Source organism: Bacillus piscicola (assembly GCF_022458745.1).
Lineage (GTDB): Bacteria > Bacillota > Bacilli > Bacillales > Marinococcaceae > Alteribacillus_A > Alteribacillus_A piscicola.
Genome location: NZ_JAJJJF010000008.1, coordinates 57,672 through 115,342 on the forward strand (window position 1 = coordinate 57,672; position 57,671 = coordinate 115,342).

The 57,671-nt window shown below is 43.1% G+C and carries 55 protein-coding genes and 1 pseudogene (1 of these 56 only partly in view); 44 read left to right on the forward strand and 12 right to left on the reverse strand.

The features are described 5' to 3' along the window. Positions 1-44 precede the first annotated feature (44 nt). The 13 genes from LOR49_RS12590 (at position 45) to LOR49_RS12650 (ending at position 12,142) form a co-directional block, all read left to right on the forward strand. Positions 45-725 (forward strand): flagellar brake protein, encoded by a 681-nt coding sequence (locus tag LOR49_RS12590; protein WP_240377090.1) that lies wholly within the window; start codon positions 45-47, stop codon positions 723-725. A 92-nt stretch (positions 726-817) separates the two neighbouring features. Continuing rightward, positions 818-1,495 carry a (d)CMP kinase gene (cmk, locus tag LOR49_RS12595; RefSeq protein WP_240377091.1) on the forward strand — a complete coding sequence of 226 codons (678 nt, stop codon included), beginning with the start codon at positions 818-820 and terminating at the stop codon, positions 1,493-1,495. After that, the gene (locus tag LOR49_RS12600; protein ID WP_240377092.1) at positions 1,492-2,088 is read left to right on the forward strand and encodes a lysophospholipid acyltransferase family protein; all 597 of its coding nucleotides are present in this window, start codon (positions 1,492-1,494) and stop codon (positions 2,086-2,088) included. The genes cmk and LOR49_RS12600 overlap by 4 nt, the downstream gene beginning before the upstream one ends. A 488-nt stretch (positions 2,089-2,576) precedes the next feature. Next, positions 2,577-3,731: a 30S ribosomal protein S1 gene (gene rpsA / locus LOR49_RS12605; RefSeq protein WP_240377093.1), complete on the forward strand. Its 1,155-nt coding sequence runs from the start codon at positions 2,577-2,579 to the stop codon at positions 3,729-3,731. Between the two features lie 367 nt (positions 3,732-4,098). After that, positions 4,099-4,683, forward strand: coding sequence for a YphA family membrane protein (locus tag LOR49_RS12610; RefSeq protein ID WP_420830462.1), 585 nt, complete (start codon positions 4,099-4,101; stop codon positions 4,681-4,683). Positions 4,684-4,769: 86 nt separating this feature from the next. Beyond that, positions 4,770-6,083 carry a ribosome biogenesis GTPase Der gene (gene der, locus LOR49_RS12615; RefSeq protein ID WP_240377095.1) on the forward strand — a complete coding sequence of 438 codons (1,314 nt, stop codon included), beginning with the start codon at positions 4,770-4,772 and terminating at the stop codon, positions 6,081-6,083. A 27-nt stretch (positions 6,084-6,110) separates the two neighbouring features. Further along, on the forward strand, positions 6,111-6,764 hold the full coding sequence (plsY, locus tag LOR49_RS12620) for a glycerol-3-phosphate 1-O-acyltransferase PlsY (RefSeq protein ID WP_240377096.1): 654 nt from the start codon (positions 6,111-6,113) through the stop codon (positions 6,762-6,764). A gap of 7 nt (positions 6,765-6,771) precedes the next feature. Then, positions 6,772-7,812, forward strand: coding sequence for an NAD(P)H-dependent glycerol-3-phosphate dehydrogenase (locus LOR49_RS12625; RefSeq protein WP_240377097.1), 1,041 nt, complete (start codon positions 6,772-6,774; stop codon positions 7,810-7,812). Positions 7,813-7,889: 77 nt separating this feature from the next. Next, positions 7,890-8,147, forward strand: coding sequence for a stage VI sporulation protein F (locus LOR49_RS12630; RefSeq protein ID WP_240377098.1), 258 nt, complete (start codon positions 7,890-7,892; stop codon positions 8,145-8,147). Between the two features lie 254 nt (positions 8,148-8,401). Beyond that, entirely contained in the window at positions 8,402-8,596 is a 195-nt protein-coding gene (locus LOR49_RS12635; protein WP_240377099.1) for a DUF2768 domain-containing protein, read from the forward strand. A gap of 33 nt (positions 8,597-8,629) precedes the next feature. Beyond that, positions 8,630-9,352 carry a hypothetical protein gene (locus LOR49_RS12640; RefSeq protein WP_240377100.1) on the forward strand — a complete coding sequence of 241 codons (723 nt, stop codon included), beginning with the start codon at positions 8,630-8,632 and terminating at the stop codon, positions 9,350-9,352. A gap of 473 nt (positions 9,353-9,825) precedes the next feature. After that, positions 9,826-11,307 (forward strand): stage IV sporulation protein A, encoded by a 1,482-nt coding sequence (spoIVA, locus tag LOR49_RS12645; RefSeq protein WP_240377101.1) that lies wholly within the window; start codon positions 9,826-9,828, stop codon positions 11,305-11,307. A gap of 289 nt (positions 11,308-11,596) precedes the next feature. Continuing rightward, positions 11,597-12,142: a GNAT family N-acetyltransferase gene (locus LOR49_RS12650; protein ID WP_240377102.1), complete on the forward strand. Its 546-nt coding sequence runs from the start codon at positions 11,597-11,599 to the stop codon at positions 12,140-12,142. 334 nt (positions 12,143-12,476) lie between these two features. Here LOR49_RS12650 and cydC read toward each other — a convergent pair whose 3' ends face one another. From cydC to LOR49_RS12675, 5 genes are all read right to left on the reverse strand, one after another. Next, positions 12,477-14,189, reverse strand: a complete 1,713-nt coding sequence (gene cydC, locus LOR49_RS12655) for a thiol reductant ABC exporter subunit CydC (protein ID WP_240377103.1) — start codon at positions 14,187-14,189, stop codon at positions 12,477-12,479. Then, positions 14,186-15,913 (reverse strand): thiol reductant ABC exporter subunit CydD, encoded by a 1,728-nt coding sequence (gene cydD, locus LOR49_RS12660; protein WP_240377104.1) that lies wholly within the window; start codon positions 15,911-15,913, stop codon positions 14,186-14,188. Before cydD ends, cydC begins: the two co-directional genes overlap by 4 nt. Beyond that, positions 15,913-16,926: a cytochrome d ubiquinol oxidase subunit II gene (gene cydB, locus LOR49_RS12665; RefSeq protein WP_240377105.1), complete on the reverse strand. Its 1,014-nt coding sequence runs from the start codon at positions 16,924-16,926 to the stop codon at positions 15,913-15,915. Before cydB ends, cydD begins: the two co-directional genes overlap by 1 nt. Further along, positions 16,916-18,316: a cytochrome ubiquinol oxidase subunit I gene (locus LOR49_RS12670; protein ID WP_240377106.1), complete on the reverse strand. Its 1,401-nt coding sequence runs from the start codon at positions 18,314-18,316 to the stop codon at positions 16,916-16,918. Before LOR49_RS12670 ends, cydB begins: the two co-directional genes overlap by 11 nt. A gap of 567 nt (positions 18,317-18,883) precedes the next feature. Beyond that, positions 18,884-19,999 (reverse strand): cysteine desulfurase family protein, encoded by a 1,116-nt coding sequence (locus LOR49_RS12675; RefSeq protein WP_240377107.1) that lies wholly within the window; start codon positions 19,997-19,999, stop codon positions 18,884-18,886. A gap of 678 nt (positions 20,000-20,677) precedes the next feature. Between LOR49_RS12675 and LOR49_RS12680 the strand changes: the two genes are divergently transcribed. The 6 genes from LOR49_RS12680 to LOR49_RS17525 all read left to right on the forward strand — a co-directional run bounded on the left by LOR49_RS12680 (position 20,678) and on the right by LOR49_RS17525 (position 24,795). Continuing rightward, complete coding sequence (locus LOR49_RS12680; RefSeq protein WP_240377108.1) at positions 20,678-20,878, forward strand: hypothetical protein; 201 nt, start codon at positions 20,678-20,680, stop codon at positions 20,876-20,878. Positions 20,879-20,887: 9 nt separating this feature from the next. Then, positions 20,888-21,076, forward strand: coding sequence for a hypothetical protein (locus LOR49_RS12685; protein ID WP_240377109.1), 189 nt, complete (start codon positions 20,888-20,890; stop codon positions 21,074-21,076). Positions 21,077-21,329: 253 nt separating this feature from the next. Continuing rightward, complete coding sequence (locus LOR49_RS12690; protein WP_240377110.1) at positions 21,330-22,259, forward strand: cation diffusion facilitator family transporter; 930 nt, start codon at positions 21,330-21,332, stop codon at positions 22,257-22,259. 422 nt (positions 22,260-22,681) lie between these two features. After that, on the forward strand, positions 22,682-23,062 hold the full coding sequence (locus LOR49_RS12695; protein WP_240377111.1) for a nuclear transport factor 2 family protein: 381 nt from the start codon (positions 22,682-22,684) through the stop codon (positions 23,060-23,062). A gap of 92 nt (positions 23,063-23,154) precedes the next feature. Beyond that, positions 23,155-24,192, forward strand: coding sequence for a hypothetical protein (locus LOR49_RS12700; protein ID WP_240377112.1), 1,038 nt, complete (start codon positions 23,155-23,157; stop codon positions 24,190-24,192). Positions 24,193-24,267: 75 nt separating this feature from the next. After that, complete coding sequence (locus LOR49_RS17525) at positions 24,268-24,795, forward strand: UGSC family (seleno)protein (RefSeq protein WP_273701401.1); 528 nt, start codon at positions 24,268-24,270, stop codon at positions 24,793-24,795. A 105-nt stretch (positions 24,796-24,900) separates the two neighbouring features. On the opposite strand, the gene LOR49_RS12715 is transcribed toward LOR49_RS17525, so the two are convergent. After that, on the reverse strand, positions 24,901-25,905 hold the full coding sequence (locus LOR49_RS12715; RefSeq protein WP_240377115.1) for a DUF3231 family protein: 1,005 nt from the start codon (positions 25,903-25,905) through the stop codon (positions 24,901-24,903). Between the two features lie 141 nt (positions 25,906-26,046). Beyond that, on the reverse strand, positions 26,047-27,273 hold the full coding sequence (gene dpaL / locus LOR49_RS12720; RefSeq protein ID WP_240377116.1) for a diaminopropionate ammonia-lyase: 1,227 nt from the start codon (positions 27,271-27,273) through the stop codon (positions 26,047-26,049). A gap of 738 nt (positions 27,274-28,011) precedes the next feature. Between dpaL and LOR49_RS12725 the strand changes: the two genes are divergently transcribed. From LOR49_RS12725 to LOR49_RS12765, 9 genes are all read left to right on the forward strand, one after another. Then, the gene (locus LOR49_RS12725) at positions 28,012-28,272 is read left to right on the forward strand and encodes a metal-sensitive transcriptional regulator (RefSeq protein WP_240377117.1); all 261 of its coding nucleotides are present in this window, start codon (positions 28,012-28,014) and stop codon (positions 28,270-28,272) included. 87 nt (positions 28,273-28,359) lie between these two features. Beyond that, positions 28,360-28,839 (forward strand): DsrE/DsrF/DrsH-like family protein, encoded by a 480-nt coding sequence (locus tag LOR49_RS12730; RefSeq protein WP_240377118.1) that lies wholly within the window; start codon positions 28,360-28,362, stop codon positions 28,837-28,839. 23 nt (positions 28,840-28,862) lie between these two features. Continuing rightward, positions 28,863-29,423: a sulfurtransferase TusA family protein gene (locus LOR49_RS12735; protein ID WP_240377119.1), complete on the forward strand. Its 561-nt coding sequence runs from the start codon at positions 28,863-28,865 to the stop codon at positions 29,421-29,423. A 39-nt stretch (positions 29,424-29,462) separates the two neighbouring features. Further along, positions 29,463-30,590: an MBL fold metallo-hydrolase gene (locus tag LOR49_RS12740; protein WP_240377120.1), complete on the forward strand. Its 1,128-nt coding sequence runs from the start codon at positions 29,463-29,465 to the stop codon at positions 30,588-30,590. A gap of 39 nt (positions 30,591-30,629) precedes the next feature. After that, positions 30,630-30,860 carry a sulfurtransferase TusA family protein gene (locus tag LOR49_RS12745; protein WP_240377177.1) on the forward strand — a complete coding sequence of 77 codons (231 nt, stop codon included), beginning with the start codon at positions 30,630-30,632 and terminating at the stop codon, positions 30,858-30,860. A 55-nt stretch (positions 30,861-30,915) separates the two neighbouring features. After that, the gene (locus tag LOR49_RS12750) at positions 30,916-31,701 is read left to right on the forward strand and encodes a sulfite exporter TauE/SafE family protein (protein ID WP_240377121.1); all 786 of its coding nucleotides are present in this window, start codon (positions 30,916-30,918) and stop codon (positions 31,699-31,701) included. 101 nt (positions 31,702-31,802) lie between these two features. Next, positions 31,803-32,243, forward strand: a complete 441-nt coding sequence (locus LOR49_RS12755; RefSeq protein WP_240377122.1) for a Dps family protein — start codon at positions 31,803-31,805, stop codon at positions 32,241-32,243. 175 nt (positions 32,244-32,418) lie between these two features. Then, positions 32,419-33,066, forward strand: a complete 648-nt coding sequence (locus tag LOR49_RS12760; RefSeq protein WP_338021147.1) for a LytTR family DNA-binding domain-containing protein — start codon at positions 32,419-32,421, stop codon at positions 33,064-33,066. A 178-nt stretch (positions 33,067-33,244) separates the two neighbouring features. Further along, positions 33,245-34,762, forward strand: a complete 1,518-nt coding sequence (locus LOR49_RS12765; RefSeq protein ID WP_240377124.1) for an acetyl-CoA hydrolase/transferase family protein — start codon at positions 33,245-33,247, stop codon at positions 34,760-34,762. A gap of 184 nt (positions 34,763-34,946) precedes the next feature. Here the strand turns inward: LOR49_RS12765 and LOR49_RS12770 are convergent, their stop codons facing one another. From LOR49_RS12770 to LOR49_RS17655, 3 genes are all read right to left on the reverse strand, one after another. Further along, positions 34,947-35,300, reverse strand: a complete 354-nt coding sequence (locus LOR49_RS12770; protein WP_240377125.1) for a SpoIIAA family protein — start codon at positions 35,298-35,300, stop codon at positions 34,947-34,949. A 437-nt stretch (positions 35,301-35,737) separates the two neighbouring features. Next, positions 35,738-36,274 (reverse strand): CBO0543 family protein, encoded by a 537-nt coding sequence (locus LOR49_RS12775; protein WP_338021149.1) that lies wholly within the window; start codon positions 36,272-36,274, stop codon positions 35,738-35,740. Further along, positions 36,274-36,705: a CBO0543 family protein gene (locus tag LOR49_RS17655; protein WP_338021150.1), complete on the reverse strand. Its 432-nt coding sequence runs from the start codon at positions 36,703-36,705 to the stop codon at positions 36,274-36,276. Before LOR49_RS17655 ends, LOR49_RS12775 begins: the two co-directional genes overlap by 1 nt. 310 nt (positions 36,706-37,015) lie before the next feature. Here LOR49_RS17655 and LOR49_RS12780 point away from each other — a divergent pair, with 310 nt between their 5' ends. From LOR49_RS12780 to LOR49_RS12790, 3 genes are all read left to right on the forward strand, one after another. After that, positions 37,016-37,690: a FadR/GntR family transcriptional regulator gene (locus LOR49_RS12780; RefSeq protein WP_240377127.1), complete on the forward strand. Its 675-nt coding sequence runs from the start codon at positions 37,016-37,018 to the stop codon at positions 37,688-37,690. 387 nt (positions 37,691-38,077) lie between these two features. Next, positions 38,078-39,751, forward strand: a complete 1,674-nt coding sequence (gene ilvD, locus LOR49_RS12785; protein WP_240377128.1) for a dihydroxy-acid dehydratase — start codon at positions 38,078-38,080, stop codon at positions 39,749-39,751. An 805-nt stretch (positions 39,752-40,556) separates the two neighbouring features. Continuing rightward, complete coding sequence (locus LOR49_RS12790) at positions 40,557-41,510, forward strand: C-terminal binding protein (protein WP_240377129.1); 954 nt, start codon at positions 40,557-40,559, stop codon at positions 41,508-41,510. A gap of 449 nt (positions 41,511-41,959) precedes the next feature. Here the strand turns inward: LOR49_RS12790 and LOR49_RS12795 are convergent, their stop codons facing one another. Together LOR49_RS12795 and LOR49_RS12800 are read right to left on the reverse strand one after the other, a co-directional pair. Continuing rightward, entirely contained in the window at positions 41,960-42,655 is a 696-nt protein-coding gene (locus tag LOR49_RS12795) for a YjjG family noncanonical pyrimidine nucleotidase (protein WP_240377178.1), read from the reverse strand. 671 nt (positions 42,656-43,326) lie between these two features. Continuing rightward, a complete protein-coding gene (locus LOR49_RS12800; RefSeq protein WP_240377130.1) occupies positions 43,327-43,680 on the reverse strand; it encodes a DUF2512 family protein in 354 nt (117 codons plus the stop codon). Positions 43,681-43,991: 311 nt separating this feature from the next. Here LOR49_RS12800 and LOR49_RS12805 point away from each other — a divergent pair, with 311 nt between their 5' ends. The 13 genes and pseudogenes from LOR49_RS12805 to LOR49_RS12860 all read left to right on the forward strand — a co-directional run. After that, positions 43,992-44,357 carry a hypothetical protein gene (locus LOR49_RS12805; RefSeq protein WP_240377131.1) on the forward strand — a complete coding sequence of 122 codons (366 nt, stop codon included), beginning with the start codon at positions 43,992-43,994 and terminating at the stop codon, positions 44,355-44,357. 667 nt (positions 44,358-45,024) lie between these two features. Next, positions 45,025-45,303 carry a hypothetical protein gene (locus LOR49_RS12810; RefSeq protein ID WP_240377132.1) on the forward strand — a complete coding sequence of 93 codons (279 nt, stop codon included), beginning with the start codon at positions 45,025-45,027 and terminating at the stop codon, positions 45,301-45,303. After that, positions 45,287-45,583, forward strand: a complete 297-nt coding sequence (locus LOR49_RS12815; protein ID WP_240377133.1) for a hypothetical protein — start codon at positions 45,287-45,289, stop codon at positions 45,581-45,583. Before LOR49_RS12810 ends, LOR49_RS12815 begins: the two co-directional genes overlap by 17 nt. Positions 45,584-45,863: 280 nt before the next feature. Beyond that, positions 45,864-47,027: a thiolase domain-containing protein gene (locus LOR49_RS12820; protein ID WP_240377134.1), complete on the forward strand. Its 1,164-nt coding sequence runs from the start codon at positions 45,864-45,866 to the stop codon at positions 47,025-47,027. Then, positions 47,027-47,368: a Zn-ribbon domain-containing OB-fold protein gene (locus tag LOR49_RS12825; RefSeq protein ID WP_240377135.1), complete on the forward strand. Its 342-nt coding sequence runs from the start codon at positions 47,027-47,029 to the stop codon at positions 47,366-47,368. The genes LOR49_RS12820 and LOR49_RS12825 overlap by 1 nt, the downstream gene beginning before the upstream one ends. 98 nt (positions 47,369-47,466) lie before the next feature. After that, a pseudogene (locus tag LOR49_RS17750) lies at positions 47,467-47,544 on the forward strand (TetR family transcriptional regulator); the annotation flags it as partial. A 120-nt stretch (positions 47,545-47,664) separates the two neighbouring features. After that, the gene (locus tag LOR49_RS12830; RefSeq protein WP_240377136.1) at positions 47,665-48,045 is read left to right on the forward strand and encodes a hypothetical protein; all 381 of its coding nucleotides are present in this window, start codon (positions 47,665-47,667) and stop codon (positions 48,043-48,045) included. 17 nt (positions 48,046-48,062) lie between these two features. Continuing rightward, entirely contained in the window at positions 48,063-50,048 is a 1,986-nt protein-coding gene (locus tag LOR49_RS12835) for a sigma-54-dependent Fis family transcriptional regulator (protein ID WP_240377137.1), read from the forward strand. A gap of 282 nt (positions 50,049-50,330) precedes the next feature. Continuing rightward, positions 50,331-52,268 carry a hydantoinase/oxoprolinase family protein gene (locus tag LOR49_RS12840; protein WP_240377138.1) on the forward strand — a complete coding sequence of 646 codons (1,938 nt, stop codon included), beginning with the start codon at positions 50,331-50,333 and terminating at the stop codon, positions 52,266-52,268. Position 52,269: 1 nt separating this feature from the next. After that, positions 52,270-52,623: an acetone carboxylase subunit gamma gene (locus LOR49_RS12845; RefSeq protein WP_240377139.1), complete on the forward strand. Its 354-nt coding sequence runs from the start codon at positions 52,270-52,272 to the stop codon at positions 52,621-52,623. Then, positions 52,620-54,794, forward strand: coding sequence for a hydantoinase/oxoprolinase family protein (locus LOR49_RS12850; RefSeq protein WP_240377140.1), 2,175 nt, complete (start codon positions 52,620-52,622; stop codon positions 54,792-54,794). The genes LOR49_RS12845 and LOR49_RS12850 overlap by 4 nt, the downstream gene beginning before the upstream one ends. A gap of 62 nt (positions 54,795-54,856) precedes the next feature. Next, entirely contained in the window at positions 54,857-57,079 is a 2,223-nt protein-coding gene (locus LOR49_RS12855) for a hydantoinase B/oxoprolinase family protein (protein WP_240377141.1), read from the forward strand. 30 nt (positions 57,080-57,109) lie between these two features. Beyond that, positions 57,110-57,671, forward strand: partial view of a hypothetical protein gene (locus tag LOR49_RS12860; protein WP_240377142.1) — the 5' portion only. 317 nt of this gene lie beyond the right edge of the window; only the first 562 of its 879 coding nucleotides appear in the window; its start codon is at positions 57,110-57,112; its stop codon lies off the right edge, out of view.

Consider the following 57,671-nt stretch of genomic DNA (forward strand, 5'->3'; position numbering starts at 1 on the left):
TTTTTCTCTATAAAGACAGGATATAGACGAATGGAGAGGGAAGAATGTTTAGTATTGGGGATACCTTTCATTTATCACCAGTTGAGCAGCACGAGGATCCTGTAGCAGGAAATACGAAATACCGTGCAAAGCTTATCGACGTAAAAGAGGGGTTGTTTGTGATTGACCCTCCCGTAAATGAAGATACGAAGAAAACAGGATTCTTCACAGAAGGAACACAATTTGAAGTTTGGTTTGTAGGAAAAGATGGGGCTGTTTATTCCTTTCACTCGGAGGTCAAACGTATCCAAAGAATGAAGTTGAAAGCCTTGTTAATAAATAATCCGGGAAGGGAACATTATACCCGTATACAGCGAAGAGATTATGTACGGATCCAAGCATCTCTAGACGTTGCGGTCCACTCAGTAAATGATGAATTCCCACCGTTTGTTACGTCAACGATAGACGTAAGCGGCGGTGGAATGGCAATCAGTCTCCCGCGTGGCTGCTCGTTGCATGGTTACAGGGAGATTATCGCATGGATATCGCTTCATTTGGAGGATGAGTCCATTCATTATATTAATAGCCGTTGTCGAGTGGTAAGAGTAAATCAATCTGACAAAAAGAGTACGAGAGACAGCTGTTCGCTGCAATTTAAACAAATTGGAGAGCACGACAGGCAGAAGATTATCCGCTACTGTTTCGAACAGCAGCGCCATAGCAGATTAGAAAGTCGGAATCGTTAGATTTGTTGTCCGTTTTATGGTATGATATGCTGTGAAATAATTGCCAAAACAATACTTCTAAGTAAATACATAACCTCGGGGTGGGGAGCAAGATGGACAAGATAAATATCGCAATAGACGGCCCGGCTGGTGCGGGGAAAAGTACGGTAGCGAAGATGGTTGCCGCACGACTGTCTTATGTGTATATCGACACAGGAGCGATGTACCGCGCATTAGCATGGCGGGCCCTTCAATCACACACGGATATCCTTGATGAAGCCTCTCTCACTTCATTATTACAAGAGACAGAGATTGAAATGGTCCCCGGTGTAAACGGGAATAAAGTATACGTAAACAACAGGGAAGTCACCGAAGACATCCGCTCCAGCGAGGTAACCGCTTCGGTGTCTGCTGTTTCCGCCCATGCAGGAGTTCGGCAGAAAATGGTAACGACACAGCAGCAATTAGCAAGCCGTAAAGGGGCGGTGCTCGATGGCCGGGATATCGGTACAGTCGTCCTTCCAGACGCGGAACTGAAAATCTTTTTAACCGCTTCCGTGGAAGAACGAGCGCGCCGCCGACATCTTGAGAATGTAGAAAAAGGAAGAGAGTCCGAATTGCAAAGGATCTTGGAGGACATTGAACAAAGAGATCTGAAAGATTCAACTCGTAAAGAATCGCCTTTAAAAAAAGCTCACGATGCAGTTGAAATTGATTCTACCAACCTCTCGAGTGAAGAGGTGGCAGCGAAGATATGCGGGTTGGCTACAGAAAGGATCCAGGGGTTATGAATCTGTATGCATTAGGAAAGTTTATCTGCCAAGTCTTTTTCTTTTTATTTATGAGAGTAGAAGCGAAAGGGCAGGAAAACATTCCAACAGAAGGACCTGTTCTTATTTGCTCGAACCACTTAAGTAACCTGGACCCCCCTCTAGTTGGCTCCTTTATGAAAAGGCCGCTCAACTTCATGGCAAAAGAAGAGTTGTTCGGAGCGCCGCTCTTAGGCAAGCTGCTCCCTTATATCAATGCATTTCCTATAAAAAGAGGGACAGGTGACCGCCAGGCATTACGTAAAGGTCTTGGTATTCTGAAAGAAGGGAAGGTTCTTTGTTTATTTCCAGAAGGGACGAGAAGCAAGACAGGCGAAATCGGTAAAGGTCTTTCCGGATCTGGTTTCTTTGCTCTTCGTTCAGAAGCGGTCGTCATACCGGCAGTTATTATCGGGCGCTACAAGCCGTTTGGCAAAATCACACTGCGTTACGGTAAACCGATTCCGTTTCAAGCAATTCGCGAAGAAAAAGTAGACGCAGCCCACGCGACAGAAGTAATCATGGAACACATTCAGCAGCTGAAAGATTATCATCAGGAAAATAAGGGAAAATAAATATCTCGAGAACCATATGTGTAAATTTTACTTTTTAAAAAGAAAATTGACATTTAGTTGACTGGAAAGAGCAGCGGGCGGCGACTCCGGCGGGAATAGCATAACGGAACTTCTGCTAAAACCGCACACGTCCTGTGTGCAACGCAGAAGCCACCGCATCCTGTGGAAGTAAGATCCCGAAGTGAGCGATGAAAGGGAGGCAACCTAAATTCGCGACGTCCTGTCGCAACGGTTGCATGACCTACATCCTGCAGGCCCAAGGAAGCTGAAGCGTTGCCCGCGGCAAAGAAGACACAGTGAGAACGAGCGTAAGCGAAGTTTCGAACTGATGTCGCACTTGTGCCCTCGGGGTGAAAGCGTCCGGCCAGAGCGATTGGAAGTCAACATATGGCAGACGAGTGATTCATGTTATGATGGAATAAATTCTTTTACAGAATTTATCATATTTTAGTCAAATTGTTTAAGGATAGTGAAGGAGGCATTTGTCAATGGTTGATGAGATGAATAATGAATTAGCCGGGATGCAAGACTTACATGTAGGTGATGTGGTAACCGCAACAATTACCAAAGTTGAGGATAAGCAAGCATATGCGGATGCAGGCTACAAAGTAGATGCAGTTATTCCGATTAGTGAATTATCAAGCCTTCATGTAGAAAAGGTCAGTGATGTTCTGCAAGAAGGCGATGAAATTCAGTTGAAAGTAATTAAATTAGAAGATGATGAGTTAGTCTTATCACGCCGGGCCGCTCTTGCTGAAAAAGCATGGGAGGATTTGCAAGCAAAATATGAGTCCGGTGAAGTGATAGAAGCGGAGGTTGCCGAAGTAGTGAAAGGCGGACTCGTTGTGGATTTAGGAGTTCGCGGCTTTATTCCTGCTTCCCTGGTAGAGCGTCACTTTGTTGAGGACTTTAGTGATTACAAAGGACGTACGCTCCGACTAAAAGTAGTTGAAATTGATCCGAATGACAACAAGCTGATTCTCTCACAGCGTGCGGTACTTGATGAAGAGGCGGAGCAGACGAAAAAAGAACTGCTTGATAATCTCCAAGTCGGTGATACTGTCACCGGTACCGTGCAGCGTTTGACAGATTTTGGTGCTTTTGTTGATATTGGCGGAGTAGATGGGCTCGTTCACATTTCCCAAATGGCCCACCACCGTGTGGAATCTCCAGGGGAAATCGTGAAAGAGGGTGAGGAAATCGAAGTGAAGATTCTTGCTGTCGACTCAGAAAGTGAGCGTGTTTCCTTATCGATTAAAGAAACTCTCCCTGGACCATGGACAACGATCGAAGGACAGATCCAACCGGGAGATGTCATCGAAGGACAAGTGAAGCGTCTCGTTTCTTTCGGAGCATTCGTTGAAGTCGCTCCTGGGGTCGAAGGACTCGTTCACATTTCCCAAATTGCGAACCGCCACATTGGAACACCAGGCGAAGTTCTGGAAGAAGGACAGGCAGTTGAAGCGAAAGTACTCGATATCAACCCTTCCGAACAACGAATTTCGCTAAGCATTCGCGAATTGGAGAAAGAGGACACAACGGACCAGAAAGTTCATCAAGAATACGAAGCACCAGAAGAAGACCATTCCGGCTTCTCCCTCGGTGACATGATCGGCGACCAGTTGAAAAAGTATAAGCAATAAGAATAGAAATCGGCGGACTACACAGAAGCCCGCCGATTTTTCTCGTTTTTTATTATGTTGGGGCTTTATGATAGGAAACGCAGCTTTTCAGAAGCCGTCTTAGCTAGTAAGAATCGCGCTTGGGGACTGAGAATCCATACTTGAGTGGGAACTATCCAGTTTTGGAAGTGAAGAATCCAAACTGTTTCGGAAAGAATCCACACTCAGCGAGGAATATCCATACTTGATCAGGAAGAATCCAAACGTAACGCGAAATATCCATACTTCATTGGAAAGTCTCCCGTGAGTATTTCTACTAAGGAAGAATAGGAAGTTTGAAATTTGGACAGCCTGTTAGTAAAAAAGGAAAAAAATGCATATTATCTTTATGAGCTGCTGGGTGTTATGGATCATCCAAACTTTTTTAGTCTCGCGTCGTCATTCATGGAGGCTCGTGACATCCGCGATTCTGTTACTGATTATCTGGTCACTGCCGGCAGAGTGGGAGTTCGGTCCCATCTTAATCAAGCCTGTTTTTATTATTTTATTGCTCGGGGGGTTCGGGACCGCCTGCACCCTCTCGAAAACAAGGCGTATCCGGATGCTTACGCTCGCAGGCGGCTTTGCGTTTTTATTTGCTGCTTTACGTATGGCAGAATGGTATGAACCGGTTATCTTCCTATTCGGGCCGCTTTTGACTTATGTGGTGTGCTTTTTACTCCTTCACATACTTGTGATGCGCACATTCATAGAACGGTTAGCTTCCGTTCTCATCGCCTCATGCAGTGGAGAGATTATTTACCAAGCACACATGTATGACTTCACTTCCAGTATGCTGTTCGGACAAACACTATACTTGCAATACATGTTTCTCATGATCATGATGTTGTATGCGTTTGATTGGTTATGCCGCCCCCTGTCCGTCAAAAAAAGAAATCCCGTATTTTCACGGTTCAACTTGCCCGGTTCATGATCTGTCTGCTAAAATAAGTAAGCTGTACATGTACGGGTCGTTATATAAAAAGGATAAGTGTGAGAGAAGAAAGGGAAGAGTCATTTATGTCTAAACCTGTTATAGCAATAGTCGGACGTCCGAATGTAGGAAAGTCTACGACGTTCAACCGGATTGTCGGGGAACGCCAGGCAATCGTAGAAGATACGCCGGGAGTTACCCGTGACCGTATTTACAACCAAGCAGAATGGTTAAACAGAGAATTTCATGTCATTGACACAGGCGGCATTGAGCTGGGGGACGAGCCTTTATTAACGCAAATAAGGGAACAAGCCCAAATTGCGATGGATGAAGCAGATGTCATTCTATTTTTAGTTAACGGAAGAGACGGGTTAACAGGAGCAGATGAAGAAGTTGCGTCCATTCTGCGGCGTTCCAAAAAACCGGTAGTAGTCGGAGTCAATAAAATAGATAGTTACGAATTGCAAGATAGAGTGTATGAATTTTACTCTCTCGGTGTTGGAGAAGTCTTTGGCATTTCAGGAGAACATGGACTTGGGCTTGGGGATTTATTGGACGAAGTAGTACGCGCCCTTCCAGCCGATACAGACGAAGAGTACGAAGAAGATACGATTCGAATTGCTGTGATTGGCAGACCGAACGTAGGTAAATCTTCTCTTGTTAATGCCGTTCTTGGGGAAGAGCGGGTGATTGTGAGTGATATCCCGGGGACGACTCGCGACGCGGTGGATACCGTTTTTGAAAGAGATGACCAGGAATATGTGTTGATTGACACCGCCGGCATGCGTAAGCGCGGCAAGGTGTATGAAGCAACGGAGAAATACAGCGTCCTTCGTGCGTTACGGGCGATGGAACGTTCCGATGTCGTGTTGATGGTAATAAACGGGGAAGAAGGAATTCGCGAGCAGGATAAAAAAATTGCCGGGTATGCCCACGAGGCTGGCCGTGCGCTTATTATCGTCGTGAACAAGTGGGATGCGGTGGAAAAAGATGAAAAAACAATGCTTCGCTTTACGGAAGATATAAGAGACGAGTTCCAGTTTTTGTCGTATGCTCCGATTCTGTTTTTATCTGCAAAAACGAAACAACGCCTACAGCATTTACTGCCTGCCGTGAAGGAAGCGGCGGACAATCACAACTTACGTGTTCCAACGAATGTGTTAAATGACGTGATCATGGATGCGGTCGCGATGAATCCGACGCCGACTGAAAATAATAAACGGCTGCGGATCAACTATGCCACCCAAGTCGCTGTCGCACCTCCCGTCATTGTTTTGTTTGTGAATGACCCTGAACTTTTACATTTTTCCTATCGGCGTTATTTAGAAAATAAGTTACGGGAAGCCTTTCATTTTGAAGGAACACCTCTTAAAATTTATGCCCGTAAAAAAAATGACTAAACAAATGGGTGAGGGAGAAGAGGAACAATGGAACTAATCGTTTCAATTATCGCAGGGTACTTGCTCGGTTCCATTAGCTTCAGTTATGTCGTGGCGTGGAACATAAAAAAAATCGACATACGAAAACATGGGAGCGGCAATGCCGGCGCTACCAATATATTGCGGGTGCTGGGGAAAGGACCCGCTATTACCGTATTATCGCTTGATATTTTGAAAGGGATTGCTGCTGTTTGGCTTGCGAAGGGACTAGAGGCGACTGCATTTTTGCCCGCCCTCACACCACTTGGAAACATGGAAGGCCTGGCTCCGGCTCTCGCTGGTCTAGCTGCTATTCTCGGACATAATTGGCCTATCTTTTACGGATTTAAAGGTGGAAAAGGAGTAGCACCAGCAATCGGTGTCGTCAGCAGTCTTGTCTTCATCCCTGCTGTTTACATAGGAATTGTTGCTATCCTCGCTATTGTCGTTACCCGCTATGTGTCCTTAGGGTCGCTTATTTTTGGTGCGGGTACTCCCCTTATTATTTGGCTTACAAAAGATTATTACAGCATTCCCGATCCGTATTTTTATTTGACGGCTTTGCTCGGGTTGATGTCATTATGGAAGCATCGCACGAATATTGGTCGGTTAGTAAAGGGAGAAGAGAACAAAATTGGAGAAAAGCATATAAAGGAAGGGTGACTCTCATATGAACGTAGCGGTCATCGGTGCTGGGAGCTGGGGAACGGCACTCGCTACCGTGCTTGCAGATAACGGACATATGGTAAAAGTATGGACCCGTCGCAGGGAGCAAGCGGCGGAGATGAACGAGAAACGTACGAATCATAAGTATTTACCAGGATTTACACTCCCTGACAGTATTGAAGCATCTACTGATCTGAAGTGGTGTGCTGCGGAAACGAATTACATTCTTCTCGTAGTCCCGACAAAAGCTATCCGGGAAACGATGAAACAGCTCGAACCCTATGTGCATGAGGATACCATTTTAATTCATGCTTCCAAAGGAATTGAACCAGGGACCTCGAAACGAATCTCCGAAATGATAAAAGAAGAACTGGGAGAAAAAAGGGTAAAAGACGTTGTGGTGCTGTCCGGTCCGAGCCACGCGGAAGAAGTGTGCGAGCGAAAACCAACTACGGTAACTGCCTCCTCGCCGGCAGGGGAAGCATCTGTCCTCGTACAGGAATTGTTTATGAATAATCAATTCCGCGTCTACACGAATCACGATATGGTCGGTGTGGAAATCGGAGGCGCGTTAAAGAATATCATCGCAATCGGAATCGGTATGAATGACGGTCTTGGATACGGAGATAACGCGAAAGCTGCGCTGATGACGAGAGGGCTCGCGGAAATTGCCCGTCTCGGTGTGAAACTCGGCGCAAGCCCGCTCACTTTTACAGGGCTATCGGGTTTGGGTGACCTTATCGTGACTTGCACAAGTGAACATAGCCGCAATTGGCGGGCCGGCTATAAGCTCGGCACAGGGAAGAATTTAGATGAAGTGTTAAACGAAATGGGAATGGTCGTAGAAGGAGTACGGACGACCAAAGCCGTGTATGAGCTCGCCAATGAATTAGAAGTGGAGATGCCAATAACAACAGCACTGCACGACGTATTGTTTGCCGGGAAAGAACCAAACGTGGCGGCACGTCAGTTGATGGGCAGAGTAAAAAAACACGAAGAAGAAAATGTCTCTATCTTAATGAGGCAAAAGGCGTCCGATAAATAACTGTATTTGCGGCTGGCACGCCTTCCTTTAATCACGCATAAGATACTTTGAATAGAGATTAAAGGAGGCTTCGCCGCATGCGAAATCAAAACGATCCACTTTTTGACAAAATTGAACAAAAAACAAATGTGAATAAAGATGATTTATTTCGTTTAGTACAATCATTGAACGGAGCAGATTTCAAGGATGAAAGTACGGTACGTCGTGTGATAGGAGACGTTGCAAAACTCGCAGGAAAACGAGTACCAAAACAACAAGAAGATGAACTAGTAAACGCCATTGTTAATGGAAATGTCCCTCTTGACCTTTCTTCTTTAAGCAAATGGATGAAATAAAGCAATATTTCCTTAATAGTCAAGGCACTTGCTCATCCCAAACGGCTTTTCAGTGAATACAATAAAGAGAAACAAAAAGGCTGCTTGAAAGTGGAAAGAATACAAGGAACCAGTCGGGCTTGCTCCTGCTCGGCTGGATTTTTGTGATTTGTGTACAAGTCTCCGTAAGAACATTCAAGAAATGATCGGAAATCATCGGAAATGAGCGAATCGGCTATGTTATAATATGTGCTGAGTTAGAGGAGGTTGATTGGATGACACCGCTACAGAATATGTGGTTTTCCTTTTTTGGTCTATTTTTAATGTTTGTCTCTGCAGGGGCGACGGTGCTGGCACAAAAACTACCATCTTTTTGGAGAATTCTTGTCCTCATTATCGCGTTTATCTGCCTCGTAGTCGCCGGTTTGATAGTATTTGCTGTCGTAGTCAGAGGACCGATAGCTGAATAAAACGTTATACTTACATAGAAAGGAGGCGGGGCATTGCGAACGAAACGAATCAGCTTATTCATCACCGGGCTCATTGTTTGTTTTATGTTATCCGGGTGCTTGTATCCGGCAGAAAAGAAAGCTGATAATCAGGTTTCGAACGATGCGCAGCTTGCTTCTGTCCAGCAGGCAATCGATCAATTTAAAGAGGATACCGGAGTTCTGCCGATCAAAACAAAAGAAGCCGACACTCCGATTTATCAAAAGTATGTCGTTGATTTCCGAAAGTTAATTCCAAGATACATACAAGAACCCCCCAAAAACGCATTTGAAAATGGCGGGGTCTATCAATATGTGATTATTGATCCTGAGAACAGCGCGGAAACAAAAGTGATTGATTTGCGTATGATGAATGAAATTCAAGCGTTTCAACTGGATATTAATCGTTATATTAAAAAACACGGCTATGCGCCCATTGAGAAGCCAATTGGGCCGGAGGTTTTTTCTGTAAACTATAAGCAGCTCAAGTATGACTCTCCCCCTAAGGTGAAAAGTCCGTACCACCGCGGGACGTATTTGCCATTGATCATCAATCAGCGCGGGGAAGTAATCGTGGACTATGCCATTGACTTAAATATGGCATTAGAAGAATTTGACAGCAATTACGAAACAGGCGAAGACATCCGCAGTATTTTAACGGATCACTATCCCATCGTCCCCGCTTTTTCGGTACCCTATACCATTGACGAAAACGGCGACCCACAATTTAAAAAATAAGGCTCCTTTCCATTAGGATAGGGGGCCTTATTTGTGTTCGAGTGGCATATCTCTATTATATGGCGTCATACGTTAGAAATGGGGTCGTTATTTTCACAACAATGGCTTTTCGCTGCGTCATATCCATGCTATGAAGTCACTATTTACTAGTTGGTACATTTTCACTACATCATACAAGTAGTATGGCGTTGTTATTTCTCTGGGAGTGCCATTTCATGACTGCAAACGCCTGCAATGGGGTCGCTATTTTCCTGGTTGTGCATGTTGAAGGCTTCATCCGCTGATTATGTGGTTGCCATTATCTTATTTGTTCCTTTTCAAGGTTTCATACACGTACCCAGTTATCATGATCAGCAGGCAACCTTTTGTTTTCTTTTCGTCAGAATGTCATATCCCTCGTACAACGTCATAAATATATAATGATCATGTATGCAAGACCGGTATCGGAATTTATTTTTACAGGAGGGGATCTAGTGGAAAAGGTTGATATCTTTAAAGATATCGCGGAGCGGACCGGAGGAGATATTTATCTAGGGGTCGTCGGTGCAGTCCGTACCGGTAAATCCACTTTCATTAAAAAATTCATGGAGCTTGTTGTCCTTCCCAATATGGAGAATGAAACAGACAAGGCGCGAGCGAAAGATGAATTGCCGCAGAGTGCTGCCGGTAAGACGATCATGACGACGGAACCGAAATTTGTTCCGAATAATGCCGTATCGTTGAAAGTGGATGAAGGGCTGGAAGTGAATGTAAGACTCGTGGATTGTGTGGGCTACGCGGTTGAAGGAGCCAAGGGATATGAAGATGAAAACGGGCCGCGGATGATTAACACGCCGTGGTATGAAGAGCCGATTCCTTTCCAGGATGCTGCCGAAATCGGAACCCGGAAAGTAATTCAGGAACACTCTACTCTTGGGGTGGTTGTAACCTCTGACGGGACAATCGGCGACATTCCGCGTATGGATTATGTCGAAGCGGAAGAGAGAGTAGTAGACGAGTTAAAAGAAGTAGGAAAGCCGTTTATTATGGTTATTAACACTGTCCGGCCTCATCATCCCGATACAGAGGCAATGCGGGCGGAGCTCTCAGAAAAACATGATATTCCGGTGCTTGCCCTGAGTATTGAAAGCATGACAGAACATGATATTAACAACGTCCTTCGCGAAGTGCTCTTTGAGTTCCCTGTTCACGAAGTCAACGTCAACTTGCCGAGCTGGGTCATGGTGCTGCGGGAAGATCACTGGCTGCGTCAGGAATATGAGCAATCCGTCCGAAACACGGTGAAAGATATTAAGAGATTGAGAGATGTAGACCGCGTGGTACAGCATTTCGCCACCGAGTTTGAATTTATCGAAGAAGCCGGACTTGCCGGAATTGAGATGGGGCAAGGTGTCGCAGAGATTGATTTGTACGCGCCGGATGAGTTGTATGATCAAATCTTAAAAGAAGTAGTCGGCGTGGAAATCCGCGGGAAAGACCATCTGCTCCAACTCATGCAGGACTTTTCCTACGCGAAAAGTGAATACGATCAAGTTAGTGATGCCCTGAAAATGGTGAAGCAGACAGGTTACGGCATTGCTGCACCGGCCTTAACCGATATGAGTTTGGACGAACCGGAAATCATCCGACAAGGATCAAGATTCGGCGTTCGTCTGCGGGCGGTTGCGCCATCTATCCATATGATAAAAGTAGACGTGGAGTCTGAATTTGCCCCGATCATAGGAACAGAAAAACAGAGTGAAGAACTCGTACGCTATCTCATGCAAGACTTTGAGGAAAACCCGCTTTCCATTTGGAACTCAGACATCTTTGGACGTTCCTTGAATTCAATTGTCAGAGAAGGCATCCAGGCGAAAATTTCCTTAATGCCGGAAAACGCCAGATACAAATTAAAAGAAACGTTAGAGCGTATCATCAACGAAGGCTCCGGAGGCTTAATAGCGATCATATTATAAATTATAGCGACAGAAGCGGCTTTCACAAAGTCAGCTTCTGTTTTATTTTGAGGTGAAGTTTGGATTCCTGGCTCAGTAGTGTGGATTCAACCAGTATGATTCTGGATTCTGAAGGTTATAGTCTGGATATTATCGACAAAAGTCTGGATTCCAGGCATTGCAGTCTGGATTTTTGCGATACAATAAGAGGGGAAAGGAATTGAAGAACCCCCCAAAAAGAGGGTTGGTTCATAACGTGGAGCATCAACCCTGCTCCATTTTCGTTAAATAGAATCAGGGAGGTACATGCATGATACAGTCAATCGAGATACACATGCTGCCTAAAAGTGCAAGTACGAACATAGAGGATATGGAACGCTTGACGAACATCATTAACCGAGTATACGCGGCGGCGGAGGGAAGTTTGTGGTCACCCGGAACAGTAAGGACGACTGTGGACGAAATGACAGAACTGACGAGGGATGGTGAGATCGCTGTGGCCCGTGCAACGGGGCAAATCGTTGGATGTGTCCGTATCCGGCAGGTCGATCAAGAAATGGGAGAGTTCGGATTGCTTGCGGTCGATAGCGATTATCAAGGGGCCGGGATCGGACGAGCGTTAATCCGCTTTGCCGAACAGAAAGGTCAAAAGGAACACCTTCATCGAATGCAACTTGAATTGTTAGTGCCAGAGGAGGGCTCTCACCCGACAAAAGTCACCCTGGAAAATTGGTACACCCGTCTCGGCTATCTCCCGGTACGTGCCGAAACCGTTGCTGCATCGTTTCCGAAACTCGCACCACTGCTCGCAACACCCTGTCAGTTTAAGGTTTTTCAAAAAGAATTACGAGAGTGAATCAATTTCAAAAGTACGTATTCAGTTAATAAACACGAATAATCATCTAATATAATGATTAGTTGTTCGTTTTATTTATATAGCCACCGCATCCTTCGGAAAAGAAGACACAGTGAGAGCAAGCGTAAGCGCAGTCTCGAACTGATGTTTTCCTTGTGCCTGTAGGTGAAAGCGTCCGCCTGCAGTGGAGATCAACCGTTCTGCGCTACATAGGAATAGTTCGGATTTAAGTAGCTGTATTTGAATGATGAAATTAACTCAGAGTAGTAGAAAAATGAATAGAATTTCTTCAAGGGATTGAATATACCCGAACAGGATGACACTGTTCGGGCTTCTATATTCCTTCATCCATTTGGTACAGCTGCTTGTAGTAGTTATTTGTTTTCAGCAATTGTCTGTGTGGTCCGCGGAGTTTCACTTTTCCTGCTTCCATGAAGATGATGTCATCCATCAGTTTGGCGCCGGCCAGGTGGTGGGTGACCCAGATGATCGTTTTGTCTTTGGCCGCTTCCAAAATGGTAACAAGCAAGTCATGTTCTGTGCGCGGGTCGAGCCCGGTTGTTGGCTCATCCATCAGCAGGATGGGCGTATCCTGCAACAGAACGCGTGCGAAGGCGACCCGCTGTCTTTCCCCGCCGGAGAAGCGTCCGCCCATTTCATCCATTTGCGTATGGATCCCACCAGGCAGCTGATCGATCATTCGCATCACCTGTGCCTGCTCAAGTACGGCGATTATCTCTTCCTCTGACGCGTCCGGCTTGCCAATCCGGACGTTATTCGCGATCGTTGTATGGAAGATATGCGGCTTCTGGTTTAAAACAGACACCGCACTCGACAGGTAGTGGCTGCTCATTTCTGTGTTATTCAAATGGATCTTCCCCGTTGCCGGCTGAATGACCCCGGACAGAAGTTTTAACAAAGTAGATTTCCCCGTACCGCTCTTACCAAGCACGGCCACTTTTTTCCCGGGCTCGATGGTAAGTGATAAGTCATCGATAACAGGAGGGGCGGACCGGTTATAAGAATAGGTGACATGATCCAAGTGAATGGCCGGTCTGTCCCAGATGATGTTTTCTCTAACAGCAGGCAGGTCTGCCATGCTGTCTTTCTCTTCAAATGCCTCCATACGTTTGATGGAGTCCGTGTACAAGGGGATCTCTTCTACAGCCTCACTAATCGGAAGTAAAGCATCAGCAACCGAGAACATCATCAAGACGAAGGCGGCGATAATAGTGGGGGAGATGCTGCTGCCTGTTTGCGCATCAGACCAAACCATGACAAGAATTATGGCAATCCCTGCAGTGAAGCGCAGAATTGCCTCCCGTTTGTGATGCCACAATTTCATTTTATTTTCACTTGTAATCAAGTTTTTGTTATCTTCGGCCACTTGATGGACAATCTCCTGTACTCTTCCGCTGACCATCCAGTCCAGCTTCCCGAACATCGCATCCGTCACGTGTTGGTAGAGACTGCCTCGTTTCTTTTTTATGGCAAGATGTTTTCTCCGCATTGTTTTATAGGACAAAAAAGGTACCAGAAACACAATGATTCCCAAGAAGGCAAGCATCATAAGCATGAACGGCAGGTCAAAGAAGCCGAATACTACTGCAAGCACACCGTATACGACAATTCCGATAATACTTGGAAACAAGGTACGTATATAAAAATCCTGCAGTTTTTCGATGTCATCTGCCAGTATGCTTAAAATATCACCTGTCTGATAGCGGCTCTGCAGGAATATGGCCTGCGGTTCCAGCGTATCGTATAACCTTTGGCGGTAATGAGACAGAATGCGGAGGACGATATCGTGGCTCACCAGCTTCTGTAAGTAAGGGAACAACGCCTGTCCGATACTGAAAGCTCGCACTGCCACAATCGGTACGTATACGATCATTATATTTTCCGGACGCAACGATGACTTGGAAATTAAATAACCGGATACGAAAAGCAGCATGGCGCCTGAGGTGACACCTAGTAGTCCGTATATAACAGATAGAGACATCCGGCCTTTGTACAGGTGTATATAAGGGATAATCCATCGATTCATCCGCTCTCCTCCTTTCCCCACCGGACAAACGATACATAGTTGCCCGACTGATTCATTAATTGTTCATGTGTTCCCTGATGCTTCAACTCGCCGCTTTCCAGGAACAGAATATGATCCAACTGCTTCAGCCAATGCAGGCGGTGGGTTGCCAAGATGACAAACTTATCTTTAAATACCCGGAGCATTAACTGTTTGATTTCATATTCGGTTTCAATGTCCAGATGGGCTGTTGGCTCATCCAACAAGATGACGGGCTTTCCGCTAAGCAGTGCCCGGGCGATGGCGATACGCTGCTCTTGCCCGCCGCTTATGGAACGGCCTCCTTCACCGATTTTTTCATGGATGCCGGCCGGAAACGACCTCACCAGATCCTCTAGCCCAATTTCCTGAATCATCTGCTGTACCTCTTCATCTGAAGCGTCCAGGGCATAAAACCGGATGTTGTCGGCGAGGGACAGTGGGAAAACATACGGAGCCTGAGGGATGTAGGCAATCTGTTCGAACCAAGATTCATTTTTCAAAGAAGAAACTGGTTGATCATTGATCTGGATGGAACCGTCCGTAGGCAGCAACAGCCCCGCCAATACGTTAATCAAAGTGGACTTTCCTGAGCCGCTCGCTCCGATGATACCGTTCCAACCGGTACGAATGTTAAAACGTAAGTCATCCAGCAGCTTTTTTTCAGCAATACCTACTGTTACTTTGTCAAACGTCAATACGCTGTCCTGCTGCCAGTCGAATAGCTCTGTCTGTTCGTTTGTCTGCCGGCTTTCTTCTGTGCTGATCAAATTGTCAATTTCTTGCATAGCGAGCTGTCCGTCCAACGTCGCATGATAATCTTTTCCGACCTGTTTAATCGGTGAGAAGTATTCCGGAGCCAAAATGAGAATGGTAAGGGCTGGCAAGAGAGTGATGTCCCCCTCAATGAGACGAAGACCCAAACCGACAGCCACAAACGCAATGGATAAGCTGGTAAAAAAATCCAACGCAAATGTCGACAGGAAAGCTACACGCAAGGTGCGCATGGTGGCGTTGCGATAATCCCCGCTTACTTGCTCGATCTTTTTGGCGTGTTCCCGGCTTTTTCCAAGGTAAGCCAAGGTTTCAAGCCCTTTTAACGAATCAATGAAATGGTTGGATAATCTCGTGTACGTTTCGTATTGCCGATCGGCCATCATCTGAGCAGCCAGTCCTAATAAAATCATAAAAATCACGATAATCGGCACGGCAAGTACTAAGATGACGGAAGATATCGGATCATAAAGAAAGACAAAAATGACAATGAATGCTGGGATCACCGCTGTTTTGATCATCCGGACGCCGATAATTTCCACATATCTCTTTACGTGATCCACCCCTTCCATAGCTAGAGTGACCAGGTGGCCGATGCCGATCTGCCGAACAAATGCATGGCTTCGTCCAAAATACGTCTGCATCAAACGGTCACGAAGCATCTGCGCCGACTTGGCAGCGTATTTGTCGGCTGCAGCCATTTCTATATGGGTGATAAGGTAGCGGATTACAAAAGCAACAAAAAAGAAGCCAATGTCAGGGATAACTTCTCCGATTGGCATTCTATCAAATAAAAAGGTGATTGCCCGAGCCAGAAAATAAGCTTGGGCAATGATAGCGACGGCTTCACATAGTATGAAAATGGTTAAGAGACTATGGGTTTTTAAAGAACCCGGGTAGTTTGGTAGTTTTTTTACGCGTTGTTTTTTCATCAGTATTCCAACTCATCTTCTTGTTTTACTCTTTTTCTAAAAATATAGTAACTCCATGCCTGATAGCCGAGAACAAAAGGAAGCAGGGCAATGGAAAAGTACGTCATGAGCTTAAGAGTGTACCCTCCAGATGAAGCATTATAAACCGTTAAGCTGAATGCATCTGAGATCGAGCTGATCATTACACGGGGGAACATACCGATAAAGATACTTCCCGTCAACAGAATGATTGTCACGGTTGTTAAAGCAAATGCATTGAAATCCATTTTCTGCGCATTGTACAAATTGGCAAATAACAGAGCGACCCAAGCCAAAATCGGAAGTACCATAAATGTCTGACCGTGGTTGGTGAACACATCGGAAGTAAAATAAGCGATGATAATGAACGCCAGGAAAAGGACGATGGTTACTGGTGTTACTCTTTGTCCCAGCTTGCGCGCACGCTCCTGCAGGTCACCGGTCGTGCGGATGGTGATAAACTGCAGTCCGTGAGTGATGGTCAAAAATAGGAACATCGCACCGCCTAGCAGGGCAAAAGGATGCAAGAACTGCAGGAATCCGCCGACCATCTCTTTATCCTGATTAATCGGCATACCGGTAATGAAGTTGGCGAGGACCACGCCCCAAAGAATCGGTGGCAGAAGACTCCCGGCAAACATCGCCCAGTCCCATGTATGCCTCCATCGCTGGTCTTTGACTTTTCCCCGGAATTCGAACGAGACCCCTCGTATAATCAGCGCCAGAAGCATGAAGACAAGAGGAATGTACAATCCGCTGAACATCGTCGCATACCAGTGCGGGAAAGCGGCGAACATGGCGCCGCCTGCCGTGATGAGCCACACTTCATTCGCATCCCAGAAGGGGCCGACCGTGTTAATATACACCCGTTTCTCCTGATCATCTTTTCCTAAAAAGCGTGAGACAATCCCAACTCCGAAGTCGAACCCTTCTAATACGAAGAAACCGACAAATAGAATCGTGATCAAAATGAACCAAAACTCACTAAGAGACAATTTCGGCACCACCTTTTCTATCGAAGGGATCTGACGCTGTTGGCAAGTCTGTGTCAAAATGATCCGTTTTCTTAATATGGCGAGCGAACAAATAGATCGTCACGATCGCAAGAACACTGTAAAGAGCCGTGAAGGCAATGAGAGAGAAGAGCATCTCATTTGCCGTAACGGACGGTGATACCGCATCCTCCGTTTTCATCAAACCGAAAACAACGAACGGCTGGCGGCCCATTTCCGTTAAGATCCATCCGCAGGTGTTGGCGATAAAAGGAAGGATCATCGCAAATGGCATCAGTTTTAAATACAGATTGTTCTTCGGTAACTTTCCTCTCCGAGAGGCATACATGCCGTAAAAACCAAGGAGCAGCATGACACCGCCGGCACCTGTCATAATCCGGAACACCCAAAAGAGGGTAGTGACAGGCGGAATGTAATCCCCGGGGCCGTATTTTTCCACGTATTGTTCTTGAAGTTCATTTATTCCTTCGACAGAACCGTTGAACTGGTTGAAAGACAAGAAGCTGAGCAGATAAGGAATTTGAATTTCAAAGTTATTTTTTTTCTCTTCTGTATTGATATCAGCAAAAACAGTGAAGGGAGCAGGATCGCCGCTGTTTTCCCAAAGCGCTTCGGCTGCGGCCATTTTCATCGGCTGTGACTTTACGAGATATTGTGCCTGCCAGTGGCCTGTGAATAAAATGGCGAACGCTGACAAGGCTCCGACAGTAATGGCAATGCGGAAGGAACGCTTGAATAGGTCCACATCATGCCGGCGAATGAGCTTCCAGGCACTGATACCCGCGATCAGGAATGCACCTGTCGCAAAAGATGTCAAGAGGACGTGCGGGAATTGTGCCCATAGGTGCGGGTTTGTCAAAATAGCACCGAAGCTGTTCATTTGGGCCCGGTCACCCGCAAATTCAAAACCTACCGGGTTCTGCATAAAAGAGTTCGCTGATAAAATCCAAAAGGCGGACATGATCGTGCCAATGGATACAAGCCACACAGAAGCGAGGTGCAAACGCTTGGAAAGCCTGTTCCATCCAAACACCCATACGCCGATAAAGGTAGATTCCAGAAAGAATGCGAGCAGGCCTTCAATCGCCAAGGACGGACCAAACACGTCACCGACAAATCGCGAATAGGTGGACCAGTTCATCCCAAACTGAAACTCTTGCAAAATACCTGTCACGACACCGACGGCAAAGTTAATAAGAAATAATGTGCCGAAAAACTGGGTCAGCCGCTTATAACGATCGTCCCCTTTGATCACATACATGGTCTGCATGATCGCGATCGTCAGGGCCATGCCAATGGAAACAGGAACAAAGAAGTAGTGAAAAATGGTTGTGGATGCAAATTGGAGCCTTGCGATGAGTAAGGGATCCATCTTTATCCAACTCCTCTGCTTTTGATAAAATACAATTTTATTCTGAAAAATTAACTGTATCTTTAGTATAAGCCGGCTTTCACCCTACTCTGTTCTCTAATCGTTACAACTTAGGGACTTATTTGCGACAGCTTTATGTCGGAAAAAATAGTATTTCTAATTGTAAACGGTTACAAACGGGAATGCTGGCACAGAAAGTGTTTTGGGGGAGAAATATTTATTTTTGCATATTGAGGCTTTCTTGAAACAACAGGTCATAGCGATCCTCTGGAGTTGTGAATGGTGAAAATGGGAACGGGGAGAAATCGCGCCATCCTAGCACTCGTATGTAGCCGTGAAAAAAGCGGTTTGCTAAAATAACGACGTCACAACGCCTGTATGTAGTTGTTAAAACAGAGAATGGCTTTTATAACAGCATCATAGTGGTTGTATGGTGTTGTGAAAAGAGAGTACCAGTAAAATAACGACATCAAACCCGTCCCCAACGAAGCCGAAAAAAGAAAGCCTTTGTTTGCAATGCTCGTAAAACAGAGGCTCATTCTCAGGGGCGTTGCCTGAAGTTTGCCTTTATATTCGCTCTTTGAACCAGTGCAGTACTTGGTCGATCTCTTCTTTGGTTGTGTATCTGCCAAGACTGAAGCGGATCGCTCCCATACCGATATGTTCGGGGACACGCATTTCTTTTAAAACAGGGGATAACTCAACGTTTCCCGCGTGACAGGCAGACCCTGTCGAAGTAGCGAGCATGGGAATGGAGTCTAAGATCTCCTGGCCGATTTTATTTGTAAAGCAGACATTCAACGTGTTGGGCAGGCGCTTTTCCTCATGTCCATTTAGAACGATCCCATTTCCAAAAATCTCCCGCAGTTGCTTCCAAAAATATTTCGTTAACGGCTCGAGTTTGTTATCATTTACGTCCTCTTTTGCCATTTCACACGCTTTTCCCAGCCCCACCGCAAGCAAGGTATTTTCCGTACCTGCGCGTAAACCATACTCATGCCCGGCTCCATGAATAAGAGGTTCGATTTCCGTCCCCTTCCGTAAGTAGAGCGCACCGATTCCTTTTGGTGCATACAGTTTGTGACCGGCAATGGTCAGCATATCGACATCGAGTTGATCCACGTTGATGGGTACTTTCCCAACGGACTGAGAAGCATCGGTGTGAAAAGCGATGGCATGTTTTTTAGCAATTTTTCCGATTTCCGCGATCGGCTGAAGGGTGCCTACTTCGTTATTCGAATGCATAATAGTGATCAAGATTGTGTCCGGTTGGATGGCACTCTCAATATCCGCAGGGGAAAGTCTGCCGTATCTATCAGGAGCGATCATCGTAACGGTTGCTCCGAGTTGTTCCAAAAAGGGTAATTGATTTAAGATGGCAGGGTGTTCAATGGTTGACGTAATGATATGTTTTCCTTTTTGAAGGTTTTGGAAAAAATATCCTTTTAATGCCAGATTATTTGCTTCGCTTCCTCCACTTGTGAAAATCACTTCATCGGCGGAGCAGTGCAGGAGATCAGCTACTTGTTTTCTTGCATTCATCAGTTTCTCTTTAACCGGATTTCCTGCCCAGTGGAGCGCAGAAGGGTTGCCGTAATAATCTGTTAAAAACGGATTCATTTCTTCTATTACCTCCGGCGCGATCGGTGTACTTGCATTGTAATCTAGATAAACGTTATCCATCGTTATGCCTTCCTTTCAAATGTGTCATTGGAATAACTGTAATGCTATTAAATGAATAGGACAAGGATCAAGCCTCCCTTACCCGTACTACAGCTGCATAGAAGAGGCCAGTGAGGGTAGCACGCAACGATTGGTTGAAAAAGCGACGTCATCGTGGTTGTATGGGTCGTGAAAAGAGGGTGGCGATGAAATAACGTCATCATAGCCCGCGAATGAAGGCGTGAAATGGAGCAGGAGCCAAAATAACAACCTTATAGAAGATGGATGAAGCTATGAAACCAGAGATCGTTTGAAAAAGCGACGTCATCAGAGATGTATGACGCTGTGAAAAGAGTGCGGCGCGAAAATAAAGACGTCATAGTGTTCGGATGAAGTCGTCAAAAGGGGAGGGTGTGAAAATAACGACGTCATTGAGGATGTATGATGTCGCGAAATGGAGGGGCCACTGAGATAACGACCTCATAGCCTCCGAATGAAGACGTGAAATCGAGTGCGAGCCAAAATAACAACGTCATAAAGGACGTATGAAGCTATGAAACCGTGGAGGGTTTGAAATAACAACGCCATCGGGGTTGCATGGCGTCGTGGAAGAGTTTTTAGTCGTTCTCCAGTTTCAATATTTGACGGTCGAACTGAAAAGTTTACATTGGTGGAACTTCATCCGGCAGGACAATCCTGTTGCGGCTGCTTGCGAGGCTGGAGCTCGATCCAGCGCGAAATCACCTGTTAACCGCTTTTTTTGAAACATATTTGGCACTCTTGGATAAGGAAGAGCGCATGTTACAAACGGAGATAAATAACCTGGATCCCGAAGAGGAGGCGAAAGTGATGGAACTGATCACTTCTTACGAAAAGAAAGGGATAGAACAAGGGAAATAGGAAGGTATAGTGAAGGGGAAGCAGGAGGCTGTTTCCGCGATTCTGGAAACGCGGTTTGGATCCGCTGCCGCAAGTGAAGTAAAGAAAGTCCACTTAATCTGTGAAGAGAAGTTGCCGGATGACTTATTAAAACAGATCCTTATCGCGGATTCTCTCGAAGACACCAGTAAGATAGTTGAAAAGGCAACAGAAAAATAAAACAGGCAAACCTCCTTGTATATGTCAAGGAGGCTTCTTTTTGTGTATCAGGGCTTTTATTTAGTTTTTTAATTAATAATTATTATCAACAAAAAATTCGATTCGCAACGGTTTAATAGGGAATATAAGTTGTGAAAGTAATTTTCATTATCAATTAAGTAAAAATATTATCAATTAGAATTGATTTTAACTGCAGTTGGTGGTATTGTTTATTATATAAGATTGATTTTAATTTATAGAGGGTGTGAGTGATGTGAAAAATTATGATTATCATCACCTTAATCATGTGAAAGAACAACAAACATCGAAAAGAACGTTATGGATGACGTTACTGATAACTTTGTTTTTTACGATTGTTGAAATTGTGGGAGGGTTGCTGTCACATTCACTTGCTCTGTTATCCGATTCAGCGCACATGATTTCTGACGTGTTCGCTCTCGGTCTCAGCATGACGGCTATTTACATGGCAACCCGGAAACCGAATCAGAAATACACGTTCGGATTTTTGCGTTTTGAGGTCATTGCTTCGTTTCTAAATGGTCTAGCCCTCGCTGTCATTGCGATTGGTATTTTCATTGAAGGAATTAATCGCATGATCCATCCCCAAGATATTAACTTACCGTTGATGCTTTTCATTGCTTCTATCGGATTAATCGTAAACATCGTGTTGACTTTCCTCTTAAGCCGGAGTATGAAAGAGGAAGAGAATCTTAATATTAAAAGTGCGCTTTGGCATTTTATCGGTGATCTTCTTAGCTCGGTCGGGATTGTTGTTTCAGCGGCTTTGATCTACTTCACCGGTTATCACGTCTTCGATCCTTTGATCAGTATGATTATCGCAGCCATCATTTTTACCGGTGGAGCCAGAATTATTCGCGAGTCTTACCTGATTTTAATGGAATCGGTACCGGACAAGTTTGATCTTGAGACGATTCGCCGGGATATTGGCGCGGTGGAAGGAGTGGAGGACGTCCATGAGATGCACTTGTGGACGGTGTCAACTGATCACCACTCGTTAACAGCCCATGTTTTCATCCAAAAAGATACCCAATCGTTTGAAATCATTGCAGCGATTAATCAGATGCTGAAAGAAAAATACGGGATACACCATTCGACGATACAAATGGAACACCCGGCCATTCATGATCACGGCGAATATGGCAAACAGTTTTTGCTTCCATAAAATCGTGCGACGGAAGAAGATAACTAGATGGATGAAACAGCTCATCTGTTATCTTCTTTTTTTTGCCCTGTTGCTGACTGGAGATCGCATAACAGATGTATAACGCCGTCAACTTTGAAAATTGGAAAAGTAACAGTGCCATAGCGGCTGCATGATGTCGTGAAATGGGGGAGACGAAGAAATAAAGACATCATAGGAACGGCATGAAGCGTTAAAAACGGTGATCTATGAAAATAACAGTATCATAGCACTCGTATGAAGCCTTGAAATGAGCGATTCGTCAAAATAACAACATCATGCGCTCGCATGAGATGGTTTGTTAAATGAATTACTTGTTTAAATGACAGAAATTTGACATAATTGATCAAACTGAAGGGTAGTTAAATTAGTACACATTACCAATAGAAAAGAGGGATGGGGTTATGGTGACTGAATCGCAAATGAAAGCAGCCATGCAACAATATATTGATGGCTTTAATCAAAAAGATGCAAACATGCTGATATCCTTGTTCGCCGACCATGCAAGGATTGAAGACCCGGTTGGCGGTGGGAAAATAGTAGAAGGAAAAGCTGCCATTACCTCTTTTTATGAGCTAGCCGTGACGCTTGTCGATAATCTTGAGTTATCCGCACCGATCCGTGGATCGCATAGCCATTATGCTGCGATGGCATTTAGGATATTTATGAAAAATGATGGAAAGCCCATCCAAATCGACACCATTGATGTGATGACCTTCGATGACGATGGGCGGATTATCGATATGAAAGCCTATCATGGTCCTGGCGATGTGACTGAACAATAACCGGGAAAGTGAAAATATTAACGCAATTAATGATGACTTTTGTCGGAAAAGTGGTAAAATAGATACAATGAAGAATAGAAAGGGGTTGACTTATGCTGCAATCTGAATTGTTTGAATTTGTAGATGTTGCGGAAGTAAACGAAAATTACATGGCGAAAGGTTGGACGGACGGGCTACCAATAATCCCGCCAACTCCTGAAAAAGTACAGCAAATGCTGGATTTCGCGGGATTGTCTCCGGATTTTGTCATCGGTGGTATTCCAGAGCGGCAAAAGGTTTTTACCGCGGAAAAGGTGGCGGCCAATGCGGTGATGGCAGGATGTCTGCCAGATTATTTTCCTGTTCTCGTCGCCGCATTGACAGCGATGAGTGATGAAAAATTCGGTTTGCATGGACCGACTGCGAGTACGCATGGTCCCGGTATTTTGGTAATCGTGAATGGCCCCGTGGTGGAACAACTTGGATTCAATAACGGGCAAAGTGTTTTTGGTCCTGGTCATCGTGCCAATGCGACGATTGGACGAGCCGTTCGTCTTGTGTTACATAATCTTGGCGGTTGCCGCGAATTTGATCGTGCCACCCTCGGTCACCCGGGGAAGTTTTCTTTTTGTATTGCTGAAAAAGAAACAGACTGGGCACCCCTTCACGTCGAAAAAGGCTTTGATCGTGAAGAAAGTACGGTTACCGTCATTGCCGCAGAAGGACCGAATCAAATCCAAAACCATTCTGCTTTAGAGCCGGAAGGTATTTTAATGACCATGGCGGATCGTATGGCCGCTGTTGGGACGTTCAATATGCTGAAAAATCAGCAATTCACTGTCGTGCTTTGTCCCGAACATTACCGAACCTGCCAAAAATATGGATGGGATAAACAGAAAGTGAAAGAATTTTTATTTGAACATGCCAAACGGTCGACAGCCGACATGAAAAAATACGGAATGGTATCTGGTGAAATTACGGCCGAAGCGGAAGAAACATGGGAAACGGCAGTCCCTTCACCGGATGATATTTTATTAATTGTGGCTGGAGGGGAAGCTGGACGTTTCTCTGCGTGCTTGCCGGGATGGGGAACAAAACAACAAACCCAAGCCATCACCCGCTCGATTAAATCCTGTACAGACGGTGGCTGACAATTGTAAAACCGCTCATTAGGTTAATGAGCTTTTGAAAAGGATTGCAACACATTTGAAAAAGGAGTGACATCCATGACCACTATTAAAGTGTTAGACCCGACCAATGGGATCGTTTCAGAAAAATCAGCAATGGCGGAGCGGCTTGATACACTCGAAGACGCCACGATTGGTTTGATTGACAATGGGAAGGCGAATTCCGCTGTTGTCTTAGAAGCGATTGGTCAACGATTGAAAGACACCTACAAGTTGAAAAAGGTCATCTACTTTCTCAAACGATCATCTTCGCATCCGATCGCAGACGACGAAGCGAAAGCACTCGCGCAGCAATGCGACGGTGTCATTACAGGTACCGGTGACTGAGGATCTTGTAGTTCGGGCAGTTTGCTCGATGCATTAGTAATGGAAAAGCTAGGTATTCCCGCAGGAGCAGTATTGACGGAACCTTTCGTTCCATCCGGCAAGGCGATGGCGATGGTACAAGGTTTCACTGACTATCCGTTTGCCGTAATCCCACATCCGATTGCAGCAACGGAACAACGAGTGCTTGAAGACAGAGCGGTTCAAGTGAGCGAAGATGTGGTATCGCTTTTAGTGAGATAAAGAATAAAAAGAGCAGAAACTGGAAAAAAGTTTCTGCTCTTTTTCGTGGGTTTGTATTCGGATTACGTGTAAAGAGACCATATGTAGGATGACCCCTTGTGTAGACTATTTTTCTTTTGCGAGTTCTTTTCGATTGGGAGCGAGCGGTGGTTGTTCTAACCACTTATTTTGAACCATAAGGTTAAACCATTTTTTTGTTACCGTTAGATTTTTTAGAATGATACCTTCATAAGTGGTTACAAGGTCTGTTCGCATGGCTGTCGCTAATCCTGTCCCTTGGTATACCTGCGCAGTTTGAAACAAGAAACCGATATGATATAACATTAACTTGTCGGAAAACGGAGAATTCGTAGAAACGGTTACTTCCGTTTCTATGGACTTAGGAACGGGTAAATTATCTTTGTGCATTATTTTTGACAGAGACTGTATTTGATTATCAATTGTTTTCTCCGCATTCTCTAAGAACTTTCTTACCTCCTTTGATTGTGTCACTTGACTAAACCCAATGGAAAGCGCTTTAGCCATTATACTTTTTTTAAGGTTAAAAGAAATACTTATGATTTCAGTCGCGGTTAAACGTCTTCCTTTTCCGAAAAAACCATCTTTAAAATCCTGGCTGGACACATATTCCGGTGCTTTTGTAGGGTAAAAGATTGGATCCCTTTGAAATATTCCTTTCTCCAGCATTAACTCTATGGTTTGATGATACATCCTTTTACCGTCATTACCACATGCATCATAAAACTCTCGTAAATCCTTTCTAACAGAAATGCTTAATGAAGACGTATGGCCTAACAAACCGTGTAACGTCATGACATGTAAATAAATTAAGCAAAACTGGTCAGAGAATAATTTCTCTGAACCTTTATGAAGATCTGATTCCGTAAATCCGATGGGGACTGGATACCCTTCGTTCTCCATAAAAGTGGCTAGTTGATTTTTTTGCTTTTCAAATGTCTTAAGTGCATCATCAAAAATATTTTTTATAGCCGTATCTTCAATAATGGAAAACATATATCTATTTACTATATCTGTCATGGTCCCATTCACGTACTCCATCCATAGGGACCCAATTTCGGAAGACGTAAGTGTTAAATGATTCTTGTCCATCTCACTATCACCTCATTAGTAAGGTTCACCACTTTACCAAAAAATATAAATGCAAATGGTAATTTTGAGGTGAGTTAATTTCATGATTTAATTAGATTTTCACTGCAGGCGGCCGCTTTCACCGACAGGCACAAGGGCTCGCTAATCATTCGGATAGTGTCCTTTCCAGACGATATCCAAGTAATGTTCGTGGTTCGTATCCCCTTCTGTATTTAACACAAGGACGTTAGCGTTTTCATCGAGTTTTAGGTTTTGACAAGCTGCGTTTTCTTCATACGCCCGGAGGAAGAAGAGTAGTCCTAGAGGCACTGCACCGGATTCTCCGGAAATAATTTTAGGATCTGTGGACAGTGGATTTCCGAGCACGCGCATTCCGAGCGCTGCAATTGGGTCTGCACATGAATAGGAGGCATAAGCATACTGTTTCAATATTCGAAATGCTCGGTTGTTGGGCTCGCCGCAACATAGCCCGGCCATGATCGAATTCATATGCCCGGTAACAAATTCCATTTCACCGTCTGGATTGGCAAAGGAACGGTAGTAACAATCTGCTAAATCAGGCTCCACGACAACGATGATGGGGGGATTGTCGCGATAATATTGTGTGAAATAAGCGGCTATTCCGGCAGCAAAAGAACCGACACCCGCCTGCAGGAAAATATGAGTCGGTGCTTTTTCCTCGTCAGACTCCAGCTTTTCGACGATTTCCGCAGCGATGGCTGAATAGCCCTGCATAATCCAAAGCGGTATTTCCTCATATCCTTCCCACGCCGTATCCTGGACAAGAACCCAGCCGTTGTCTTCCGCTAACGTAGAACACATTCGAATCGTATCATCATAATTTAGGTCGGTTATTTCCGCGAAAGCCCCTTCCTGTTGAATAGCTTCCAGCCGGGTGGCAGACGAACCTTTTGGCATGTAAACAACAGACTTTTGTCCAAGTTCCCTTGCGGCCCAAGCAATCCCGCGGCCATGGTTTCCGTCCGTTGCGGTAATAAAGGTCACATCCCCTATTTGTTCTTTCATTTCGGGAGATTGCAGCTCCGAAAACGTTAAGTCCGCGATATCTCGATCCAATTTCTTTGCTATGTATTTTCCTACAGCGTAAATACCGCCCATTATTTTAAACGCATTTAAACCAAAGCGCTGCGACTCATCTTTCACTTTAATGTCCGCAACTTGCAAATAGGCAGCCAAGTTCTTTAATGAATACAGCGGTGTGTTTGTGTAAAGTGGATGCGATTGTTGAAACGTCAGTACTTCGTTTATGTTCTCCGGTGAAAAAAAGGCAAGCTCCTCTTCATTGTATACGGGCTTGTATGCTTTGTTTAAAATACCCTTACTTCTGTTATCAGCTAATGTATCCATGTGTTGTATGCTCCTTGCGCGATTTAGTGTTTTATGTTGTTTCATGATTTAATGAAAAATATAACACACTTTACATAATAGTCAATCAACTCTTGGTGGCAGTAATGAGTTTCTCGATAAAACGTATGCCAGCGCTGAAATAACAACGGCAACGCACTCGTATGGAGTCGTGAAAAGAGAGGGGGGAGAAAATACGTGCATCATAGGAATGGAATGAAGCTATGAAACGGAAGATCCGTCGAAATAGAGGCACCATAGCGGTTGTATGAGGTCGTGAAACGGAAGATCTGTTGAAATAAAGACATCATAGTGTTCGAATGAAGCCGTGAAATGAACAACTCATTAAAATAACAGCGCCATAGCGGTTGTATGAGGTCATGAAACGGAAGGTCTGTTGAAATAAAGACATCATAGCACTCGAATGAAGTCATGAAATCATCGTTTCTCCAAAATAACAGCATCATACCAGCCCTGCGGTGCCCTAAAAATGGAATTCTTGTAAAATAAAGGCGTTATAAACGTGTGACTGGGTGCCAATCAGATGACTAAGAGGTAAATGAACTGGTTTCATGCTTTCATAATAAGGTCCGGATGCGTAATATTGTCCCCACCTTAAGTTAATCTTTGCCTTCGTAATTACAGTGTGTTACCTTTTTTTAAAGAAGTGCGGATAGAAGGGTTGACAATATACCTTAGGGGGTATATTCTATCTATAGAAACATTAAAGGAAGTGACCACATGGAATACAACGATCAAATGAAAAATAGAGTGAAAAGAGTGGAAGGGCAAGTGAAGGCTATCTTGCGCATGATGGAAGAGGACAAAGACTGCCGTGACGTAGTTGGACAGATGTCAGCAGCAAGGAATGCGTTGGATCGTGCGATTGGTCTTGTTGTCAGTACAAACTTGGAAGAATGCATTCGCGAAAATGTGGAAAAAGGCGAAGATACAGAAAAGCTAGTGCAAGAGGCGGTTAATTTACTAGTAAAAAGTAGATAAAAAAATAGAGCAAAAAGGTTTCTCTATTTTTTTAACTTCCTGTATACCCGTACAGGTATATGTAATTAATAAAAAGGAGTGAGGAACATGTCAGAGAAGAAAAAGACGAATATTATTTTATTCAGCGGAGATTATGACAAGGCAATGGCTGCTTTTATTATTGCAAACGGGGCCGCGGCCTATGACCATGAGGTAACCATCTTCGCCACGTTTTGGGGACTGAATGCTTTTCGTAAGGATAAGCACGTCGCTGTTAAAAAGAACATGATAGAGAAAATGTTTGGGAAGTTGATGCCGAGAGGTGCAGACAAAATGAGTCTCTCGAAAATGAATTTTGCAGGAATGGGACCTAAAATGATCAAGCATGTGATTAAAAAGCATAATGCGATGCCTTTGCCGGATTTAGTTGACATGGCACGAGAGCAAGATATTAAACTCGTTGCCTGTACGATGACGATGGATTTGCTTGGGCTTCAAAAAGATGAATTGTTGGATGACATTGAATATGCCGGGGTTGCGGCTTATTTAGGAGATGCTGAAGAAGGCAACGTGAACTTATTTATCTAAGAGTGCCTAAGGAGGAAGTCGAGATGACAATCAAAACAGATTACGTATTAGACGCCAAAGGACTGGCTTGTCCGATGCCGATTGTGAAGACGAAGAAAGCGTTGAAAGATCTTGCTTCGGGGGAAGTAGTGGAGATTCTCGCAACAGATGCAGGATCGACTGCAGACCTGAAAGCATGGGCAGGGAGTACAGGGAACCATTACCTTGGAACCGTGCAAGAAGGGGAGGTATGGAAACATTATATCCGTAAAAAAGGGGGCGAGGATAGAGAGGAAATGAGCTATCCAAAGACAGTAAAGAATGAAGAACTAGGGAAAAGACTGGATGATATGATCACCATTATTGATGTACGGGAGCATGCAGAATATGCATTTAACCATATTCCCGGCGCGATATCGATCCCACTCGGCAGCCTGGAAAATCGCCTGGAAGAATTACAAAAAGAAGATGAGATTTATGTGGTTTGTCGAACAGGGAATCGTAGTGACATGGCAGCTCAATTACTGTCAAAACACGGTTTTGCCAATGTCACGAATGTCCTGCCAGGAATGAGTGATTGGCAAGGAAAGACGGAGAGTCTTTAAAAATTTTTTAAAAAATATATACCCAGGGAGGTAATTGTCATGTCTGTGACAACATGGACTGCTGCGGATGTAGCGAAAAAGGTAATAAACAAAGACGAATTATTTATTCTCGATGTCCGGAATCAGGACGCCTTTGCTGATTGGAAAATCGAAGGGGAGAATATCGAGTACTTGAATGTACCGTACTTTGAGCTGTTGGATGGGGTGGAGCCTATTATCGATAAAATACCAACCGATAAAGATGTCCTGGTTGTTTGTGCGAAAGAAGGTTCCTCTGAAATGATTGCGGAGATGCTTTCGGATGAGGGAATGGATGTGTATCAGCTGCAGGGCGGCATGAAAACATGGAGTGAGCATCTGGAACCCGTCAAAATTAGTGACTTAAAAGGCGGGGGAGCCATCTATCAGTTTGTCCGTCTTGGTAAAGGATGTCTTTCTTACATGGTGATATCCGGGAAGGAAGCAGCGGTTATTGATGCCACGAGGATGACAGATGTATTCAAAGATTTTGCAGAAAAAATGGGTGTTTCCATCCAACATGTCTTTGACACGCATCTGCATGCGGACCACATTTCTGGTGGGAAAAATCTCGCCGATGAAACGGGCGCCACCTATTGGCTGCCGCCAAAAGACGCGGTGGAAGTAACATTCTCTTATGAACCGCTAGAGGATGGGAATCAGATCACGATCGGGGAGACAGCGATTCAGATTCATGCTCTTTATTCACCGGGTCATACGATTGGCTCCACTTCGTTTATCGTAGACGACACGTATTTATTTACCGGTGACATCTTATTTATCGACTCGATTGGACGTCCTGACTTGGCCGGGAAGGCAGAAGACTGGGTAGCTGATCTACGAGAATCCCTTTACTCGCGGTACCGAGAACTTTCTGAAGAGTTGACGGTACTTCCTGCACACTTTATGATCACGTCTGAATTAAATGAGGATGGAAGTGTAGCGGAGCGGCTCGGCACGTTATTTGCCCGTAATCATGGGTTAAATATCAAGGATGAAGATGAATTCCGGAGCCTCGTAACGGAAAACCTGCCCCCACAGCCCAACGCATATGATGAAATCAGGAAAACAAACATGGGGAAGATTGTCCCAAATGAAGAAGCGCAACGTGAAATGGAAATTGGCCCAAATCGTTGTGCCGTTCGGTAAAAGAAAAATAACTATATACAGGAGTGAGGAAAGATGACTATGAAAGCAGATATGGTAATCGATGCAAAAGGATTGGCTTGTCCCATGCCAATCGTACGAACAAAGAAAGCGATGAACCAGTTAGAAGCTGGACAAATTTTAGAAGTGCACGCGACCGACAAAGGATCAAAAAGTGACCTGACAGCCTGGGCTAAGTCAGGCGGACACGAGCTCTTAGACGATACCGAGCAAGACGGCGTGTTTATCTTTTGGATTAAAAAAGCGGAATAACTGAAAGGGGCTGACCAACACCAGCCCCTTTCTTATGGGAAAAGAGGGGTGAATAATGGAATATACTATTTTATCTGTCCTGTTACTCTTTCTAATTGGTTTTGTAGGTTCCTTTCTTTCAGGAATGGTAGGAATTGGCGGTTCCATCATTAAGTATCCGATGCTTTTATACATCCCGCCTCTTTTAGGCTTCACGGCATTTACAGCCCATGAAGTCTCAGGGATAAGCGCTGTACAAGTTTTCTTTGCTACGATTGGCGGTGTATGGGCTTACCGAAAAGGGGGATACTTAAATAAAACATTAATTCTGTATATGGGGGGCAGTATTCTGTTAGGAAGCTTTATCGGCAGCTTCGGTTCGAATATGATGCCTGACTCGGCAATTAATATCGTGTACGGTGGGATGGCAGCTATGGCTGCGATCATGATGTTTATCCCGAAGAAGGGCATAGATGATATTCCGTTGCAAGACGTGTCCTTCAATAAGTGGCTGGCCGCATCATTTGCTTTTGTAACAGGGATAGGAGCAGGGATTGTAGGGGCAGCCGGTTCGTTTATTTTAGTGCCAATCATGCTTCTCGTATTAAAAATTCCCACTAGAATGACCATCGCCAGTTCATTAGCGATCACCTTCATCTCGTCAATCGGTTCGACAGCGGGGAAAGTGGCCACAGGTCAAGTGCTAATCATTCCGGCTGTCATTATGATTATCGCAAGCCTTTTGGCCTCTCCATTAGGAGCCAATGCAGGGAAAAAAGTAAACACCAAGACACTGCAGATCATACTCGGCTTACTTATCCTAACTACCGCGGTCAAAATGTGGATAGATATCTTGTTTTAAAAAGCCAAAATAGGGGAATATAACAAAAAGAAACGTATAAATAAGGGGCGTGTATATATGAACCGCCCCGGTGAATTTTAAAAAACGGAGGAGTGGATCGAATGGAACTACAAGAAGTACTGAATAAGCAAATTGCAAATTGGAATGTGTTGTTTGTGAAACTTCATAATTATCACTGGTATGTGAAAGGGGATCAGTTCTTCACGTTACATACCAAGTTTGAGGAGTTGTATAATGAGGCCGCTCTCCATAACGATGAGCTGGCAGAAAGACTCCTCGCTATCGGAGGAAAGCCGATCGCTACACTAAAAGATTACCTGGAGACGGCTTCTATTCAAGATGCAACAGGAGCAGAGGCTGCTGATGAGATGGTCCAGACTGTCGTCAACGATTTTAGTGCGATTATTGGGGAGTTAAAAGAAGGCATGTCAGTCGCCGAACAGGCCGGTGATGAAACAACGAGTGATATGCTGCTCGCGATCCATACTAGTCTTGAAAAACACGTGTGGATGTTAAAAGCTTATTTAGGGAAATCAGTCTAACGTTTCCTGAAAGAAAAGGGGCTGTCCATTTAGTTGACACGAATTTCAAACGGACAGCCCGCTTGGTTGCTGCCTATCTGTCAACAGATTCAAACATTTTTGTATCGTATTCTTGCTCTAACTCCTCTTTTCAGCTATTCTGATAGCAAGAGAAAGAATGAGGAGTGGTATAGTGGTGGATGTTTCTGTAACCTCATTGATCGAAAGCTTCGAAGAAATTTTTCCTCAAGAGACTTCCTACGCGGTAGCAGACCCTCATCACTTTATTTACTATAAACCAAGCAAATTAATAGATTTAAAAATCAAACCAGGGGATAAACTACATGAACACACAGTCAGCTATCGAGCTTTAACCGGACAGAAAAAAACATCGAAAAATGTAAGCAGCCAAGTATTTGGAGTTCCCTATTTTGGGACGTCCGTACCGATAATAAGGGATGGTAGTCCGGCAGGGTGTGTGACTGCTATTCTTCCTGCGAAAAGAAGGCAGCTGTTTTCCGATATTTTAACCATACGAGCAGGAGACAGTTGGAAGCCGGTTGTTTTACAAGATGTTATCTACGTAGAGGCCCACAATAGAAAAACATGGGTTCAATCTGTAAAAGGTTTAGGAACGAATAAACATACCTTAAGTGAGCTCGAATACTTGCTTCCACGAGATGCATTTATACGCTGTCACCGGTCTTATATCGTTAATGTTACCTTTATAGAAGAAATTCAGCCTGATTCCCACTCTACGTTCTTGTTGATCCTGAAAGACGGATCAAAGGTGCCGGTCGGCCAGACCTATGCCAAGTATTTTCGACACACACTTGGATTTTAATAGCTAAACGTAGAGCCATGAGTACATATATTCATGGCTTTTTTCTATTGCAGCTTTCTGGTTCATGTGTCTTTTTTTCTGTTTTATCCATTGATTAAGCCCTTTCATTCAAAATGACAAGAATAATACAAAAAATACTGATAAGATTGTAAAAAATACGTTGAAATGAGGGATTGTCGTGGGTAAAAGCGTTGTGGAACGTATACGCTATCCGCAGCTGCAAGATCGAGTAGTCTCCCGCCAAACAGCAGCTTCGTGGATAAAAGATGGAATGACACTGGGCTTAAGTGGCTTCACGAGAGCGGGAGACGCGAAGGCGGTTCCGCTGGCACTCGTTGAGCGTGCTGAGAAAGAAAAATTGAAAGTGAATGTATACACAGGGGCCTCGTTAGGATCCGATGTGGACCGTTTAATGGCAGAGGCTGGTATTATAAATAAACGTCTTCCGTTTCAGGCGGATTCTGTTATGAGAAAGAAAATAAATAGTGGCGATATGCTTTTTGTCGATCAACACCTTTCTCATACTGCCGAGTACTTGCGGAATGACGCATTGCATAAGATTGACTTTGCAATTGTGGAAGCGGTTTCGATTACAGAGGATGGATTAATTATTCCGACGACTTCTGTTGGAAACTCATCCATTTTTATAGAAAAGGCAGAGTCGGTCATTATTGAAGTAAACACGGCACAGCCCGAGTTGTTAGAAGGCATGCATGATATTTATGAATTGGCTGCGCAAGGGAAACGAGATCCGATACCTCTTAAACAAGTAGACGAGCGCATGGGAACCATTGGAATTCCCGTTGATTTAACTAAAGTAAAAGGCATTGTTCTCACCAGCCAGCAAGACAGTCCGTCCACGATTGTACCGCCCGATGAGGAAACCGCCCAAATCGCCGAGCATCTCATTGACTTTTTGAAAAAAGAACATCAGGAAGGCAGGCTTCCTAAAAATTTAGCACCGTTGCAATCAGGAGTCGGGTCGGTAGCAAATGCTGTTCTATATGGTTTGTTAGAGTCTGAATTTACAGACTTGGAAGTATACTCGGAAGTGTTGCAGGATGCGGTGTTCGATCTACTGGATGCAGGGAAAATACGTTTTGCTTCCGGTTGTTCTTTAACCTTATCAGAAGCCAAGTTTGAAAAGGTATTCTCGAACTTGGAGAACTACAAAGATCGTCTTGTGCTGCGCCCGCAGGAAATATCCAATCATCCGGAAATCATTAGACGATTAGGTCTGATTGCGATGAATACAGCGTTAGAATTCGATATTTATGGAAATGTCAACTCTACCCATGTATCGGGAACAAAAATGATGAATGGAATCGGAGGATCGGGCGATTTTGCACGACATGCAAAGCTATCTATTTTTGTAACAAAATCAATCGCGAAAAACGGGGACATCTCAAGTGTGGTGCCATTTGTGTCCCACGTTGATCATACCGAGCATGATGTAGATGTGGTAGTTACTGAACAAGGGTATGCGGATCTGCGGGGATTGTCTCCCATTGAACGCCCGCCCGTCATCATTCGCAACTGTGCCCACCCCATGTACCGGGATCAGCTAGAAAACTATTTTGAGGAAGCATGCGAACGAGGCGGACAAACGCCACACGTACTAGAAAAAGCCTTTTCCTGGCATACCAACTTTGCAAAACATGGAACGATGCTTGAAAAAACACATCAGTATACGTAAAGAATAGACTATCCAGACCTCATAGGCGACATGATTGCCTGTATAGTTGGGAAAGTTGTTCTATCACCCGCTTTGCGAGTTTTCTAAGCGGCTGTCCAATCGGTTGACGAACTGATATGAAGCGGACAGCCGCTATTCTTTTTGCTTGTCGAATGGTTAAACCTTCAATATGGATGTTTTATCTTTATTCCTCGAGCCATTTTTTGGCTGCTTCTTTTTCATCTGTTTCAAAATAAGCTACTCTTAACCCTGGATACAAATTTTCTATTTTCGAGTCTGCCTTGAGAAAGTTACTGTCGGCGACAACGGCTGCTTTGTCCATTTTTTTCATGTGCTTAACCATTTTGAAATCTTCCAAAAGCCCCTTTAACGTCAAACCTTCCCAATCCCCCATGAGAAGTAGAATATTCACGGTTTCATTTTCACTCACTCTGTTCTCAAAGAAATCATCCATCTCTTGGATATCATCTTTCGTTAATTTATCACTTACGTCTACTTCTATTACCGGACTGTTTTGAATGCTTGCAATTTCAATCATGGATTAAGCCTCCTTTCATTTTATTGTTCATATACTGTTCCTTTTTTAAAAATGAGTGAAACAAGGAAACAACTATCCCAATGAAGCCATGAAAGGTAGCGAGCGGGAAAATAAAGGACTCATAGACGTTGTATGAAGGCTTGAAAGTAAGAAAATGTTAAAATAAGATCACCATACGGCCTTTGTGACGCCATGAAATTGAACGGTCGTAGAAATAGATACCTTATAGCCTGCGTATGATGCTATAAAAACAAGAATTTGTTGAAACAACAGCGTCATGTCAATCGGCTCTTTATTTTATTTATAAAAACACAAAACGAAAAAAACAATGCGGACTAATTAGTGAACGGCAAAAGGAAAGACTGTTTTCCCTCATATAACAGAAGGTACTTGCTTCCATAAGAGGACACTAGAATTTGTCCCTTCAATAGATTACGTTACTTCATCGTTTCAATTGGGAAGTGAAACGATAGTATTATGTAGAGGGCAACCGATAGCGCTAACAGCCATGCCAACAATGGTTTGTGATGGTGAATGTATAAGATAGGAAACATGACACAGTTGAAGAGTACAGACAACCCGAAATTCCAGCCGTTTTCATACGCCCCTAATCCAGATGCGACTGAAATAAATTCAGTCACACTAAATGTGGTAATCCACAATAGAATCCAGCCAATTTGTGCCATCCTCTTACTTGGACAATTTGCCAGGAAAAGCAAGATGACAGTTGGATACATAATAAAAACAATAAAAAAGTCAGTCAATGTGTGGTTGGGAAGGAAAAGAGATTCTTTATATATCCAAAGTGGATGCTCGTACATTAAAATGGAGCTGAAGAAATCCAGGCAAATAATGAATAAGATGGTTGGATAATACTTCTCCCAATTTCGCCAATCTCCCCATTTGAAAGTAGCTATTAGAAGTAGTAAAGGTTGTATGATTTGAAGCAGAATGGAAGTAAGGACAAATTTCATCACGAAGATCCACCGCCAGACGTATTTTTAAAGAACCATTTATAATAAGCATGCGACAGGAGGTTGGAAATCCCAATTGTAATAAAGCTTACATACCATGTCCATTTTTTATAATGAATTAAGCCTGTGTACGTCACAATGAATTGTTCTATCCCTGTAAGCAAAGATGTATGGAATAAATTGTATAACGCTCTTACTAGAATATTTCTATGATCTGGGTAATAAAGATTGTACATAACACTAAGAACCGGGAATAAAAAATACTCAAAAGAAAAGCTGCCTTTGTAAGTATGTTTAAATAAAAAACGCTTTGGATATTCGATAAGGTTCAAACTAACAACAATCAGCCCGAAAAGTTGAGTGGTTGCCTGTTTAGAAAGAAAAGAGAAATGGGCATGGCGAAGTTTATTTTTCGGGACAAACTTACCAATAAAAAAATGCCAATTATATAAGAAAGACCAATAATTATCCTTTCTTTACGATTACCAGTCATGCGAATCCTCCTGTTGGGAATGTTTGCTACCAGGTAGTATCGACAGAAAGAATAAGATTTATCTATTTACGAATGGGTCGTTTTTTGTAGTGGAGGCTATTGGAAAAACAATGGTTTACTTGCCCGATTGTGACATTTGTCTTAGTGATGTTGGAAAAGTTGCCGGGAGAAGATAACAAGGGCGGAGCTGTAGAATAGACAATTTTCTTATATGCTATACTGAAAAGAAAACAGGGTGGATATGTTAGATGACGCAAAAAAGGCTGTCTGACAGCGTAGCAGACGATATTATGTCAATGATTGCGATAGAGAAACGCTTTCTTCCGGGGGACAAGCTTCCAAATGAAAATGAGTTCTCCGTGGAATTAAATGTGAGTAGAACAACACTTCGTGAAGCAATCCGCATATTGGTCACAAATGGTATCTTAGAAATTAAACGCGGGAGAGGGACGTTCGTTAAAGAAGATATTGATTTAAGCATCATGGAATCGTTTGATACGATTTCGGAAGCGAAGATTAATGCAAAAGATTTGTATGAAATGCGCTTAATCTTTGAGCCAGAAGCGGCTTATTATGCAACGATCCGAGCAAGTGAGGCGGAGCTTGAGAGCATTTTAGAGTATGGACGGCAAATCGAACAAAAAATTAAACGTAAGGAAGACCGGACCGAAGTGGAACAAAAATTTCATCAGTCGATCGTCAAGGCGACCCATAATGAATTTATGGAGAAATTAATGCCGGTTATTTATCAAGCGATTGACAAGGGTGTGATCCTGTCTAAGAAAAAAGAGTCGGCCATTCAAGAAACGGTCACGGACCATAAACTGATTATGGAATTTATGAAAAGCCGTAATCCAGAAGGTGCCAAAAGTGCCATGCAAATTCATATTTTGCACGCGATGCAGGAGTTGGGAATTGAATAATTCAATTTCGCACTTCCAGTAAATTGGTTTCTGAAAAGTTGAATGTAAGGAAAGTAAATGTTAAGTGTAGTCAAAATACGAAGTCTCCTGCGGGAACAGCGCGAGCCGAAGATCCAAGTGAGAAGAAGGAACAAAGGCTAAGATCGCCACTCCTGTGGCAACGCCCTTGTGACCAACATCCTGTTGGCCCGAGGCCGTGCCCGCGGAAAGCGAAGTATTTTGACGAAACGACGTTAGCAATTACCTTCTTAAATATCCGAACAGATTGCACGCAATCGTTCGGATTATTTTATGGTTCATGTCCTTTGTCATACAACCATATTGACAGCAGACAACATACGATTTAATATAATTTTATACAAATAAAAAGCAAGGTTGTGTGCTGGTATGAGAAGAAGTGACATGATTAAAATCGGAGTGGATCGTGCTCCTCACCGTAGTCTTTTATATGCGACAGGGAAAGTAAAGGCAAGAGATTTAGATAAACCGTTTATTGGGATTTGTAACTCATATATCGATATTATCCCAGGTCACGTTCATTTGCGTGAATTTGCAGAAGTCGTGAAGGACGCCATCATCGAAGCTGGCGGTATTCCATTTGAGTTCAACACCATTGGGGTGGATGACGGTATTGCGATGGGGCATATTGGCATGCGCTATTCGTTGCCAAGCCGTGAGCTCATTGCGGACAGTGCGGAAACTGTTATTAATGCCCACTGGTTTGACGGTGTTTTTTACATTCCGAACTGTGACAAAATCACACCTGGTATGTTAATGGCTGCTGTTCGTACGAATGTTCCTTCTGTTTTCGTTTCAGGGGGGCCAATGGAGGCAGGAGTGAGTTCCAGCGGAAAACAACTTTCCTTAACCTCTGTTTTCGAAGGAGTCGGCGCGTATAAATCAGGAAAAATGTCGGAAGAGGAATTTAACGAAATTGAAAATAACGCCTGCCCGACTTGTGGTTCTTGTTCCGGTATGTTCACCGCAAACTCGATGAACTGTTTAATGGAGATGCTCGGGGTAGCGCTTCCGGGGAACGGTTCCATTGTCGCAACGAGCGAAAAACGGAAAGAATTGATTTATGAAGCGGCTAAACATTTAGTGCGCATGATCGAAGAAGACGTCAAGCCTCGTGATATTATCACGAAAGAAGCGATTGATGATGCCTTTGCACTCGATATGGCGATGGGTGGTTCCACGAATACCGTTCTCCATACGTTAGCGATTGCGAACGAAGCAGAAATTGAGTATGACTTAGCGGATATTAATAAAGTAGCAGCCCGCGTTCCGTATCTTGCCAAAATTATGCCGGCATCGGATCTGTCCATGGATGATATCAACAAAGCCGGCGGTGTCAGTGCCATCATTAATGAACTAACAAAAATTCCTGATGCAATTCATCCAGATCGCTTGACGATCACCGGTCAAACAATGGGCGAACTGGTCAAAGGATACGACATCACGAATGACCAGGTGATCCGTACGAAAGATAACCCTCACAGTCCCGTTGGCGGATTGTCCATTTTATTTGGAAATCTCGCCCCCGAAGGCGCTGTGATTAAAGTAGGAGCGGTGGACCCATCCATTAAAGAGTTTGAAGGAGAAGCCATTGTTTTTGAATCACAGGAAGAGGCCCAGGAAGCCATTGATAATGGAGCTGTCAAAGAAGGACATGTTGTGGTCATTCGCTATGAAGGACCGAAAGGCGGGCCGGGTATGCCGGAAATGCTAGCCCCAACTTCCGCTATTATGGGCCGTGGTTTAGGAAGCACCGTAGCCCTCTTGACCGATGGCCGTTTCTCAGGCGCATCCCGCGGCATTTCCATCGGACATATTTCGCCGGAAGCGGCAGAAGGCGGACCGATTGCCTTGATTGAAAACGGGGATATTATCGTGATCGACCTACCAAATCGAACGTTAAACGTAAACGTAACGGATGATGTTTTAGAAGAACGCCGCCAAGCGCTAAAACCTTTCGAACCGAAGATCAAAAAAGGCTGGTTGGGAAGGTATTCCAAACTGGTCACAAACGCATCAAAAGGCGGCATTATGAGTATTTAATTTTCATAGTTTACGATTTTTCATAAAGACTGCCTTCTTCAGGCGGTCTTTATTTTCTTCGCAGTTCAGTTACAGTGTTCCAGCTCCATGACGGGTTCACGAAAAGGATGCGTGAATGAACGATCACAACTGGAACCAATGAAACAAAGATATCACAGCACCCTTATGCAGCCGTGAAATGAGTGGATCGCCAAAATAGCAGCATCATAGTGGTTGTTTGCGGTCGTGAAAACAAAGTACCATAGAAATAGAAGCATCATAGCCCTCGTATGAAGTCGTGAAAATAGTAATTGTCTAAAATAACGGTTTCATAGCGGGTCGATGAAGCCATGAAAATAGAGATTGGTTAGAATAACAGCGTCATAGGGGTTGTATGAGGTTGTGAAAACGAAGGATCGATGAAATAATGGCGCCATAGCCCCTGCATGAAGCCACGAAATTAGCGGAACGCCAATATAGCGACGTCATAGGGATTGTATGCAGCTATGAAAATTGAAGAGTCCCAGAATAACAACGTCATCCGTACCCGATGGGGCTATGAAAACAGTTTTTGCTTCGAACGACTTACTTGTTTTTGATAACAAACTAGTGTTGAGATGATATCATAATGAATAAGACGTTGATCTGTTGGGATCGAAAAGTCCCCATCTAAATCTGGAAGGGTTGAATTGTCACCAGACCGCGTTACCGGGTTGTTGCCCGAACAAAAAAGCCAACAGGAAGGTTTTTAAGAAACACAGGGTTCCGCTGTGTAACAGACAGCGAAAAGGAGACTTTTTACATAAAAAAGCGGGAGAGGTTCAGGATGAAAAATGTATATATCACGGATCATGTAATGGAAGATTTGACGATTGAAAAGGATATTCTCGGGGACTATTATTCAGAAGAGTCCAAAGATGAAATTGAGGTCTTACTTGTTTGGAGAAATGAAATTACAAAAGAGGTGATCGATCAATATCCGAACTTACGTGGAATGGTTCGTTTTGGGGTCGGGTTTGAAAATTTTGATTTAGACTATGCACGAGAAAAAGGGATCTATGTTTGTAACAATCCCGATTACGGAACCGATGAAGTGAGTGATACGGCGATCACGATGATTATGAATATTGCCCGGGGAATGACCGGTTATGACTACCATGCCCGCTCGTACCGCGATACGTGGCAGGCAAATACAAACCCGGCGATCCACCGTACTTCCTCAACCGTTGTCGGCTTTATCGGTGCCGGGCGTATTGGCGGAAGCACGATTCTAAAGGCAAACCATATGAATTTTCAGACCGTATTTTATGACCCATATAAAGAACGAGGCCACGACAAACTACTCGGAGCAAAGAGAGTTGAGTCTCTTGATGACCTGTTAAAAGAGAGTGATATCATCTCTGTTCACGCCCCTCTGACGAAGGAAACGGTGGGAATGATTGACGAAAACTTCATCAGTAAGATGAAGGACGGAGCTTCACTTGTGAATACCGGAAGAGGAAAGATCTTGAAAAATACAGATGTTATCTATGACGCGTTGAGAACAGGGAAGCTGGCAAACGTTGCCCTCGATGTAATGCCCGACGAGCCGCCCAAAGATGATAAATTAATCGAGGCGTGGCGTAACCGTGAAGATTGGCTCGGCGGTCGCTTGATTATTAATCCGCACAGCGCCTTTTATTCACAGGAAGCGTTTCTCGAATTACGTCAAAAAGCAGCAAATACCGCATTGATGATCGCCAAAGGAGAACGACCTTATAACATTGTGAACGGATTATAAATACTATTCTACGATAATCAGGGCTTTATAAAATGCAAGTTTCCACCTATATAGAAAGAGGGCTGTCCATTCAGATATAATGGCAGCCCCTTTGTGATGCCGTTAACAAAAACATGTCTGGGTAATTTAATGAAGCTAGGAACCGACAAGAAAACGGAAATAACAGTGACACGTAGATTGTATGTTGCTAATCGAGACATTTAGCTTTTAAATAAAATTTGATTGAAAAGAACCCATAGATCCATACTTCAAGGCAAATAAAAACAATCCAATTTGAAAAAAGATTGATTAAAATGGATTGTTTCTATTGTGAATTATTATTCATTTTTATTAAAATCTGCGATCTCCCACAATCGCGCCGATTGCGGGAGACTTGAAAGCAAGACAAACAAGGAAATAGAAATATCGAAGCAACTATGTAACCTCTCGAACGGTTCGCTTAAAATCTCTCAACTCTCCATCTTACCTACAACCTTAATAAGATCCGTCAGTTCACGGATTTCAAACGTCGGTTTTATTCCTATATTGTTTTCCTTACGATGCGGATTGAACCAGCAGGTGTCAATTCCGTAATTGATTCCCCCTTGAATATCGGAGGTCAAAGAATCGCCCACGATCAACACTTTCGCCTTATCTGTGACCTGCAGCTTGGAAAACGCATAATCGAAAATACCCTTTTCGGGCTTCTGGCATCCAGCTTCTTCAGAAATAATAATATGCTCAAATGTATGGCAGAGAGGAGAGCTCTCGATTCGTGATGTCTGCACATCCGTGAATCCATTTGTTATAATGGCCAGCCGACAACCGGCAAGATTGTCACATACTTCTACGGCGCCCTGTACAAGATGTGTTTCATTGCCCAAATATCCAAGATAAACACGGCTAAACGTATCTGCATCGATTTCAAGCTCATGCGCAAGGAATAACCTCCTAAATCTCTCTACTTTCAGCTCTGATAAAGTAATAAGTCCTTGCTCTAGGTCACTCCATAAAACCTTGCTAATTTCTTTGTAAGTAGCCTCATAATCCACCAATCCCGTAGGTAACCCGAACTCTACAAAAGCTTTATGTAGTGCCTTTTTTTCCGACATACCAAAGTCAAACAACGTATCATCCACATCGAACAATATGATTTCGTATTTCATCGCTACCTCCATTTCTCATGACCGACCCCTAATTGGGACACTTAGATATTCCATATTATATATCAAGCAAATTGTATCAAACTTTTTTATGAATTAATGCCTTTAATTCAAAACCACAGAAAACGTTAAAAACAAAAGGGCATCATCCAGGTTCCAATAGAGGCGTGAAATGGAGAGAACGAACGCAAAAATTAAGACCTCATAGCCCGTATATGAAGACGTGAAACCAGGAAGCCGTTGAAATAAGAGCATCATACGGCCTCAATGATGTCCTGAAATGGAGCGGTGATAAAAATAGAGGCATCATACCCTTCGTAGGAAGACATGAAAACAAAGGGGCGCTGAAATAACGACAGCATACACCCTTCATGAGGCCATGAAATCGCGAGGTAGATGAAATAGATATCTCATAACTCTTGTAGGATGCATTGAAAATAGAGGACTGTCAACATAACAGTGTCGCAGTGGACGATGGAGGGCATAGAGTGATGGGAAGCGGAATTTTTCGTCATGAAGATGACGTTGAGGGAAGAAATTTGTTTCTAAGGAAAAGGAGTCACGTACAATGACGGACTCCATATGGTACCAGGAAGAGAGGATAGCTCCATAGGGTTTGAGGAGACGTTGCCATAGTTTGCTTGGAAAAAGTCTGTGAGATCCCGGCAGAATTTTTAAGAAGGTGCCTTTTTTGTTCTCCCGCTGTTGATTAACCACCGATGTTGAAATATTTCGTTGATGGTTAATAAAGCGCCGGTAATAAAAGCGCCAATGATTGTTACCTGGGTTTGTTGGAACAGAGAAACAAAATAAACGATGAAAGAGGCAACAAAAAAATCGACCACTGTACTAAGCCAGAAAGTTCCATTCCTTAAGAGGAATATCTCCATCATATGAGCGGCTGCAGCAAGGATGAAACCCACGATAATGGGTTGATACAGCTCTGTATAGCTAACATTTGGGAATATCAACCAGGCAATAATGACGGTGAGGGGACAAACAATTAGTTTAACAAATAACCCAACCATTTTGATCACACTCCTTTAGCATTGTAAGATTACCAACAATGTTCATTTTACTCTCCATACCATGGTCGTTCGTAATATTTATCCCACCCACACCCCATAATAGAAAAATACTGCTCCAAAGGGCTAGATAACAATTTGACTTTGCTTTGAAACATTGGGTAAAATCTGAATTATCAAAAACGCGTACGTCGCACGTGAGATATCGGAACCTTTGTTATTACATAAACCCCATAAGGGACTGTGAGTGACGAAAATTTTCGATGTCTTTGTGTACATGAGAGCGAAACAAGTTATACGAGGAGGTTCAAGGATTGAATATCTTAACTCGCATCGCAAGCTATTGTCCTTATACGATAGCCGGTAGGAAAGTCTTAAGAAAAGCAAAGGGGGATCAACCTGCGGAGAAAAAATCAAAGCCGGCCGATGATGATGAAAAACGTTTGATACAGAGGATAAAAACAGGTCGCAATATTTCATTAATAGGGATCTTTTGCCCTTTGTTCTGGTCAGCACTAATTATGGGATCAAGTGATTCCGTATTGTTGTTTAATGCTGTCCACTCCGGTCTTTTTATTGTTTTTGGCGCTATCTATGCCCTTTCTTCTTCACAGGCACTTCGTAAACATCGTCTAAAAAAGCCAAACGAAAAAGGATACACAATGGAATATCAAAAATAAATAGGATTGTATCAAAAGCCTCTAATCTGATAAGCCATGGAGCCATCTAGTAAGATGAGAAACATGGCTTTTTTGGTGGCGTTTATGTTGCTGGTGGTACAGCAGCCTTCTTTGAACGGACACCCGGGTGTATCCGTGTTTATCTGGACGGCGTCGGTAGTGGCGGAATGTGACTACCCGCTAGTTCGTATTTTTAGATGAATTTCACACGCGGCATATGCAGTGGTGAAAAGAGGCTTTTGCTGATATAGAAGCACCATAGCCCGTGTATGATGTCGTGAAAACCCGAGATCGTTGGAATAACACCCTCATACGCGCGTGATGACGCCATGAAATTGAGCGGTGTATGAAGTCGTGAAAAGCCGGGATGGTTGAGATAACGACACCAAATGCGTGGTATGACGCCATAAAAGTGGGCAATCGCAAAACTAGCTACCGTATATACCTTGTAGGATGTTTTAAAAATAGAAGTATGCGGAAACAGCGCCATAGCGGTTCGGGGAGTCGTGGAAAAAAGTATGAGTGAGCTGATTGATTGGAAAGTTATAACAAGTTTCTTAATAAGTGCAACTCCAACTTTTGAGGAAGAGTTGAGTTTCACATAAGAACAAGTATTTTTAATGATCCAATTTTATAATGTTGTTAATAATAACGAGGCGGTGTTTAAATGAGCGTTAACCGTGAAGAACTAAAGCGGCTAATTGATTTTATTCACGAAGAAGATGCGGCTGAAGTATATGATTTTATTGGTTATCTAAACATGAAACGAGAAAGAGAAGCGATAGAGCAAATCGATTTAGACTTGTTATCTAAGGATAAGGAACTCCGCCGTCAAATACAGAAAAGCCGGGAAGATCGTACAAATGGACGCACCTATGATCAAAAGCATGGACTAAAGTATCTTCAAAATAAAATCAAGGAATTTGATAGTGAACAACATTTATAATGTTTATTGGTCGCAAACTGCCCTCGATGAATTGAGTAATATACTTGCTTATCCTCCAGAAGTAAAGGAACGGATCTATTTGGACGCTTATAAGCGATTATCATATATGCCCACTTTGACTGCAAAACAAATACCGGATGGGACGTTAAAAGGGTATTGGGTTAGATTGGGCTTACACCAAGCAAAAATGCAGGGTTTATCTGTATTTGTTTTAATTAATAAGCATTACTTTGGGTACAGTTTAATTTTGATGGACCAATTGTTGCTTTTGGAAGTTTAGAAGGCTATATTTTTAGAGTTGTGTCTTTACTAATTGATATTCATAAACAAAAAATAAAGATCAAAAAGGGTATGGGGTAGAAGAAAACTCAAGAAAAACTTGTTGTATATATCAGGTTATAATGGACATTGACAATTTCTGCATATTGAATTATGATTTTATAGACTATAGTCTATAATTTGAGGAGAATGACTTTAAACAAATTTTTTTGAATATTTTAAAGTTTCTTTATCAATTAAGACGAATATGGACGTTTTAAACAGGAAAGGGGTAAATCTCCATGGAATTAGCATCTGTTATCGGAGTGGGCAGTTCTCGTTATGGGAATTTAGATTCTACTTTTTTGGAATTAGTCACTGAAGCGGCAGATAAGGCTTTAGAAGATGCCAATGTTCATCCGGATGAAATTGACGCCTTGTATTTAGGAAACTTCGCGGGTGATCAGTTTTTTGACCAAAATCACTTGGCATCCTATGCTGCTTCTGCCATTGGTTTAAATGGAACGCCGGCTACGAGAGTAGAGGGAGCATGTGCATCAGGAAGCCTGGCAATTCGGGAAGCCATTTTTGCGATTAAAAGCGGATTATGTCAACGTGTTTTGGTGGTGGGAGCAGAGAAAATGACGTCTCTTTCTACCTCGGGGGTAACTGGAGTATTAGCCCAAGCGAGTAATCAGGAACTGGAGGTGGCAGTTGGATTGACTTTTCCGGGGTCCTTCGCATTGATGGCAATGAGGCATATGCATCGTTATGGAACCACACGAGAACACCTTGCTGCCGTGGCTGTCAAAAACCATGAACATGGTTTTCTTAATCCTGATGCACACATGAGAAAGAAAATTACGATGGAGGAAGTCTGTTCTTCCAATGCGATGGTAGCGAAACCATTTAATCGATATGATTGTTCGTTAATCTCCGACGGAGCATCCGCCATGGTTTTATCTTCTCCCGACTTGGCTTCAGAACATCACGAAAAAGTGATTGACATTATCGGATCTGGGCAAGCGTCAGCACCATTTGAGGTCTTCTTGAATGAAGAAATGACATCCTTCTCATCAACTCGTTTAGCAGCGGGCAAGGCTTATGAGATGGCCCAAATACAACCGGCAGATGTTCAGTTGGCAGAAGTCCATGATTGTTTTACAATTGCCGAGATTATTGCTACAGAAGACTTGGGGTTTTTCAAACCGGGTGAAGGTGGACCGGCAGTAGAAGTAGGTTTAACAAAAATAGGAGGAAAGATTCCTGTAAATCCAAGCGGCGGGTTAAAAGCCAAAGGGCATCCCGTCGGCTCAACGGGTGTAGGGCAAGGGGTGGAAATGGTTTATCAACTGAGAAGACAAGCAGGAGATAGACAAGTGAAGGATGCATCCATTGGATTAACACATAACGTTGGTGGATCTGGTGGCACATGTAATGTCCATATCTATCGAAGGAGGGGATAATGTTGGATTCCAAATTACTCGTTTATCAATGCCAGAAATGTGGACGGCGAACTCTCATTCCCCAGGGTTATTGCACGAATTGTCGGGCTAGAAATAGCTTTCACTCTTTGCACGTGCCAGGAGAAGGGACAGTTTTTTCTTACACGGAAATTCATGTGGCAGAAGAAAGGTTAAAGGAGGAAGTGCCTTATATTGTAGCGGTTATCGAATGTGAGGGTGAATTAAGATTGATGGCAAGGATCAGGCGCGAAGATTCAGAACAAGTGGCAATCGGAGCAACCGTTGAGCTCGTTGAATGGAAAGAAGATACCCCTCTATTCAAGGTGAGTCAGTATTCATAAGGTACCTTTACGAATAGGAGCAAATACCTTAACTAAGGAGAGTACCGCATGTCCAGTTTAACCCCTAGACAGTTAAAAGCTAAAAGAACAAAAAAAAAATCGTTGAAACGGCTCTCAGACTTTTTAGTGAAAAAGGATTTGACCAGGTCACTGTTGATGAAATTGTACGACTAAGCAAAACATCCAAAGGAGCCTTTTACGGGCACTTTACATCTAAATACGAAATTTTCCTAGAAAAATTTAAAGAGATTGATAATTTCTATAATGAGTTCATCCATTCTCTTCCGCAAGAAGTAGTGAGTGCGAGTGAAAAGATCCTACGTTTCTTTACGGCGCAGATGAGCTATTTACGAGACGTCTTAGGTAAAGATTTGATGAGGACGGTATATTTAAATGCGTTAATGCTTGAATCTGATAATTATTTTTCTAATCCAAATCGAAATTTGTATAAAATTATACATTCTTTTGTAGAAGAAGGAATAGGGTCGGGGGAATTTAAAAATGAACTTGATTCTCAAGAATTAACCTTGTTAATTACACGCTGCATGAGAGGGAGTCTTTATGATTGGTTTATTTTTGGAGACAACTTCAATCTTATAGGGGAAAGTCAAAAATTTATAGTTATCGTTTTGGACGGCATAAAAAGGCGACAGCTAGGAAACGGTTCAATTGTATGACAACTTAAAGTTAGGAGATGATTACGATAAATAGGAATAATATACGTTCAGAGTTTATCCAATCTTCGGAATCCATCTCAACTATTAAAAATGCCAAGGAAGCATATATAGAAAAAGGAAAACAACCTGACATTCCCTTTCGTTCGGAAATTCTATTGTCTTGGGAAAGATCGAAGAATTTTGGAGTTAATCCTTTTCAAAAACAAGTAAACAAAAATGTAAAAACAACAGAATTGTTAGACTCCCAAGAAAGAAATGAAAAACTACTTCATTTTGCGAGACAAGATATGCAGCACCTCATTCAGTCGATTGGGGATTCTAGGACTATTATAACGATTAGTGACAAAGATGGGCTTCTGTTGGATGCGTATGGACACCTTAACATCAAGAAAAAAGCGGGAGAAATAAACTTTTTACCGGGAGCAGTTTGGAACGAAGAGACAGCTGGAACGAATGCTATTGGTACAGTTATAAAAAATAAATTACCTATTCATATTTTTTTTACCGAACACTTTAGTGAAGGATGGCAAGATTGGTTTTGTGCAGCCGCTCCCATTTTTCATCCTTTCACTAATGAGCTAATGGGAGTACTTGACTTATCAGGAAAATGGAAAAACATTAACTCTCATACATTAGGATTGGCTATTTCTAAAGCCAACAACATATCGAGACGAATTGAGGGGCTCTTATATCGCGAAGGACTTGAAATGAATCCGCTCTTAAAAACATTACTCGGTTCTATGGATGATGGAGTAATGTTAGTAGACGAGAATCGTAACGTTCTGAAAGTAAATGAAAAAATGGAATCAATCTTAACCGGCATCAACAAAAATAAAAAGATTGCTGACTATCCAGAGATAGAAAAACTTGTTAATTTGATTTTACTTAAGAAAACACAGTCTGTCGTGGAGGAAGAAATCTCTATCCATAATGGTAAGGGGAAATATATTTTAACGGCTCAGCCTGTGAGCATGGATACAAATCGTATGCTCGGTATCTTCATTCGCTTGCGGCCGAGTATACAAAAAAGTCAAATCAAACAAAGTAAAATACTAAATCGCCATCAACCAGCTGCAAGATCAACAGAGTATACATTTGAGAACATGATTGGTTCGTCCAATTCATTTGTTAAGGTAATAGAGAAAGCAAAAAAAGCAGCATCTTTACAGTCTACACTTCTTCTGAATGGGGAGACAGGTACGGGGAAAGAGTGGTTTGCACAGGCGATTCACAACCATAGTGAAAGAAGTGATAACCCCTTTATTGCCTTGAACTGTGGAGCCATCCCACGAGAATTGGTGGAAAGTGAATTATTTGGATATGAACATGGGGCTTTCACAGGTGCGAAACAAAAAGGGCAACTTGGGAAATTCGAATTGGCGAATGGGGGAACAATTTTTCTTGATGAAATAGGAGACATGCCGTTAAACGTTCAAGTACACTTACTTCGAGTATTAGAGGAAAGGACTGTTACACGAATTGGAGGGAACAGTCCTACTCCTGTAGACGTGAGAGTCATTGCTGCCACTCATAGAAATCTCACCGAAGCGGTTCAGAACGGTACCTTTAGAGAAGATCTGTTGTATCGCCTTCGAGTGATTCAACTACAAATCCCGAGCTTACACGAGAGGATGGAGGATATTCCGCTTCTTATTCATCATTATATTCACGAGCTAAGCAGCAGCTTTGATAAAAAGAATGTTGAGATTGATCCTACTGCGATGAAATATCTACAGTCTTATTCATGGCCGGGAAATATACGAGAGATTAAAAATGTAGTAGAACAATTGCTTTTTAATATGGAAGGTACTAGCATCCTTCCTTGCGACATACCACCCGAAATACACAGGACACAAGAAACGGAATCTGAAAAAAATAACCTTGTTCAAGCGATACGATCCTCCAAAGGGAATGTCACACAAGCGGCAGAACGTTTAGGAATCTCTCGGGCTACAATGTATAGAAAAATGAAAAAATTTGGTGTTGCAGCAAACCAAGATTGAAAAGACAAAAACATAAAATATAGATATGTAAACTTCCATTATGGGGGTTTATTTTTTTTGAAATTGAGACAAGTGAGACGAATTTTGTCTCACTGATACAGATACAAAAAGAGAACACGATGAAACGATGAATCGAAAAATCCTGTATTAACAGTGGTTATAAATGTTTACTAAAAGTTGGCACAATTATTGCTTTATATATTAGTAAGTAAAAAGGGGGGAGATATCACCGATTCCGTAAACAGAAAATGGAAAATAAAAAAATGGAAAGGGGAAAGCAGAATGGGGCTATTAATGACGATTGATAATGGGGGTACTTTTACGGATGCTTGCTTGATCAATAAAGATCGAGTAATAAGCACGAAATCCCTTACGACACCGTATGACCTGACTAAATGCTTTGTTGATGTAATTAAAAAAGGTTCAAAAGAACTTTATGGGAAGGAGGATATCCGGACTATTTTAACAGAGATTGATTATCTTCGTTATTCGACTACAGCGGGTACAAATGCAATCGTTCAAAAAAAGGGTCCACGTGTAGGGCTCATTATGAGGGAAAGGACAGACCCCTCTATACTTCAGGCAAGCTCAGAGGAACGAGAAATGTTTTCCATCATCGTGGAAGATCGGATAGCTGGATTGGATCTCGACGCTGATGAAAGTATGCTAGAAGGCAATGTGGTAGAAGCTGTAAACCAATTACTATCTCAAGGGGTGGAACGGATCGTTGTAAGTTTAAGTGAACCGAGTTTAGTTAGTGATGAGAATAAAATAAAAAATATTATTTTACGTAAATACCCGCGTCACCTTTTAGGTGCAGTACCTATCTTAATATCTCATGAACTGGTGGATGATAAGGACGATCGAAGACGCACTTGGGGAGCTCTTATTAATTCGTTTCTTCATCCAGGCATGGAGAATTTTCTTTACAACGCTGAAAATGTTCTACGGGATCATCGTACAAAGAATCCATTACTAATTTTTCAAAATGACGGAAATTCGGCAAGGGTAGCAAAAACAACAGCGATTAAATCGTACGGTTCAGGCCCGCGTGGAGGGATGGAAGGCGCAAAAGCACTGGCTGAACAATACAACATATCAGGCATGTTGACTCTAGACATTGGGGGGACCACATCTGATGCTGGGTTAGTTAAAAGAGGCGAAGTAAAAGAGGAACGGTATGGAAAGGTCGAAAGCATTCAAACATCATTCTCACTGAGTGATTTAATTAGTGTCGGTGCTGGCGGAAGTTCCATTTTTACCGTAACCGACGGAAAGATTGCTGTTGGGCCTGAAAGCGTAGGGGCTGCACCGGGACCGGCTTGCTTTAGCCGAGGTGGTAAAGAAGCAACTATTACGGATGCCAATTTGCTCATGGGTATTTTAGATTCCCGTTCTTATTTTGGCGGGTCGATGGTGTTGGATGAATCACGAGCGAGAGAAGTCATCGAAAAAAATGTCGCCGCTCCTCTTGGAGTCAGTCTCGAAGAAGCTTTGATTTTAATGGAGCAGGCTTATGAGGAAAAGATTGCTCAAGGAATTTCTCCGTATCAAACCCAGGTCGATGATGCTACACTTCTAGCTTTTGGAGGCGCCGGTCCAATGAGTGCTTGTGGAGTGGCAGAATCTGCAGGTATTAAGAATGTCATTATTCCTCGTCAGGCAGCTATCTTCAGTGCTTTTGGGATTAGTTTCAGTGATATTGCCCATGACTATCAAGCTAATATTACAGAAGTAAGCACCTCAACCATAGAAGAGAAAATGGATCTACTAATGGAACGAGCAACAAAAGATATGTTTGCAGAAGGCTTTGATCTGTCGGAGTGTAAAATTCAAACATATCTTAATTTCAGTCAAAATGGAAAATACGAAACAGTCATTTTTGACAATCCACATTCATTGAAACTGAAAGAAAAAACGATGGAAGATATTCATCTTCATGTGAAAGTGGAAAAACCAATTGAACATTTTGAATTGGAAGAGAAAAGCAAACTAAATAAACAACAACCAACGCCTTCATATGAAAAAACAATTTTAAATTCACAAAGGAAGACAAGTGACATTCCAGTGTATCATTTTGATGACTTGCAGCCAGGCACTATTGGAGAAGGGCCAGCATTAATTGAGGATGAATTCTTTACTAGCCGTGTTTTAGATGGATGGACATTCCGGATTAATGAAAATAGCGATATTTTCTTACAGAACGAGGAGGCGAAGTAAAATGAAAACAAACATGACCGAATATTTAGCAATTGATTTGGAAAGTGAGTTATGGTGCTGCCGAAAGTGTGAGCACGAGCTGGCATCCGCACGCGGAAATTACAAAGAGGGACTTCTCGTTTATGACCGTGACCCAAGAGAAATCCATAAGCCTATTATTAATCCGGACTTATATGAGTATACTTTCGCTCCGGATCCAGAATGGTGCAGAATTTTAGAGTATTATTGTCCAAACTGCGCAACACAAATTGAAGTCGAATATCTCCCACCAGGACATCCTCCAATGTTTGATATGGAATTTGATATTGATTCATTAAAAGAGCGTTATTTAGAGAGAAAGGGGCAAAAAGCATGAAACAAGTAAGCGTAGATATTGGCGGGACGTTTACAGACTGCTTCTTGGTTTGGGATGAAATATCACTAGAAACGAAAGCGCTGACCACACACCATAACTTGGCGCTTGGTTTTATGGAGGCTCTAGAACAGGCTTGCCAGGAACTCGGCAAAGATATTAGAAGCGTTCTTTCCCAGTTGGATTCCGTGCGCTACGCTACGACATTGGGAACAAACGCTCTCATTGAACGTAAGGGGCCGAAAATAGGCTTACTAACAACTGCAGGTTATGAAAGTCAAGTTCCATTGAGCCGGGGGCGGGGATACGGTGACGGATTAACCCCGCAAGAACAGCAGGACCTTCCGGCAGGTAAGCGGCCTGAGCCTATTGTACCGATTCCAATGATTGCAGGTATTCGTGAACGGATTGACTATAAAGGTGAAGTCCTTATGCCTTTAGATGAAGGACACTTGCGAAAACAAATCAGGCATCTCGTTGACCAAGGTGCAGAAGGTATCGTTGTGGGTCTTATGAATTCTGTAATAAACCCCATTCATGAACGGAGAGTGGAGGAGATTTTTCTAGAGGAATATCCAACGCATATGTTAGGCGCTATCCCTATTATCCTTTCTCATCAGGTAGCAGAAAGAAAAGGGGAATATGTGAGAATCACTTCTTCGATATTAGATGCTTATTTGCACGCTCAAATGCACTACGCGTTAAGCTCATTGGAGATGACGTTGAAAGAATACGGATATAAGAAACCAATGTCCGTTGTCCACAACATTGGAGGAATGGCTCAACTGAATTCCACCCATGCCTTGCAAACGATTCATTCTGGTCCAACGGCAGGGGTTAATGCAGCTGAACACCTTTCAGAAGATTTTGATGTTGGTCAATTAATTGCCATGGATATGGGCGGAACAAGCTGTGACATTGGAATAGTAGTAGGTGGAGGAATCCGTTTCTATGATTTCAACCCAGTAATAGATCGATGGTTAGTTGGGATTCCGATGCTCCATTTAGGAATTATAGGGGCAGGCGGTGGTTCTATAGCACGCTATGATAATACTCTAAAGCAGATCGAGGTCGGCCCCACAAGTGCTGGGTCAGAACCCGGACCAGCAAGTTTTGACCGTGGTGGAATGGATCCAACGGTAACTGATGCGGATTTAATCTTGGGGTATCTTGATCCAGAATATTACGCCGAAGGAAGCATTGGTTTAAAAAAGAAGCGTTCTGAATTTGCGATTCGTGAAGAGATATGCGAAGAGACAGATATCTCATTGATCGACGCAGCTCGTCAAATTAAAAAGAAGGTAGACACCAACATGGCCCACACCATCTTTAAGGAACTAGGGGTAAAAGGCTATGATCCGAAAAACTTCACCCTACTTGCTTATGGCGGAAATGGGCCACTTCACTGTTGTGGAATTGCAGAGGTTCTTGAGATCGATAAGGTATTAATACCTCCTTTTGCTCCTATTTTCTCCGCAGTTGGAGCTGGTCTGATGAACCAGGTTAACATTCATGAAAAATCAGTATTTATGAACATCTATGATTCGAATACACGCAGTCTTTTGGAAGATTATGACCGCTTCAATGATCTTGTTGCAGAATTAGAAATGGCGGGGAAAGAAGAGCTTATGCGTCAGGATATTCCAGAGACAGCCATTCAGCACCGCTTAGAATTGGATATGCGCTATGGAAATCAGTTAACCCAAACATCTGTCATTTCACCTGTTAACCGTTTATCAAACAAAACAGAAGTGCTTGAGATGGCTAAAGCATTTAGTGAAAACTACGGGGAACGTTTTGGGGATGGAAGTCAGCAGCCTGAGGCTGGTATTCGTATTAATACAATTCGAGTAGTATCTTACGTTGAATTAGAACAAGTTGCTTTCAACAAACCAGTAGAGGGGTCGGTTGAACCGCCGAAACCGGTTAGTAAGCGTGAATGTTATTTCGTGGATTTCGAAGAGCCGGTAGCAACAAATGTGTATCGTTCCGAGATGATTCAACCAGGCACTGCTATTGAGGGACCGGCACTTGTCGAATCACCGCGTGCCACCTATTTGATCGAACCAGGGTGGAAATTAATTATGGGAGAAAATAATTCCAGTTGGATTGTCAATGAGGCTAAGATCAGAAGTAAAAAAAGTTTACACAGCGGAACGATGAAGGTGAACTAAATCGATTGCAGTAGAGTTGGTGCTCACTTGAAAGTACAAATAATAAGAAGGAGTGATAAAAATTGGCTACAGAATTTAAAAATGAAGAGGAATTGGTAAAAAAGTTTTTAAATGAAACGACTCTTTTTCTCGGTCCTGAACCAGATTTTATGCAAGACCACACCTTAGCATCTATAACAGAAAGAGAAAAGGTAGCTATACGTAATGCCGATCCTTCGGTGCTTAGTGTTACACGAAGTAAGATGCAGGCGGGTACAAATGAATCGTTTGAAATGCTTGAGCAAATAGGGGCTGCACCCGGAGCAAAATGGGGAGATTTGATTTCTTGTCTTTTTACTGCGAAAGGGGATCTATCCATTGTCAGCTCTGGCGGGGTGTTACTCTTTGCCGCATGTGTACAGTACGGTGTGAAATACATCGTTAAACATTGGCTTAATGATCCAGATGTAGGTGTTAAACCTGGTGATATTTTCTATTATAATGATGCCCGATATGGGGGAGTGCACAACACGGATCAAGTTCTAATTATGCCGTACTTTCATGAAGGAGAATTGATTGCCTGGATTTCTACCATTGTTCATGAAGGCGAAAATGGAGCTGTTGAGCCTGGTGGAATGCCATCTGCCGCGGAGCAAGTGTATGATCAAGGCCTCGCTATTTCACCAATTAAAATTGGAGAAAACTATCAATTTTATAAGGATATTGTTACCTTTTTTCAGAATTCCGTACGAGAGCCAAAATTGATGGTAGTAGACCTAAAAGCTAAGCTGTATGCTGCACTTCGAATTGAACAGCGGGTTGCTGAAGCCATTGAAGAATATGGAGTAGACCCTGTAATAGCAGTACTGAGAAAAACACTTGATGACACAGTTGACGAAGTGAAACGCCGTGTTTCTCAGTGGCCGGACGGGACCGTACGGATGATGGGAGTTGCTGATAGCACGTTACGTGAAAACTGCTTAATTAAAGTAAACCTTGAACTTAAGAAAAAAGGGGATGTATTGACACTTGATTTTCGCGGTTCATCGCCCGAGTTTGCGAATCGTCCGAACAACGCGGTAACCAGTGCCTTGAAAGGAACACTGGGGCAATTATTCCTCTCGTACGTTTGGCCGGATTTACCGAGAAATCAGGCTGTGTTGGCTCCTATGGAAGTTATTGTTGATGAAAAGTCAGTTTTTAACCCTTCGTTTGAAGTTCCGAACTCACAAAGCATGATGACAATGTGGCCAGCATTTTCCGTTACGCAAGCAGCTCTCGCAAAATTCTTATATAACAGCCCAGAGAAATCAACAAATGTAATTGCCCCTTGGTACAACATGATTACAACCTGCATTTACGGAGGAGTAACACAACATGGAGAAACAGTCGGTAACTTATGCGCCGATTTAAACGGAATGTCTGGCGGTGCAAGAGACGGAATGGATGGAGAACATTCGATTGCTCCACTTTTTGCCCCGATGGCAGAACAAGGCGAGCAAGAGCAGATTGAAGAAGAAGTTCCAATTATCCAGCTTTCTCGTAGAATTATGAAGGACAATCAAGGGTTTGGTCAGTATCGAGGCGGTCAAGGGTATCAAATGTTCCTCACACAACAAGATTCAGACTTTTTCGGGTTCATGACAACGACGATCGGTTCAAAGTATCCCTCTGCTCACGGTATTTTTGGTGGCTACGGGGCTCCCACATACCCACTTTGCAAAATAAAGGGAGTAAATGTGTTTGACGTCTTGAAAAATGAACCAGAAAAAATGGCTTTTACAACGGAAGAGATCATGAATAACCAACCGCTTGAAGATGCAACTTATTCTACTCATCATACAGGACTGCAGTTTGAATTAGCCGAAGAAGGTGAAATTTATATAATCACTCAAGGAGCGGGCGGCGGATATGGAGATGTGCTCGACCGCGATCCAAATATGGTGATGAAGGACGTAGAGGAAGATCTTATTTCACAAACAACTGCCAATGATATTTACAAGGTGTTCTATGATCCTGAAACGTTGGTGTTAGATTGGGAGACAACAGAAGTAACACGTAAAAAAGAGAGAGAAGCACGGAAAAAACGAGGGGTACCTTTTAACGAGTTTATAAATAACTGGGTGACGGAAAAACCAGCAGAACATCTTCCGTTCTATGGTTCGTGGTCAGATAGAAGCGTTGTGTATGCGGGGTCAACAGAAAAGATAATGGAGGAAGGTAAATTAAAATCAGTAATGATGCCTAATCCAAAGGACGTTCAGATTTCTAAGTTAGAAAAGGAGATCCAATCATTAAAAAAATAGATAAGCGGAGTGGAAGGGGGGAGCTGTAAAATGAATATTCGCGATATGGTTATGCCTCTAGAAGAAGGAAGTAAGGTATGGATTAATTTCATACCTTACGCGGAACGTCTTTTTTCTGCCGGACGGGATGACCTATGGAACAATTCGGACACTTTTATATCCGTCTATAGTCAAGGTCAGGGATTAATACGTTCAGACGTGCTAAGTATTCCAGCGGGTGATGTTTATATGGATTTGATTCAGCGAGAGGAGGAATTGTTCCAACCTTGGATGGGAAAGAAACCAACATTTTCCTTAAAGAAACTTCTCGCTCTTGAAGAACCACGTGGATTTCTGACCGATGTATTAACTGCACTGCAAAATCTTTATCGGGGAGATCTGCCTGTTGTATTAGTGGTGCCTTCCCCCCAAACCATACTGCAAATCTTACACGAAAAAGTTCGCCCAGACCAAGAAGTGACAATTCAGGAGCATGATATCGAAGCTGCATCTATGTATTTGGCTGAGTACTTGAGGAAGTTCTCCACACTAGGTTTGTCAGCGATTGTCATAAAAGAAGAGGAGCCTGCTTACGGAAAGCTATCAGAAACTC

Coding starts and splice junctions, on each gene's coding strand:
- LOR49_RS12800 (WP_240377130.1), bottom strand. CDS start 43,680: ATGGTTGGGTTATTTGTTAAACTAATTGTTTGTCCCCTCACCGTCATT.
- LOR49_RS12770 (WP_240377125.1), bottom strand. CDS start 35,300: ATGATTGAAATTGCAAGCATTCAAAACAGTCCGGTAATAGAAGTAGAC.
- LOR49_RS12775 (WP_338021149.1), bottom strand. CDS start 36,274: ATGAAATTTGTCCTTACTTCCATTCTGCTTCAAATCATACAACCTTTA.
- LOR49_RS12700 (WP_240377112.1), top strand. CDS start 23,155: ATGCTGCAATCTGAATTGTTTGAATTTGTAGATGTTGCGGAAGTAAAC.
- cmk (WP_240377091.1), top strand. CDS start 818: ATGGACAAGATAAATATCGCAATAGACGGCCCGGCTGGTGCGGGGAAA.
- LOR49_RS12630 (WP_240377098.1), top strand. CDS start 7,890: ATGCGAAATCAAAACGATCCACTTTTTGACAAAATTGAACAAAAAACA.
- LOR49_RS12745 (WP_240377177.1), top strand. CDS start 30,630: ATGAAAGCAGATATGGTAATCGATGCAAAAGGATTGGCTTGTCCCATG.
- LOR49_RS12625 (WP_240377097.1), top strand. CDS start 6,772: ATGAACGTAGCGGTCATCGGTGCTGGGAGCTGGGGAACGGCACTCGCT.
- LOR49_RS12735 (WP_240377119.1), top strand. CDS start 28,863: ATGACAATCAAAACAGATTACGTATTAGACGCCAAAGGACTGGCTTGT.
- LOR49_RS12715 (WP_240377115.1), bottom strand. CDS start 25,905: ATGGACAAGAATCATTTAACACTTACGTCTTCCGAAATTGGGTCCCTA.
- LOR49_RS12590 (WP_240377090.1), top strand. CDS start 45: ATGTTTAGTATTGGGGATACCTTTCATTTATCACCAGTTGAGCAGCAC.
- LOR49_RS12790 (WP_240377129.1), top strand. CDS start 40,557: ATGAAAAATGTATATATCACGGATCATGTAATGGAAGATTTGACGATT.
- LOR49_RS12780 (WP_240377127.1), top strand. CDS start 37,016: ATGACGCAAAAAAGGCTGTCTGACAGCGTAGCAGACGATATTATGTCA.
- LOR49_RS12695 (WP_240377111.1), top strand. CDS start 22,682: ATGGTGACTGAATCGCAAATGAAAGCAGCCATGCAACAATATATTGAT.
- LOR49_RS12730 (WP_240377118.1), top strand. CDS start 28,360: ATGTCAGAGAAGAAAAAGACGAATATTATTTTATTCAGCGGAGATTAT.
- LOR49_RS12755 (WP_240377122.1), top strand. CDS start 31,803: ATGGAACTACAAGAAGTACTGAATAAGCAAATTGCAAATTGGAATGTG.
- LOR49_RS12725 (WP_240377117.1), top strand. CDS start 28,012: ATGGAATACAACGATCAAATGAAAAATAGAGTGAAAAGAGTGGAAGGG.
- plsY (WP_240377096.1), top strand. CDS start 6,111: ATGGAACTAATCGTTTCAATTATCGCAGGGTACTTGCTCGGTTCCATT.
- ilvD (WP_240377128.1), top strand. CDS start 38,078: ATGAGAAGAAGTGACATGATTAAAATCGGAGTGGATCGTGCTCCTCAC.
- LOR49_RS12795 (WP_240377178.1), bottom strand. CDS start 42,655: ATGAAATACGAAATCATATTGTTCGATGTGGATGATACGTTGTTTGAC.
- LOR49_RS12820 (WP_240377134.1), top strand. CDS start 45,864: ATGGAATTAGCATCTGTTATCGGAGTGGGCAGTTCTCGTTATGGGAAT.
- LOR49_RS12810 (WP_240377132.1), top strand. CDS start 45,025: ATGAGCGTTAACCGTGAAGAACTAAAGCGGCTAATTGATTTTATTCAC.
- LOR49_RS12635 (WP_240377099.1), top strand. CDS start 8,402: ATGACACCGCTACAGAATATGTGGTTTTCCTTTTTTGGTCTATTTTTA.
- dpaL (WP_240377116.1), bottom strand. CDS start 27,273: ATGGATACATTAGCTGATAACAGAAGTAAGGGTATTTTAAACAAAGCA.
- LOR49_RS12650 (WP_240377102.1), top strand. CDS start 11,597: ATGATACAGTCAATCGAGATACACATGCTGCCTAAAAGTGCAAGTACG.
- LOR49_RS12670 (WP_240377106.1), bottom strand. CDS start 18,316: ATGGATCCCTTACTCATCGCAAGGCTCCAATTTGCATCCACAACCATT.
- LOR49_RS12835 (WP_240377137.1), top strand. CDS start 48,063: ATGATTACGATAAATAGGAATAATATACGTTCAGAGTTTATCCAATCT.
- LOR49_RS12825 (WP_240377135.1), top strand. CDS start 47,027: ATGTTGGATTCCAAATTACTCGTTTATCAATGCCAGAAATGTGGACGG.
- LOR49_RS12675 (WP_240377107.1), bottom strand. CDS start 19,999: ATGGATAACGTTTATCTAGATTACAATGCAAGTACACCGATCGCGCCG.
- der (WP_240377095.1), top strand. CDS start 4,770: ATGTCTAAACCTGTTATAGCAATAGTCGGACGTCCGAATGTAGGAAAG.
- LOR49_RS12740 (WP_240377120.1), top strand. CDS start 29,463: ATGTCTGTGACAACATGGACTGCTGCGGATGTAGCGAAAAAGGTAATA.
- cydD (WP_240377104.1), bottom strand. CDS start 15,913: ATGAAAAAACAACGCGTAAAAAAACTACCAAACTACCCGGGTTCTTTA.
- LOR49_RS12840 (WP_240377138.1), top strand. CDS start 50,331: ATGGGGCTATTAATGACGATTGATAATGGGGGTACTTTTACGGATGCT.
- LOR49_RS12850 (WP_240377140.1), top strand. CDS start 52,620: ATGAAACAAGTAAGCGTAGATATTGGCGGGACGTTTACAGACTGCTTC.
- cydC (WP_240377103.1), bottom strand. CDS start 14,189: ATGAATCGATGGATTATCCCTTATATACACCTGTACAAAGGCCGGATG.
- rpsA (WP_240377093.1), top strand. CDS start 2,577: ATGGTTGATGAGATGAATAATGAATTAGCCGGGATGCAAGACTTACAT.
- LOR49_RS12600 (WP_240377092.1), top strand. CDS start 1,492: ATGAATCTGTATGCATTAGGAAAGTTTATCTGCCAAGTCTTTTTCTTT.
- LOR49_RS12845 (WP_240377139.1), top strand. CDS start 52,270: ATGAAAACAAACATGACCGAATATTTAGCAATTGATTTGGAAAGTGAG.
- LOR49_RS12750 (WP_240377121.1), top strand. CDS start 30,916: ATGGAATATACTATTTTATCTGTCCTGTTACTCTTTCTAATTGGTTTT.
- LOR49_RS12610 (WP_420830462.1), top strand. CDS start 4,099: ATGAGCTGCTGGGTGTTATGGATCATCCAAACTTTTTTAGTCTCGCGT.